The organism is Microcoleus sp. S28C3, from assembly GCF_036700785.1.
Lineage (GTDB): Bacteria > Cyanobacteriota > Cyanobacteriia > Cyanobacteriales > Microcoleaceae > Microcoleus > Microcoleus asticus.
On sequence record NZ_JAUBPO010000051.1, the window covers coordinates 1 to 55,810 of the forward strand.

Here is a 55,810-nt window from a genome sequence, read left to right on the forward strand (position 1 = left end):
AATTAATAATTAAATGGAGTCGCAAAATCAAAAATAAGGGTAATGCTTGTATCACAGTTTAAATGTGCAACAGCTTAGTATAGCTAACCACAATACGGTTCGGCAAACAGCCAGAGCAATGAAACCCTTTATTTCGCCGGAGTTACTGGCTTTGAGTCGCCCAACTTTTGCTGCAAAAACTCCCGCGCCACTTGTCGTGATTCCTGCTGTTCCCCGTCAACTTGATAGTTTAGTTTCCGCATATCTTCCTCGGAGATTTTGCCGCCCAATTCTGCGAGAACTTGACGCAATTCTGGGTATTTTTCCAAAATTTGCGATCGCACAACCGGAACTGCTTCGTAGGGCGGGAAATATTTCTTGTCATCTTTGAGAACTACTAAACCTAAACTTTGAATCAAACCGTCCGTCGTATTACCAGCAATCACATCTACTTCTTTTCGTTGCAGCGCTTGATAAAGCAATCCTAACAGCAATTCCTTCGGTTGTTCTCGAAATTTAATCCCGTAAGTTTTAGCCAATCCGGGCAATCCATCTTCTCTCTCGTTAAATTCTGGCCCGAAACCAGCCCGGAGGTTAGGTGAAGCTTTCCCAAGTTGCGAGAGAGTTTGTAAATTGAGTTTTTTGGCATCGTCTCTCCGCAAAATTATCGCAAAACTGTTATTAAATCCCAGCGGTTCCGTCCATTCTGCTTTAAACTGTTTGGGATATTCTTGTTTGAGGTAATCGAGGACTTTTTTGGGGTCAGAAATCGGTTTTTGTTTCAGTATGTTGGCGTAAGCAGTACCCGTGTATTCGACGTACAAGTCGATTTTACCTGCGGTTAGGGATTGATGGCAAAGCGAACCTCCGAGATTCTGTTCTTGTTTTACTTTGATATCTGTTTTAGCTTCGATGTGCTGTGCTAAAATTTCTGCGAGAATGGCTTGTTCGGTAAAGTCTTTCGAGCAGATGACAACTTGCTTTTGGGGCTTAGAGGTACATCCTGCTACTGCAAACAAACAAAGCAGCCAGCAGGAATAGAAAAAAAAATCGTTCTTAGATATTTTCATCAGCCAACTCCGTTGTCAGTTCCACAATTATTAGCTTCTAATTTATAGCATTTATCAATGATTTGTAAAGGTAAGAAGCCGGACTTCTTCAAGAAGTCGCGGCTCTAACACCGATCGCACTTTACCCAAGTTCCGTTTTCCTGTTGTAACATTTATTGATAGACATGGAGGACTAAATATGGTAATCAGAGTCAGCGATATTATCCAGCAGCAGCGGCAATTTTTTGCAACTGGGAAAACTAAGGATGTGGATTTTCGGATCGAACAACTCAAGAATCTCAAAAGTGCGATCGCTTCCAATCAATCACGAATTGTGGATGCTGTCAAGGCTGATTTGAACAGGCCGGAGTACGAGGCTTACTTTGAAATTGCTACGATCGCAGAAGTTAATTATGCCATCAAAAACGTTAAATCCTGGGCCAAGCCGAAAAAAGTGCCTACTTCGATCGACCAATTCCCCGCATCGGCCCGCATTTACCCAGAACCTTTGGGCGTTGTTTTAATCATCGGGCCTTGGAATTACCCATTTCAGCTAATGATATCACCCTTGGTCGGGGCGATCGCCGCCGGCAACTGCGCCATCCTCAAACCTTCAGAAATCGCCTCGCACACGTCGGCAGTTGTCGCCGACATGATTACCAAAACCTTCGATCCCGCCTACGTAGCCGCCGTCGAAGGAGGAGTCGAAATCAGCCAACAATTATTAGCCGAAAAATTCGACCACATCTTCTTTACAGGCGGCACAAAAATCGGTAGAATAGTGATGGAAGCCGCCGCCAAACACCTGACACCTGTGACATTAGAATTGGGCGGCAAAACTCCTTGCATTGTAGACTCAGATATTCAAGTTGAATACACTGCTAAACGCATTGCGTGGGGCAAATTCATCAATGCCGGTCAAACTTGTATCGCCCCAGATTACCTGTTAGTTGATAAAAAAGTTAAACCCGATTTGATGCAGGCAATTAAAACAGCAATTCACGGATTTTACGGCGACGATCCGCAGAAAAGTCCCGACTATTCCCGAATTATCAATCAGCATCATTTAGGACGTTTGGCAGAGTTTATCAAAGACGGAGAAGTTGTCGTCGGCGGTCAAACAAACCCCGAAGATAAATATATTGCACCGACGGTTCTGGACAAGGTTTCCTGGGATGCGCCTGTGATGAAGGATGAGATTTTCGGGCCGATTTTGCCAGTTTTGGAGTATGATGATTTCGGGGAGGCGATCGCCCAAATCAACGCCCGTCCCAAACCCCTAGCTTTGTATTTGTTCTCGAAGGATAAAGAGAAACAAGAGCGAGTTTTGCGGGAAACTTCTTCGGGGGGAGTTTGTCTCAACGACACGGTTATGCAAATCGGAGTAACAAGTTTACCTTTTGGCGGAGTTGGCGACAGCGGCATCGGCACCTATCACGGCAAAGCAAGTTTTGACACTTTTTCGCATCAAAAAAGCGTGCTGCAAAAGTCATTTTTACTTGACTTAAAATGGCGGTACGCTCCCTATCTAGGTAAGTTGGATTTGATTAAGAAAGTTATCGGTTGATATTGCCTAAGCACCAGCTTCCCCCTCACCCCCGAGGGCTGTTTCATTCTCCCGAAGTCCGGCAGGGGTTTCAACCCCTGCCGGACTCAATGTTTGACGTGTTTGTTGTTAGCAAAGATCGCCTCATTCAATCCGATGTCCCTGTTCTAATCGGTGCTGTGCCATTCTCGATCGATTCTCTCCAAATCCTTGGCGGCTCCCAATTGTTGAAAAATTTGATGTGCTGTATCGTAATGTTGTTGAGCAACTTCTGTGTTGCCGCGCTTTCGCTCAAGGCGTGCTAAATCGTAGTTAACTGCGGCAATATACCAAGTCATCCCCTGTTTTTGCATTTTTCCTAAAGCTTCTGTTAACAGTTGTTCTGCTGTATCTAGATTGCCTCTACGGAGTTCATTGTCTCCCAGACAGCCGATCGACTTTGCCAGATGGAGATCAGATCCCACCGCAAGACTTACATGACCAGGGTAGAAGGTTAAAACACACTGTTACGACATTACGCAAGCCCGACTGCATCGCCAGACACTTTGTTATTCATGCGTCAGAGGAAATGCTGAGACACTCGATCGGATTGTTGCTACACTACCTCAAGTTCTGGGATTTGCCGATTCCTCAATGATTCATGACATCATTCAGCAACGCCAAATTGGCATTGCTGAAAAGTAATGATTTTCTTACGTAGGAATTTGCTTTTGAAATAGCTAAATCATTACCAAATCAGCAATGCCTTGCATGGAATGATGCCGACTGCGGTTAGGATGCTTTAGCTTGGCGCTGTACTTCGTATAAAGAAAAATGCAACGCCGTTAAAGCTAGCGAAACCCACCCGAAATGTACAGCGTTTCCCCAGTAATCAATCCTGAATCGGAGGATGCGAAGAAAACGACAGCGGGTGCGATGTCCTGCGGCTGTGCGATGCGACCAAGCGGGGTTAGGGCTTCAGTCTGTTTGTGGACTTCGCTCTCAATAATTCCGGCTGTGTGAGTGCCCTCCGTTTCCACCAGGCCAGGATTGACGGCATTGACGCGGATCTGGCGTGAACCTAGCTCTTTGGCGAGGGACTTCGTGATGGCATCGACAGCGGCTTTGGTGGCGTTATAGACGGCGTACTTCGCAGGCGCGAGGGTACTGAAGATCGAACTGACATTAATGATGCTGCCGCCCGCAGATCCAAATTGCTTTACTGCTTGTTGTGAGGTGAGGATTAATCCCAGCACATTGACATTGAACTGGTTGTGGAAGTGTTCTTCGGTGATGTCTTCCAGTAGGGAAACTTCATAAATGCCGGCATTATTGACCAAGATATCTAGCTTGCCGAATGCTTGCTGTGTCTCTGAAAAAAGATGTTCAATCTCTGCCTTTTTAGCAACATTTGCCTGGACTGCGATCGCCTTACCGCCTGCGCTGGTAATTTCATCAACCACGCGATCGGCCCCTTCTTTGCTTGATGAATAGTTAACGACAACTGCTGCACCTTCGGCTGCTAGATGTTTGGCGATCGCGGCACCAATACCTTTAGACGCACCTGTGACGACTGCGATTTTTCCTTCTAGTTTTTTCATGGTTATTAAGTGTTGTGGTTGTTGAGTTTGACCAAGCTAAGTAGTTGGACAGAATTAATTACACAAAATAGAATCTGAAATTCTCTTCCTGTGAGCCTTGCAAAATTATATCCGTGTAAATATTTCTGTCCGGCGTTGCTGAATGATGCCATGAATCATTGAGGAATCGGCAAATCCCAGAACTTGAGGTAGTGTAGCAACAATCCGATCGAGTGTCTCAGCATTTCCTCTGACGCATGAATAACAAAGTGTCTGGCGATGCAGTCGGGCTTGCGTAATGTCGTAACAGTGTGTTTTAACCTTCTACCCTGGTCATGTAAGTCTTGCGGTGGGATCTGATCTCCATCTGGCATAAATCCTGGATAGACTGACGGGCCGTCCGCGACATAAAAATAACAATTCCATGTTGTTATAAGCTCCCACAAGGGGGCAAAGTCTTCGCACGCTCGGTCGCCCAAAACCCACCCTAAGATTCCTGGCTTAAAGTGGTCTACTGCTGTCGGCAACCAGATTTTTTTTTGACCTTACAAAAATTTCTAGTTCATCCAACTCCCCCACTTCTGGAGTGGTCTCTGGGTCTAACGGCGAACGGTAGGCGCTCTCCTACTTGTCTGACAATTAATGACGGTGGTGTGATGGACTCCTGTGACGCGCTCAATACCTCGAAATCCCATGCCGTTGACATATATTTTCTTTCATTGCGCTTTAATTTCATCTGAGTATCCTTTGGAGATTGTGTAAACATCAATAAACTGACGATGACAATCGACACAAATATGATCAGTGCTTCCCTCTCATCTTGCCATTTTTACGGATATGGCTGGAGCCACATTCAGGACATTTCATTAGATTTAACCTCAATTCATATCACTATTATGCAACGCCGCCAAAGATTGCTGGTAGAGTCTCTCTGCTTCATCCCACTTGCCATGACATCGCTCGATATCCCCCAACGGTCCCCAAGAATATGTCATGCCTTCGCGATCGCCCAATTCTGTTTTAATTTCCAAACATTGTCGGTAGAGTTTCTCAGCTTCATCCCATTTGCCACGACGTTCTTCTATATATCCCAACATCCCTAATGAAGTAGCAATACCACTCAGATTATCTTCTTCTTGTGATATTGATAACGCATATTTAAAAAATTTTTCTGCTAAATCCAAATTTCCAAAATTTAGATGAATTGCACCTATAATTTTTCAACAAAAGGAACGCTCGCGCTCGTCAACATGAGGTAATATTTTTTCGTACAACTCTTGGAGTAAAGTCCAATATCCCCATCTTTTGAGATAGTAATTCAAACTATACTTGATTGACAAATATGCTTTCCTGTAATTGCCCAACTGAAACGCAAAATGTTGAGATTCTATAACATCTTGTAAATCTTCTAAAGTTTGAGGATTATTCATAATTTTACCAGTCTGGCTACCCGTGGATAAGTCTTATTCAATTGACAAAAAAGTATCGCTGTAGTAAAATCGCTACTCAAATGCGATTTTGAGTACCTCAAGTGAAAAAAATCTTATCATTTCTGACCGTCCAGCGATCGCCTCTGCCTCCTTTGCTGGTTTCGTTCCATCCAGCTACTTGCTGCGACTAGAAACTTTAAAACTGGGAATGCTTCTGCTAACAAATAGTTCAAATACAAGGATTGCTCATCTTTTGTATGAACGATTTTCATCACAATGTCTACTTAACTCTTAACGGACTGTAGCTCTGTTCTAAGTCATTCAGATTAGAAAATGTTTATAATATCTTTTAGCATCTGAGCGCGAACAAGCCATTTATGGAACCTTTAGCAAAAGAACGCTGTGCCGCCTGCCGCCCAAACTCTCCCCGCGTCACAGCTTACGAAATTGTCCAACTCAAACCTCACATTCCCGACTGGAATTTCATCGAAAAAAATGGCATTCCCCAAATAGAACGCACCTACAAATTCCCGGATTTCAAAAGTGCGATCGCCTTTACAAACAGCGTCGGCGAAGCAGCAGAAATCGAAGGCCATCACCCCGCACTGTTAACCGAGTGGGGAAAAGTTACCGTTACTTGGTGGACTCACGCGATTTCTGGACTGCATCGCAATGATTTTATTATGGCGGCGAAAACCGATGCGATCGCCAATCGATTCCCAACATAAAATCCGACTTATAGCCCGATCGTAGTCTAAGAAAGCACCGCCCTGGGCACTGGGGAATGCGGTTGATTGGCATTATTCAACAACTCCAGATTCAGTCGGTAGCCGACATTCCGTACAGTTTGAATCAGGCTCGGCTGTCGCGGGTCGATTTCGATTTTTTTACGCAGAGAGAGTACGTGAGTGTCGATCGTCCGGGGGTTATCAATAGCATCGGGCCAGGCCCGCCGCAGCAAATCCGAGCGCGACAGCGGCACTCCTCCAGCTTGAGCCAGCACGTACAGCAAGCTAAATTCCTGGGGAGTCAGCTCGATATGTTCCTCGTACAACCTCACTCGGCGCTGCACCAAATCAATTTTCAGCAGCCCGCACTCCAGCGTCGCCGGCGGTATCATCGTGCGGTTGCGGCGCATCAGAGCCTCCACTCTGGCCATAAACTCTTGCATCCCAAAGGGTTTAGTCAGGTAATCGTCTGCCCCCGCCTTCAAACCTTCAACAATATCCGATTCCGAATTCCGCGCCGACAGCATCAAAATCAGCGACTGCTGCTGCTGTTGCAGCCAGCGGCAAAATTCCAAACCGTCCCCATCAGGCAATTGGGCATCCAGAATGACTAGGGTTGGCTGGCGGCTGAAAAATATTTCCCTAGCGTGACTGATATCCGCTGACTGGTGCACCCAGTGACCCACTTGCTGTAGATGCCAGCCCAAGAGCGATCGCAGGTGCGGATTCCCTTCAACAATTGAAATACTTGCAGATTCCACAGAGGCGAGCTTCCCTTATCACTAATGGCTACCAGGTTAACAGAGCTTTTGTCAAGGTTTTGTAACCAGCGCTACTCAAGCATTAGCTCCGTTTAAAGCGGAGAACAAACCGAGGGGATGAATTTAAAAAATTTGGTCAATTTGGGCTCGTCAGTCCGCAGAAAGGTTAAATCATTCTGGCGATGAGCTTACAATGAAAATAAGACAGTGTAAAGCAGATCGATCTTATGCCCCAACCGCCTGCTACAACCGAACCCCCCGGCCCAGCCGCCACCCATAGGAGGTTGACAAATCGCGCAACTGAAACTAAAATTCCTCCAACCGTTCGCTCGGTAGCCGGAAGACTCACCCACTTTGACCGCAAAATTCAGCAACATCCCGACTCAATTAAACGCACGGCGGATTATCTAGGTGCGCGCAAAAAAGTCGAGCCACTGCATTGCAGCGAGTGAAATTTTTTATGGAGGGTAGCCTGTTGAGCAGGGTAAAAACTTTTATTTAGAAATAGCCTCAAGCTGAGCCAATCAGCATCAATCGAGGCCGTTCCTAAATCCCGCCGTCATTATACAAACCACAAAGGATTTCAACCTCACACCATGCTACAAGACACCCAAACAATCAGGCACTACCAAAAACTCACCGACGCCCTCGTCGAAATGTGGAATAGAGGTTATCGCTTTGATGACCTGCGGCTTTACTTAGATGGCTATTTAGCAGCCCTGCGGCATTCCAACGGTCTGGAACCCTATCTGATTCACAGACTAGAGGAAGAAGCAGCGCGTTACATTCACGACCCATCCAATTTTGCAATGCCACAGACACAAACTGAATCAGACTACTATTAATACCAAATTCGGTTTAATAAACCCGCTGATTATTGGGTAATTGGTAATAGCTTTTTTGATACCCACAGCTATTACCAGAATGATTGAAGGGCTCAGAAAATCCAGTTTTGGTATAAAAGTTCAGTCAGGAAGTTGCAAGCTGTAGTTTCAAAATTGATGTTTAGTAGGGCGGGCCGTGTCCGCCCTACTGTTGTTAAAGTTAGAAATTTGGGAAAATTTTGAGTTCCGAACTAAGATTTTTTTCAGTCTTTCACCCCAAAATTAAAACTCAAAACTCAAAACTCACAACTTTCTACTTTCCCTTCCTTGTATTTAAGAAGCCAAAGCGACTTCTACAACTTCTTGCAATTCGCCCTTTTGATACATCTCGATCATAATATCCGAGCCGCCAATAAACTCCCCGTTGATATAGACTTGGGGAATTGTCGGCCATTGGGAATACTCTTTAACGCCTTGACGAATTTCCTGGTCTGCCAAAACATCAACAGTTTCGTAAGGCACTCCCAAAGTATTGAGAATTTGCACCACAGTATTAGAAAAACCGCACTGGGGCATTAACTTATTGCCCTTCATAAACACCATGATTTTGTTTTGCTTAACCAACTCGTCAATTCTTTCATGTGCTGCTGTAGTCATGGTAGCTCCTAATATTGTTTGAAAATTTTTCAACGTTGACTGACGCAGAAACCGGGTTTTTTACGAAAATCTTTCGTTACAGCCATAGATTCCGGTTAAAAAACCCGGTTTCTTTGGTTTTCGTGCGTAAGTGCAGCAGTTGTCTCGCAAGCAACTCTTGACACCAGCACCAACTTGTGATACCCAATTGCTACTCAACAATTAAGCAACTTGACTTTTCGCTTCCCATTCTGCGGGAGTTAAGGTTTCCAAGCCCAAAGCGTGGATGGCTTCACTAGCCATTGCCTGTTTGAGAGCGCCGTAGACGAGTTGGTGCTGCTGTACTCGGCTTTTTCCTTCAAAGGCTGCAGAGACTACTCTCGCCTGATAGTGGTCGCCGCCGCCGGTCAAATCGTCAACTTGTATTTTAGCGTCGGGCAACCCTGCCTTAATCATTTCTGCTACTTGAGACGGTGTAACCATAGGTTTCTCTGATAAACGGCTGTAATTTAGATTTTAGGGGAACTATTTGGTCGATGAGCTCGGTTGACTGCTGGCAGGCCGGGGAAAGGGCGAATCCACAAAACCCAATTCCAGTAACTGCTGGTAAGCTTTCTTGCCCAAGTCGCGAGTTGGCTGCTGCGATCGAATAATCTGAATCAGCAGAGGCACAGCCAGTTCGGGCTTATTTTGCGCCCGGTGTACCAACGCCAGGCGGTAGGTAGCTTCGTCGCGCATTTGGGCTGTTTCTACAGCTTTGGTGCGGTGGCTTTCGGCCAAGCGGATGTCAATTCCGGCAAAACTGCTCCCCAGTTGTTGGTAGAAGTTGGATAGTTGATTGAAAATTTGGCGGGATTCTTGGAGTTTTTGAGTAGCGAGTGCGTAATTCTGATCGGAAATAGCACTGCTGGCTTCTGTCATCAAACGCTGACCTCCCTGGACACTCAGCAGGCTGCTGTCTTGCGTTAGAGGGCGGAGATTGTTGGGGTCTGTGGGGTCGTCGGCGGGTTCGACTTGCGGTTGGTTCTCTGGCGCAGAAGGTTGTTGTGCTTGGACTTGGAGCGGTTGCAACAGGGTAAAAGCTGCGATCGCCCCGATCGTAATCCGGGCAGTGGAGCGAAGCCAGCAAACAGTTCCAGAGTATACCATGAAATTACTTTGCGCCTGTGCGCTTTAAAAAAATATTTAGCTTGAGCCGATCTTACCATTGGCGATCGCAACCGGCTAAGTGTAAACCAAATTTTTTGAAATGTCAAAGGGTTCGATCGATTTTGGATTTTAGATTTTGGATTTTAGATTTTGGATTTTAGATTTTGCATGGAACAAGGAAATCGCGGGGGATGGGACAGATCCCGGCAATCTAGTCCTGGACGCAGAAATCGGTTTTTTTTACCTAAATACTGCCTTTGAGGCATTAAAAATGGTGGAAAACCCGGTTTCTTTGGTTTTGATGGGTAAGTTCCGATCTAATTCAACAATCGAACGAACCATGAATCTCGCCATTGGAAGAACAGCTTACGGTCAACTGCTGGCGAAATCGCTGCCTAAGCCCATCCTGAATCAAGAAAATTATGAGTTCGCCCTCGCAGAAGTCGAATCCCTAATGTCCCAGGAAGAATTAACTCTAGAAGAAGAAACTTTACTGAGTCTCTGGGCGCTGTTAATCGAAGAATACGAAGCCAAATATTACCCATTTCCAGAAGCGAATCCCCAGGATATTCTATTAGATCTCATCGAAGTTCGCGAACTCAAACAAGCCGATTTAGTGGGCGTGATTGGGTCAAAAGGAGTCGTTTCTGAGGTGGTTAATGGCAAACGGGCGATTAGCAAGGCGCAAGCTAAGGCGCTGGGAGAATTTTTCAACGTTAATCCTGGTGTGTTTATTTGAGGGGACTTGCTGAATCATTGTTAATAAGCCTTTTACAGGCGGGCTAGGAGGAACGGCCCACAATAAAATTCAGTTTTTGTGGAACAGGCATCCTGTCTGTCCTTGAGAATATAGTAAGACTGGATTAAAATTAAACAAAAGCATTTCTGATGGTACAACCCAGCAAACCCACCTCCGAGACTCTCCAAAACTATCAAGGAATTGGAGTCCCCGATGAAAGTCTGGCAGTGATTTTGCAGCGCGGCGGCGATGAATTGCTGCTGTCAAAAGCGGACGATCGCTTTACAGTCCGCCCCTCATCAACAGCATCAGCCTCAAACGATTGGGCTGCAACAACTGGGGCAAAACTCAACCGTCGCGTCGGCCAAAGCAATCTCGAAGAATATCTCGTTGCGCCCGATCGCCTAGAAGCAGCAATGCAAGCAGCCCGCGCCAGCGATGCCGTAGCTTTTGCCAGCCACGTCTATTGCCCCGCGAACAATCCGAGTACATTCTTTTATTTAACCGACCAAATTACCATTCAATTTGGCGAACAAGTAGACGAACAATCGCGAAAGGCGATCGCCAATGCAGCAGCTTTAAAAATAGTCCGGCCAGTAGAAGGAATTCCCAACACATTCGTCTGCGAAGTCACCAAACAAGCAACAGAAAACCCGGTCAAAATTGCCAACCGCCTGACAAGATATCCAGAAGTTTTGATCGCCGAACCCAACATTTTAGTAGAGACGCAGCAGCATTACACGCCCCGCGATCCGCTTTATCCCAAACAGTGGTATCTCAATAACAAAGGCGGCAAGGAACTTGTCGGCGGTGCTCAAATTTATGCCGAACCAGCTTGGGACATGACTCGCGGAGTTCGATCGATCGTAATTGCGATCGCCGACGATTCAGTTGACATCACCCACCCAGATTTTCAAGGCCAAGGCAAAATCGTCTCACCCATCGATTTCAAAGACGGCGACACTTCCCCCATGCCAGTCGCAGACTCAGACAACCACGGCACAAGTTGTGCCGGCGTCGCCGTTGCTGAAGAAAACGGCAAAGGGATTGTCGGCGTCGCCCCCGGCTGCGCCCTGATGCCCATCCGTACCACGGGTTTTCTCGATGACGATTCTGTCGAAAAAATGTTTAATTGGGCGATCGAAAAAGGTGCCGCCGTCATTTCTTGCAGTTGGGGGCCTTCAGCAGTTTACTATCCCCTTTCCCTGCGGCAGAGTGCGGTCATCACCAAAGCAGCAACCCAAGGGCGGGGCGGCAGAGGCTGCGTTATTCTGTTCGCTGCGGGCAATGCCAACCGCCCAGTCAACGGTACTGTTAACGAAAAAGGCTGGCCCAACAACGTCCTGGGCGGTCAAACTAGATGGCTGGCAGGATTTGCCGTTCACCCAGACGTAATTGCCGTCAGCGCTTCCACTTCTCTCAACAAAAAAGCAGCTTACAGCAATTGGGGCACCAGCATCTCGGTTTGCGCCCCCAGCAACAACGCGCCGCCGGGAACTTGGTTGCCAGAAACCGGATTTATCGGCACGCCGCCGGAGGTGACGCAGTATTTGCCCGGTTTGGGGGTGTTTACTGCCGATCGAGTCGGTACTCAAGGCTACGATGGGGGGGACTATACTGATACTTTTGGCGGTACTTCCAGCGCCACTCCAGTAGTCGCTGGGGTTGCAGGGTTGATACTTTCGGCTAACCCCCGTTTGACGGCGCGGGAAGTGCGGGGAATTCTCGAACAAACTGCTGAGAAAATTGTCGATCCCGATCCCGATCCCCAGTTGGGCAATCGCATGGGAAATTACGATCCTAACAACGGCCGCAGCGATTGGTTTGGTTACGGGAAAGTGAATGCTTTTAAAGCTGTGCAAGCTGCGGTGAGAAAGGGTGGCGGCAATCCGAATATTGGGGGTGCGGTGTTCAGCGATATTTCTGGACATTGGGCACAGAAGTTTATTGAAGCTTTGGCTGCGGCGAATATAATTAGCGGTTTTCCTGACGGTTCTTTTAGGCCTGATGACAGTTTAAACCGCGCTCAATATGCGGCGCTGTTGGTGAGTGCGTTTAGTCCGATTCCGAGGGTGCCGGCTACAAATTTTATTGATGTTTCTGCTAGTTTTTGGGCGAGAAGTGCGATCGAACGGGCAAATCGGGGGGGGTTTTTGGCGGGGTTTCCGGGGTTGAAGTTCGGCCCGAATCAGAATTTGACTAAGGCTGAGGCGATCGTGTCTTTGGTTAACGGTTTGGAACTGAAGGGCGGCAATCCTGATTCTTTGAAAGTTTACATCGATCGCTCTCAAATTCCTAATTATGCTTTGAGTGCGATCGCCACAGCAACTGCTTTGAAGATTGTGGTTAATTATCCTTCCCGGGATTGGCTTTCGCCGCAGCGGGATATTACCCGCGCTGAGATTTCGGTTTTGATTTACCAGACTTTGGTGGCGATTAATCGGGCAAAGGCGATCGATTCTCCTTACATTGTGTAGCTAAGAACAGTAAAACTGGTTCGATCGTTCGGACTTCAGTCCTCATAAAATCCGAGGACTGAAGCCGCTATAATTCGCGGCGAGTCAAAACACTTTGTGCGTAAGTCCTAACGAAGCGATCGCTTTTTTGATGATAGCTTTACATATCGAGTTACTTTCCCGGAAATCCAGGGTTTCAGACTGCGAATTAAAAACTGTCCGGACTATTGCAATAAGATGAGTTACATCTGCAGAATATGAGCCAAAACTGCGCGTAGTGAATCAGAGAGATTGGGAAAGCCGATTGTCAAGGTGAATGAATTTTTGTAAAGGTTTGGGCAAATCGCGAACATTACTGTGGAACAGACCTATATAATAACCAAATTACCCGTCAAGCCAAGACTTTCGATCGAAATCATTAATTAATAGACTCTTTTCACTCATTTTGAAAATAGGCAAAACTTTTGCGTTCGGATACTCAAGATGCCTCTTTTGACTGAACCTACCTTGTAAAAAGGAAAAACTAAAATGCCAAAAAGATCGTTGGAACTCTTCGGCGATGGTCGCGTATACGAAATCAAAGACGACCTAGCTATTAAAGTCACGGAGACTAATGGGCAAGTAAAAGCATTAATTGATGCTTTAAGCTTCAGTGTGGCTAAAACATATCATATTCATCCTCCAGACGAACAACCTCCTGATGTGGTAGAAGCAAGAGGTTCAAAGCATATCAATCAAGAAGGTTTCAAGCTTCTCACTACCTTTGAAGGATGTGAACTCACTGCTTATGATGATGGCGGTGGAGTTTGGACAATTGGTTACGGACACACGGGCGATGATGTTTATCCAGAACTGACTATTAGCCAAACGCAAGCAGAAGAATTGCTGAGGGAAGATTTAGAAAAGTTTGAATCCTATGTTGAGGATGCCGTTGAAGTTGAGATCGATGACAACCAGTTTTCTGCACTGGTTTGCTTCTGTTTCAACGTGGGCCCAGGAACAGAAGGTTTTGGAGGTTCAACTCTTCTGAAGCTATTGAACAACGGAGATTATCAAGGAGCAGCCAATCAGTTTCCTGTGTGGAATAAAGTCAATGGTGAACCCTGGCCAGGGCTGACACGCAGGCGCTTGGCCGAGGAAGCTCTGTTTTTAGGAATGCCTGAAGTTCGGGTTCTCACACTTACCGAGCCAATAATGCAAGGTGAGGATGTGCGTCAAGTGCAAGAAGCGCTGATCGCGGCAGGAATAAATGTTTCAGCAGATGGCGTTTTTGGTAAAGACACCGATCGTGCTGTGCGACAGTTTCAACAGCAAAAAGGGCTAACGGCGGATGGTGTTGTCGGTGTCCAAACACGCAAAGAATTAGGACTATAAAATCGATTGTGTAACCAATTACACTGACACAATCAAGTAATTTTCACAAGCTCTGTGGAGGTAAGGTGCGGTGTGCATCGCCTACGGATAGAGTTTATGAATCCAGGACTGACCCAATTCAAATTGATTGGATAAAACCATGACTAACTCAAGCGACATTCTATTTAATCAACCTGTAATTATCGAAGCCTGTGAAGAATTTGTCCAACGGGATATGTTGGAAGTTAGAGGCAGTTTCCCGGGATTGCTCCAAGATGCCCCCATGTCTTCGACTGCGGTGGTCAATGGCTTATCCCAACAGTTGATTTATCAACTACAACGGATGATGCCAGATGCCTTTGTCAGTTTTGATGAGCTTAATGTAGACTTGCTGGATGCAGCTTTTCCCTACGTACAAACCCCGGCAAAAGAGGCACTTCAGAGAGCCATTCAAGATCGAGGTCAAACGATGCAGGTGAACTCTGCTTACCGCACGATCGCCCAGCAAATGTTATTGTATAACGATCGCTTCAACAACTCTAATCCTGTAGCGCCACCAGGCACCAGCAATCACCAAACAGGGCTAGCGATCGACATTGAAGATGCCAGAGGCTGGGAATCTTATTTGATGCAATATGGCTGGCAGCCATTACCGGGCGATCCGCCTCACTTCGACTACATAAGCGACGGGACGATCGATCTTCGCAGTAACTCAATACTCGCATTTCAGCAGCTTTGGAATCAGAACAACCCGGATGCAAAGATTAGCGAGGATGGCGGCTTTGGCCCCCAAACCGAGGATGCACTTAATCGATCGCCTGCTCAAGGGTTTGCTAAAGCGCCGTGGGATGACAAGCCCAGAACGTTGCGCTTGGCGATGCCCAGAATGGAAGGCTCAGATGTAATCAAGCTTCAGGAAGGCTTGAAAAAGGCTGGCGTTGTAGTTGGGGTTGATGGTGAATTTGGGCCGGCAACAGATACAGCCGTCAAGGAATTTCAGCAGAAAAAAGGTTTGAAGCCCGACGGAATTGTCGCTCTCAAAACCCGCGAACAAATGGCTTGAGGTGCTAGCGCGATCGAGTTCACCAAACCTGGAACAGAACTTCCACCGAAGGCGGAGGAAGTTCGGTTTATAGCTCAGCTTGTGGGTTGGGGCAGGTTTTGCTTCCAATTGTCACAAATTGCAGTAGCGCTATAATTGGCAATCTTTTTGATAATCAACGTAGCGAGGAGAGTAGCAATAGCAGGAGCAAGTCCCAGTCCAGAGATTAGAACAGGAGTTAACATCCCAGCAGCTTTAGTGTAATTCTGGCCGATCGCTTCATCCAGGATTTTCTGAGTCTGTGGATCGTTTCCGAGGGGTTTGCACATCAGCTCGTAAACTAAGGGGTTTACGCGATCGAACAGGCGCTGGCCAGCTTCTAGGAGCCTGGGATCGATCGATGCTCTAGCGGCAACATTCACATCAATAGAATCCAGGGAAGCTGAGTCTATCCCTCTGGTTCCAAGTCCAGCCACCTCATCCTCTATGGCTTGAGCGCGATCGCCAATTTGTGCTGCTAGCTGATCCTCATCAAGTTCCCACAAACTTTCTACAATAACTTCAATTTCTGCCATGATTACTTGTCTCCCTACTATGGTTAACTAGAATATTGCTGATTATCCTTTACCTGCGAAGCTGATGAGTAAAAACCCGTCAATATAATAGCTTAACGAATGCCTAGCTACACATCGGCAATCTTAACCATTCTTTAAAAAAGTGCGATCGTCCCATCAAACTGCTGCTAAGTATGTAACATTTAAATCGCCAAAAAGTTACTATCGAACCGGAAATAAAGCAAACACAGTTAAACTTGTTGAAGAGCTCAAGCAAATCAATCCCACTGGTTATGATAGCTTCACATTCTGTGACTGTGTAAACTTACTTAACGCACATCAAAGATTTTATTGCCAGCTTGGTATACTAAGACTGAATCGTATAGAAATACAAAGACTTTTATCAGTTTAAGTAAAAGAACTCTCCTTAAGCAAACAGAAGTAAAAGCTCCAGAAAACCCGAGCAATTCCCGAGTTCATGACTAACAATAACTCAGTCAAAACAATTTTAATTTTGGCAGCCAATCCCACCAATACCGTTCCCCTGCGATTGGAGCAAGAAGTACGGGAAATTGAGGAAGGATTGCGGCGGGCAAATAAGCGAGAACAGTATAAATTAGAACAAAAATGGGCCGTGCGTTCCCGTGACTTTTACCGAGCAATTTTAGATTATCAACCCAACATTGTTCACTTTTGCGGACATGGTGCTGGAGCAGATGGAATTGTCCTAGAAGACGATACCGGAAAAATGGCGCTGGTGCAGACAAACGCCCTAGCTAGTATGTTTAAATTGTTTGCCCAGAAAGGTGTAGATTGCGTAATTCTCAATGCTTGTTATTCCGAAGTACAGGCCGAGGCAATTAGCCAATATGTTAATTATGTCATTGGCATGAATCGAGCCGTGGGAGATAAAGCAGCCCTTGCCTTTGCTGTAGGGTTTTATGATGCGATCGCTGCTGGATATACGTTAGAAGAAGCCTACGACTTAGGTTGCTCGCAGATGATGAGCTTCCGAGAGCAGGAAACTCCTGTTTTCAAGAAAAAGAATTTAATTGATTCTCCGAGTGCTCAGGGTGTAGTTGCTGTTGAAGATGTGATTCCGCCCAATCCTTACCAAGGATTATCTGCCTTTGGGGAAGAAGATACCGACTTCTTTTTCGGACAGGAAAATTTTGTCAGTAATTTAGTAGAAGTAACGCACAAACAACCGTTGGTAGCAGTAGTTGGGCCAAGTGGCAGCGGTAAATCTTCTGTGGTGTATGCGGGATTAATTCCCCAATTGCGAAAAGAAGGAAACTGGTTAATTGAATCTTTCCGTCCGGGAAAAGAACCGTTTGTGCAGTTAGCTTTTGCCTTGGTGCGGCAATTAGAACCCGAAGCAGGTGAAACTCAACAACTGCGGGAAACAATGGGGTTAGCCGGTGATTTGCGAAACGGTAGAATCACTTTGCAGCAACTCGTGTGTCGCATTTTAGAGCGCAACCCAGGTAAACGGTTGTTGTTAGTTGCAGACCAATTTGAGGAACTCTACACTTTTTCTCAGCTAAAAAAAGAACAGGAACATTTCGCTGATGGTTTACTAACGGCTATTGCACAAGAAAATATTACATTAGTTTTGGCTTTACGGGCTGACTTTTACGGTTATGCCCTTTCTTATCGTCCGTTGCGGGATGCGTTCCAGGAGTATACACCACAGTTACTCAGTTCTATGAAAGGGGAGGAATTACAGGCAGCAATTGAATTACCTGCCAAAAAGCTGGAAGTAGAATTTGAGGCACAATTAACCCAACGCATTCTTGATGATGTCGAGGAAGAACCGGGAAATTTGCCATTATTAGAATTTGCGGTAACTCGGTTATGGGAAAAGCAAATAAACCGAGAATTAACTCACCAAGCTTATGAAGAAATTGGCGGGGTGAAAAAAGCCATTGCCAATCATGCCGAACAGGTTTATCAAAAACTGAGTGAAACCGAGAAAAAACAGGCACAGCGAATATTTGTGCAATTAGTGCGTCCGGGGGAAGGAACGGAGGATACCAGGCGCGTTGCTAGCCGTGCGGCAGTGGGGGAAGATAACTGGAATTTGGTCAGTTATTTAGCTGGATATCAAGCGCGTTTGGTAGTGACGGGACGGCAAGAACAGGAAGATACCGTAGAATTGGTGCATGAAACCCTAATTCGGCAATGGGGAACTCTCCGCGAGTGGATAAATGCTAACCGTCAGTTTCGGACTTGGCAAGAACGGCTGAAGGTGGCGTTACGCGAGTGGAAAAATGATAACCATGACTCTTGGGCAATGTTGCGCGGTGTGTCGTTGACTGTAGCGGAAGATTGGTTGCGTCAACGTGCCGATGAAATGACGCAGGAGGAGCGAGATTTTATTCAGGTTAGTGTTAAAGAACGGGATAGAGAAAGACAAAAGGATCAACGCAGGCGGCGACTGACAATTATTGGGCTAAGTGGCTTTTCGGCGATCGCGTTGGGTTTAGCAGGACTAGCTGGTGTTGGCTGGTGGCGTGCTGCTATTAATCAGATTTATTCTCTGGCTCAATATTCTGATGGGCTGTTAAATTTCGATGGGTCAAAAGCTCTCAAAACCAGTTTAAAAGCCGTTTTACAAATGCGACGTACACCTTGGGTAGATGCTGATACCCGCACCTATGTAGAGCTGTCATTATTAAATACTGTTGCCAATGTAGCAGCACCAAATACTTTGGGAAGCCATACAGGCAAGGTTAATGCTGTCAGTTTCAGCCCCAATGGCAAGTTGCTAGCTACTGCCAGTGATGACAGGACAGTGAGACTTTGGGATGCCTCCACCGGCAAGCAAATTCAAATCCTCACTGGACATACAGACGTGGTTAATGCGGTCAGTTTCAGCCCCAATAGCAAGCTGCTAGCTACTGCCAGTAATGACAAGACAGTGAAAGTGTGGGATACTTCCACCGGCAAGCAACTTAAAACCCTCAGCAGACATAGAGACTCGGTTTATCTTGTCAGTTTCAGCCCCAATGGCAAGCTGCTGGCTGCTGGCAGTAATGACAACACCGTGAAACTGTGGGATACCTCCACCGGCAAGCAAATTCAAACCATCAGGGCGCATAAAAACGGAGTTAACGATCTCAGTTTCAGCCCCAATAGCAAGTTGCTGGCTACTGCCGGTGGTGACAAAACTGTGAAACTATGGGATACCTTTACTGGCAAGCAAATTAAAACTCTCAGCGGTCATACAGACTGGGTTTGGAAGGTCAGTTTCAGCCCCGATGGCAAGCGCCTGGCTACTGGCAGTGATGACAACACCGTGAAACTGTGGGATACCTCCACCGGCAAGCAAATTCAAACCCTCAGCGGACATACAGGCTCGGTTGGTCTTGTCAGTTTCAGCCCCAATGGCAAGTTGCTGGCTACTGGCAGTAGTGACAAGACAGTGAAATTGTGGGATACCTCCACCGGTAAAGAAATTAAAACTCTCAGCGGTCATACAGACGCGGTTATAGATTTCAGTTTTAGCCCCAATGGCAAGTTGCTAGCCACTGGCAGTAATGAGAAGACAGTGAAACTGTGGGATACCTCTACCGGCAAACAAATTAAAACCCTCAGCGGGCATACAGACTCGGTTAGGGGTGTCAGTTTTAGCCCCGATGGCAAGTTGCTGGCGACTCGCAGCGATGACAACACAGTGAAATTGTGGGATATCACCGGCAAACAAATTAAAACCCTCAGCGGGCATAAAGACAAAGTATGGAATGTCAGTTTTAGTCCCAATAGCAAGTTGCTGGTTACTGGCAGCGATGACAACACCGTGAGACTGTGGGATACCTCCACCAACAAACAAATTAAAACCCTCAGCGGACATACAGGCGAGGTTAATGCTGTCAGTTTCAGCCCCAATGGCAAGCTGCTGGCGACTGCCAGTGATGACAAGACTGTGAAACTTTGGGATGTCTCCACCGGCAAGCAAATTCACACCCTCAGCGGACATACAAGTGTGGTTAATGCTGTCAGTTTTAGTCCCAATGATAAGTTGCTAGTCACTGGCAGTGATGACAAGACAGTGAAACTTTGGGATAGCTCCACTGGCAAACAAATTAAAACTCTCAGCGGACATACAGACTTGTTTAGGGGTGTCAGTTTTAGCCCCGATGGCAAGCTGCTGGCAACTCGCAGTAATGACAAGACAGTGAAACTGTGGGATACCTCCACTGGTAAAGAAACTAAAACCCTCAGCGGCCATACAGACTTGGTTAAGGATGTCAGTTTTAGCCCCGATGGCAAGCTGCTGGCTGCTAACAGTAGTGACAAGACAGTGAAACTGTGGGATACCTCCACCGGCAAAGAAATTAAAACCCTCAGCGGGCATACAAGCTCGCTCTATGCTGTCAGTTTCAGCCCCGATGGCAAGCTGCTGGCTACTAGCAGTTGGGATAAGACAGTGAAACTGTGGGATACCTCCACTGGCAAAGAAATTAAAACCCTCAGCGGTCATACAAACGGAGTTCTGGGTGTCAGTTTCAGCCCTGATGGCAAGCTGCTGGCGACTGGCAGTTTTGACAAGACAGTGAAACTGTGGGATATCTCCACTGGCAAGGAAATTAAAACCCTCAGCGGGCATGGAGGCACGGTTTTGCGGGTCAGTTTCAGCCCTGATGGCAAGCTGCTGGTCACTGGCGGTCTGGACCGTAAAGTGAAACTGTGGCAGTTAGATTTTAATTATTCACTCAAGGAAGGATGCAATTTCACAGACAATTACCTCATACCTAATCCTTATGACGCAGATGCCCTGGAAATCAAACAAGATTTATGCAAAAAGCTTTGACAATTTTAGATTGAAAACTGCATAAAAAACTTCTACTACACTCTCATATAAAAATCAAACCTTTCCCAAACCCCTTACCCACCAACAACCATGACAAACCAAACCCCCAACTTCTACGCCCTCCTCATCGGCATCAATTTCTACTTCCCCCATCGCTTACCAGAAGGTAACTACTACAAAAACTTGCGGGGATGTGTGCGAGATATTAACAACGTCGAAACCTATTTAAAAGACACCTTCAACCTCACACCCGACCAAATTATTAAACTCACTGCGACTGCTTCCGAGAATCCCAACCAACCCCAAGAACCCCCGGAACTCCTACCAACTTATGAAAATATCGTCGCCAAATTCAAAGAACTAACCGCCAAAGCCCAACCTCAAGACCGAGTATATATTCACTACTCCGGTCACGGCGGACGGGCGAAAACAATTTATGAGGATATCAAAGGTTTTGGTACTTTAGATGAAGCCTTAGTTCCCACTGATATCGGTCAACCAAACTCACGCTATTTGCGCGACTTGGAATTTGCCAAACTCCTGGAAGGAATGGTGGAAAAAGAGTTAGTTGTAACGCTGGTACTCGATAGCTGTCATTCCGGTGGCGCAACTAGAGAAATGGAAACAGAGGACTGGAGTGTACGCGGTGGCGGTTTTATTGACACCACTTCCCGACCTACAGATAGTTTAGTTGCACCGCTTCAGGAACTAGCACAAAATTGGCAAGCTTCAACAGAAAATAGTCGCAATATTACCGTCGTCAATGGTTTGTTACCAGAACCGAAAGGTTATACCTTAATAGCAGCTTGCCGAGATAATGAATTGGCTATTGAAAAGATTTTTGAAGGGACGGAACGCAACGGCGCTTTAACTTATTTTTTATTAAAAGCTTTGCGAGAATACCGGGGGACAGAGATTCCTGTTAAAGACTTGTACGATCGCATTTCTAATCTAGTTCACAATGACTTTCCACGACAAACACCGATGTTGATTGGCGAGACAAATCGCACTTTTTTGGGCGGTCAATCTGTCTCCTTCACTCCTGGCGCATCCCTTCTGCGTAGTGTACCTGTTACGCGCACTACCCGCACCGTGCCAGTGATGAAGGTAGATGTTCCTAAAAACCGAGTCCAATTGCAAATGGGTGAAGCTAGCGTCCTTAAAAAAGGGGCAGAATTCGATATTTTTCGATTCGGGACGTGGAATTTTGAGGACAGCGAACAGCGAATTGCTACGATTAAAGTTGTAGAAGTGGGAGCATCGGACTGTTGGGCCGAAGTAACGGGGTTACACAACGAATTTACAACCAGAGAACTCACTCCTAAATTAATAGAAGGAATAATTGAAATAGGTTCACCGGCTGTCTATTTGAGTCCAGGGTTGAAACAAATTCGGAAAGTTCGGGTTATTCTGCCTGACCCGTTACCGCAAATTTCTGGTGTAAATGTGGAAATGCTCCCAGATATCCTCAAAGCAAAAAAAGAGCAAGTTGAAGGTCATCGCTGGATAGAATTCTGTTCGGAAGCAGAGAAAGATGAGAAGGTGGATTATTTTGTTTCCCTGAATTCAAAAGGGGAATATTGGATTTTGGATGCGAATAAAGAACCTATCAAAAATCTTCTGTTTCCGATCAAAGTCGATGAACCTGAAGCTACCAAAAAGCTAATCGATCGCTTAATCCACGTTGCCAGATATGAGACTATTTTGGCTCTGGATAATGAGGATGCTTTTGCTTCGTTAAATGGCAAACTTAAGGTGGAATTGATTAAATCAGTAAAACGCGAACAGGTAGTTTTGAATGCTGATGGTAATGTTCCTGTATTGGAAGTAGGCGAACGGGTGGTCTTGCGAATTCACAATGAATCCAATCGCACTTTAAATATTTCTGCGTTGATACTTCAGGCGGATTTGAGTATTGTCAAATCCTATCCTAAAGGTGCGCCTTATGAAGTTGTAGATCGTGGACAATCCAGAGAAACTCGCTTAGACATGGTATTACCAGAAAATTATCAGGAAGGGGTAGATGTCATTAAAGTATTTGCGACTGTGGATGCAACAAATTTTGAGTTATTAGAGTTGCCACCCTTAGACCAACCTCGTCCAGGAATTGGTGATAAAAATCCTACTACCGCGTTGGGAGAATTATTGTCAGCAGTGGTGGATGAAGATAACCCGCAGCGCAATATTAGGGTGGTGACTGATGCGAGTGAGGAATGGACGACGGAAAAGGTGGAAGTGGTGGTGAAAAAAATGTAGTGCGCGCATTTTGCTGGCTGTTTTTGCCTAGTCCTTTTTGATTGACTTTTGGTTGAGGTAATCAGAACACATCTGTTTATCCTCTGCTGTCACTTTCGGGTTGTTTTTGAGATAATCACTTATTGACTCGCAGCCTAATGCCATCAGTTTATCGAAATCCCAAGACCTTGAAGTCCACAGTTTGATGGTGTTGTCATAGCTACCAGAAGCCAAAGTTTTGCCATCTGGACTAAAGGCTACGCTATAGACCCAATTGCGATGCCCGATGAGCATGGCGATCGCTTTTCGGGTTTGTACGTCCCACAGTTTGATGGTACCGTCAGCGCTAGCAGAAGCCAAAGTCTTGCCATCTGGACTAAAGGCGACGCTATAAACCCAATCGCTATGCCCGGTGAGGGTAGCGATGAGTTTTTGGGTTTGCGGGTTCCACAGTTTGATGGTACCGTCATCGCTAGCAGAAGCCAAAATCTTGCCATCTGGACTAAAGGCGACGCTATTGACCTCTTTGCGATGCCCGGTGAGGGTAGCGATCGCTTTTTGGGTTTGCAGGTTCCACAGTTGGATGGTGTTGTCAGCGCTAGCAGAAGCCAAACTCTTGCCATCTGGACTAAAGGCGACGCTATAAACCCCATCGCGATGCCCGGTGAGGGTAGCGATCGCTTTTTGGGTTTGCAGGTTCCACACTTTGATGGTGTTGTCACGGCTAGCAGAAGCCAAAGTCTTGCCATCGGGACTAAAGGCGACGCTAATGACCCAATTGCTATGCCCGGTGAGGGTAGCGATTGCTTTTTGGGTTTGTACGTCCCACAGTTTGATGGTACCGTCAGCGCTAGCAGAAGCCAAAGTTTTGCCATCTGGACTAAAGGCGACGCTATAAACCCCATCGCGATGCCCGGTGAGGGTAGCGCTCAGTTTTTGGGTTTGCAGGTTCCACAGTTGGATGGTTTTGTCATTGCTAGCAGAAGCCAAAGTCTTGCCATCTGGACTAAAGGCGACGCTATTGACCTCTTTGCTATGCCCGGTGAGGGTGGATCTGGTTTGCAGGTTCCACACTTTGATGGTGTTGTCATAGCTAGCAGAAGCCAAACTCTTGCCATCGGGACTAAAGGCGACGCTTCTGACCCAATTGCTATGCCCGGTGAGGGTAGCGATTGCTTTTTGGGTTTGCAGGTTCCACAGTTGGATGGTTTTGTCGGCGCTAGCAGAAGCCAAAGTCTTGCCATCGGGACTAAAGGCGACGCTACTGACCCCATTGCTATGCCCGGTGAGGGTAGCGCTCACTTTTTGGGTTTGCAGGTTCCACAGTTTGATCGTCTTGTCATCGCTAGCAGAAGCCAAAGTCTTGCCATCGGGACTAAAGGCGACGCTACTGACCCAATTGCTATGCCCGGTGAGGGTAGCGATGAGTTTTTGGGTTTGCACGTCCCACAGTTTGATCGTCTTGTCACCGCTAGCAGAAGCCAAAGTCTTGCCATCGGGACTAAAGGCGACGCTTCTGACCCAATTGCGATGCTCAATGAGGGTAGCGCTCAGTTTTTGGGTTTGCAGGTTCCACACTTTGATGGTGTTGTCACGGCTAGCAGAAGCCAAAGTCTTGCCATCGGGACTAAAGGCGACGCTACTGACCGATTCGCTATGCCCGGTGAGGGTAGCGATTGCTTTTTGGGTTTGCAGGTTCCACACTTTGATGGTTTTGTCACGGCTAGCAGAAGCCAAAGTTTTGCCATCGGGACTAAAGGCGACGCTACTGACCGATTCGCTATGGCCGGTGAGGGTAGCGCTCACTTTTTGGGTTTGCAGGTTCCACACTTTGATGGTTTTGTCGGCGCTAGCAGAAGCCAAAGTCTTGCCATCGGGACTAAAGGCGACGCTACTGACCGAACTGCTATGCCCTTCGAAACTATTGCGCTCTTTTACTTCGGAAACTGCTTGTTGCAGCGCACCCATCACTTGTCCTTTGATGTCTTTTGTCGTGTTGGCTGAAGCATCTAGTTTTTTTAATGTTGTTCCGGCTTTCAATGCTTCCAGCAGTGCTTGAAATGTCTGTCCAGAAATAAATGATTGATTGGAAAAAGCACTTTCCTGGATGGTATTTGATAAATTATTAGCTTGAGTGACTTGCTTCCAGGCAAAAATAGTTGCCCCAGTTGAAATTAAGATAGCCGCCACAGCAAAAACAGAGGTTCCAATTGTAATCCATCGTGCCTTTTGCTGTGCCTTGGTTAGTGTCTGAAGCGCTTCAGTCAAAATTTGATTAACTTGTCTCTGAGCTTCTAACTCTCGTTCAAATTCCCGCTCCCGCTGTTGTAATTCCCGACTGGTATTTAAAAACTGATAATCTAAATGGCTCAAACTTTTCCCGGCTGCCCAAGTTTGAGCCTCTTGCAATGCCTGCCCCCGCAATAAACGCGATTTATCCTGGCAATCGGACTCTATCCAAGCGTTAAAATTTTCGCTGTAGGGACGGAGATTAGCTAATTGTTTTTCTATCCAATCAGCATTAAAAACACATTTATAAATTTGGTTATAGACTTTAAGTTTACCAGATTGCTTAACTACCAAACCTGTTAAACGGAGTTCCATTTGTTCGGCACTATCATCAGCCGCAATCTCATTCTCTTGCAAAATTTGCTGATATAGTCCCAGCAACCGACTGGCACGCTGTTCGCTGTGTAAGATGCGATCTCGAATCGTCTTCAAATGCTCTGGTTCATCCTGCTCTTCCCAATTTTGAATCACCTTCTCTCGTACTATATTCGCTACCCAATTGGCATAAGTTTCAATAGGATCTGTATTTAGTAGATTAACTAGAAGTAATTTACAAACTTTCTGCGTTAAAAATGGTTGTCCACCTGTCCAATATAATATGGCTGCTAGCAACGCCTGAGCATTTTCTGCTTGAGTTTCTAACCCAACTGCCAAAGGTTGTGCTTCTGATAATTGAAAACCCATTAACTCAATAGCCCGCCCGATATTAAAGGGAGTGCGAAGGTAATTACTAATTAAATCGGAAGGTGTTGATACTCCAATAAAAGCAAAAGTTAGGCGGTTATATTCTGGTTTGTCTGCACGCTGGTTAAAACAATCGCGAATAAGTGCAAAAAAGTCATCTATATCAAATACTAAAGCCAATACGCTATCAATTTCATCAACAAAAATCACGATATTTTTATCAATAAATTTCAGTAATATCTCTCTAATAAAAGTGCTGAAACGTTGGACAGGGGACAGCAATTCGTTACTTATCCACCATTCGTAAGAATCAAAACGAGCGTACAATTCAAAACTATTTACCAGGGAGTCAATAATTCCAAAATACCACTCTTGAGGAGTAATATCTGACGTGCCAATTGACGTGATATCAACAGCAGCACAGGCAAATCCTTCTTGCTGCAATCTCGCCATTGTCTGCACTCGCAAGCTAGATTTCCCCATCTGTCGCGAGTTGAGGACGTAACAAAACTCTCCCGCCTTTAATCCTTCATAAAAATCTCGGTCAGCTTGTCTCCTAACATAAGTAGGCGCATCAATCGGTAAGCTACCGCCAACTTGATATTCGTAATTTAGATCGGGTTTGTCATTCATTAACGAACTCCCAAAAATTAAATTATTTAAAAAAGTACGTTGTTGCGCTTTAGCGCCAGATTTAGCGCTAAAGCGCAACAACGTACAAATTCAACAACGTACAAATTAATGAACACCCAAGCGGTTTTTAAAATATAGGCGGCAGAGATTGCACAGAGGAATCACATCATTACCTCGCAACTTCACTAAACCCCTACTGCGAAGTTTAAACGCTAGCTCGGCTTCTAATCGTACCGGAACCGAACTAGCAATTACTTGTTTCATTGCTGCTTCCAAATTTGGATCTGCAGTGAGATGAATTAAATGATGACGTAAATGATCGCCGTAAATTCCTTCTTCAGTCGGTGCACTTTGTAAAAATTCCTCTAAGGTTAAACAACCGCGAGCAATTTCATAAAGGGCTTTTCTTAACAGATAAGGATGCCCGTCTACCATTCCAATCAGTTGTTCTATCTGACTGGCAGACCAATTCAGTTGATGTTTTTGTACTAACTCAACAATTTGTTGATGGTTAAATTCTGGTAACTCAATTGATAAACCTACATTAAATGGCGACTGGTTGATGTTGAGGGGAATATAAACTTCTTTGGAATGGGAAATTACTAAACGCAGTTTTTTCCAAGCGGGTTCGTTTTTTGCTTTTTCATGCCACGCCCGCAGTAAACCAAAGAATTCCTGCGCTACTTGGGGATATTGAAAAACTCGATCGACTTCATCCAATCCTAACGTTAATGGTGTAGTAATTGTTGCCAATAGGTAGCGCTGAAAATAGTTGCCGCATTTTTGTTTGCTACCCATCCCTTGTTTCCAATAGTCTGCTACTCGATCTTCTAAATTTAGTTGATTAGTAATATCAACACAAAGCCATTGCAACAACTGATCGAGATTGCTAATAAAATTACCATCTGCTGATTGAAAGTTTAAATAGGCAGTTTGATGTCCCTGTTCTCTTGAATAGTATAAAATGCGCTGTAATAAAGAAGTCTTCCCCATTTTGCGGGGTGATTTCACTCGGATCAAAGCGCCAGGTTTAGCAATAGTTTGGTAGCAGTCTGATTCCAGGGGAGGACGATCGATATATAGGGGTGAATCGAAACTAACAGAACCTTCTGGGTTATCTAAATTGGCGAGAGAAACGGCAGGCGAGACTAGCGCTCGCACATTTGCCACCGCAGAGGACGACTGCTCAAGTATATTGTCAATAGCAGGAGCGATCGCTCGTTCTGCTGTCTCTAAGTCAGCAAAATCTGACTTCTTCTTTAAAACTGGAGTGAGTTCTTCCGGGATACCTGCCATACTGATGCTAACGCAGCCTGACTTATAAGCAAACTCTATAGATTCCCCGGCTGCCAGTGCGTCATAAAATCCTACGGCGAAATTTCTGGCGGCATTATCTCCCACCGCTTGCTTCATACCAATAACATAGGGAATATGACGTGCGATCGCAGCCGCTTGTACGTCCGAATAGCAGGCGTTGAGTACCACGCATTCTACCCGATCCATAAACAGCTCGAACAAACTTGCTAAAGCTTTTGCATTTACCAGTTTAATCTTTCCTGTCTCATCCTCTAGAGCTAAACCCTCCTCTCCCACACCATGACCGGAAAAATGGACAATCTCTGGTTTATAATAAAGTACAGCTCGCTGCATATCTCGTGGCGTTACCGCCCACTGTTGCTCAAGTTGAAATTTTTCACGCTTTTTAGAGCGTTGCAACCCATCGGCAATTTCCTTAACCTCTTCATCTAAACGCAAAACCTTAGAGTTCTTAGGGTTCGCTGCTAAAAACAAGATCGTTTTTTTCTTTCTTGGGGAACTACTCATAAATGGGATTTTGACTATAGGTGATGTACTATTACTCCCTTTCAGTGCCAAGAATATCTAATGAAGAGGAAAAGGCTTTGCTGCTGGCTTTTATAGATATTGGCTCGCGATCGCCCATACAAGATATTATTGTTTTTTCATGCCGATCTACTTACTAGATTAAGTTTACCAGCTCTACGGGAATATACTGTATCATGTCACGTAAATTAACCACAATTATTGTAGCGGCGGGTTCACGCGCGATCGGCAATATCAGCCATAACTCCCGTAAACCCGATTCTAGTGGGAACTTTTATCCTCGAAAATCTCCCAAAGCCTTCAATGCAAACTGTGGCAAAGCCAACATTCTGCGCCACCGCCAAGGTTCTTGATAAAGCCGGTACAGCCATTCTAAATGATTGTCGCAAAACCAAGCCGGCGCGCGCGTTTTTGTTCCCGCCCAAATATCGAAACTGCCGCCTACTCCCACCCAAATCGAATCAGGACAAAGGTGTCGGTGTTCGGCAATCCAAAATTCTTGGCGCGGCACTCCCAAGCCTACAAAAATCAGTTTGGGTTGCATTTTTTTGAGGCTTTCACGGAAGTCTTTTTCTTCATCTGCGGAAAGATAACCGTGTTGAGAAGAAATTGACAATCCGTTAACTTTTTGCTGCCAAGTTTCTGCCGCCGCAGCCGCCACTCCGGGGGAACCTCCAAAGAAAAAGAGTGGTTCTGAATCAGGCAATTTTCCGGCTTCTTGCAGCAGCGATTCTGCTAATTCAATCCCCGGATAGCGCTGCGCCGGTTTGCCGCGCATCCGCAAGTACAGCACCACTCCCGAACCGTCGGGAATCACCAGTTCCGCTTTGCGGATTACATCTGCTAAAGCCTGATTTTGCTCGGCTTGCATCGCCATTTCAGCATTCAGCGTCACGACGTGACTTCCCAACCCTTGATGCAGGCGCTGCATCAGCCAACCTGCATAATCATCTAATATGTGGACTGGTAGTCCCAGCACTGAAAATTGCGGCTGCGATCGATCCATATTTTTTTCTTTGAGATTCCTACACACCTAGTTATTTAAATTAGCTTAGATTGGCGATCGATGCTAGACTACTTTTGGACGCAAAAAACCCGGTTTGTGCCACAAAGATTCTGTTAAGTCATCATTCCGTGGCCCAGAAACCGGGTTTTTTGTACGCGGCGCGCAAGTCCATTAGAGTTAGGCTGCCAAGTGCGATCGAGAATTAGTGTTCAATTTTTTTGACAGAGCCGTCAGCGTACCATTCCATCGGTACTAGCTCAATTTTACCATTAATTTTCACTGTAGAGTAGACAATTTTTACGAAAGGAACGGTATTGTTATTGTTGTTGCGGCTAGACATGGCAATCACCTTTTTGTGTTTGCAAAACTTGAGAAATAATCTGAACTCTGATATATTTAAAAGTCTATTCACCGCAATTCGGCTCGCATCAGGAAAAACAAGGAAAACGAAATGGCGATCGCAACAACTCAGCGGCAAACCAGGTTAGATTATTACTACCAGCAAATCAAAACCGTCATTCTCAAGCGTCAGAACCCAATTACGGGTTTGCTGCCGGCGAGTACCGCCGTTAACGCCCACGGCGACTACACCGATGCTTGGGTGCGCGACAACGTGTACAGCATTCTTGCAGTTTGGGGTTTGGGTTTAGCTTACCGCAAAATTGATGACGATCGCGGCAGAACATTTGAACTAGAACACGGCACAGTCAAACTGATGCGCGGCTTGCTGTTTGCGATGATGCAGCAATCGAGCAAAGTAGAAGATTTTAAAAATACTCAATCGCCGCTAGATGCCCTGCACGCTAAATATAATACTCAAACTGGAAGTATTGTTGTTGGTGATGACAAGTGGGGACATTTACAGTTAGACGCTACATCTATATTCTTATTAATTCTTGCTCAAATGACGGCTTCCGGGCTGCACGTAATTTTTACAATTGATGAAGTCAATTTCGTGCAAAATTTAGTTTACTACATCGGTAGAGCCTACCGCACGCCGGATTACGGAATTTGGGAAAGAGGCCATAAAATCAATCGCGGCAATGCAGAATTGAACGCCAGTTCAGTTGGCATGGCGAAAGCAGCGCTGGAAGCAATAAATGGGTTGGATTTGTTTGGAATTAAAGGTTCTCAAGCATCGGTAATTCACGTTTTGCCAGACGAAATTGCCAGGAGTCGCATAACTTTGGAATCGCTTTTGCCTCGCGAATCTAGTTCAAAAGAAGTAGACGCCGCTTTATTGAGCGTGATTAGTTTTCCGGCTTTTGCTGTGGAAGACCGAGAATTAATAGAACGGACTCGAAATAAGATTATTGACAAATTGCAAGGAAAATACGGCTGCAAGCGGTTTCTGCGGGACGGACACCAAACAGTGTTGGAAGATGCCGATCGCCTGCACTACGAACCCACAGAATTAAGGCAGTTCGATCACATTGAATGCGAGTGGCCGCTATTTTTCACTTATTTATTTTTGGACGGCATATTTCAGGGAAATCAAGCCCAAGTGCAGGAGTACCAGCAGCGTTTGGAATCTCTAGCAGTCGATCGCTCTGGTTTGCCACTGCTACCAGAATTGTACTACGTCCCCGCCGAAAATATAGAAGCAGAAAAGTTAAATCCCAGCAGCCAGCAGCGCTTGCCCAATGAAAATATTCCCCTAGTTTGGGCGCAAAGTTTGTATTTTTTAGGTCAATTGCTAAATGAAGGATTAATCGCAGTTGGCGATATCGACCCCCTGGGAAGGCATCTGTCAGTGGGGCAAAACAGAGAACCTTTAGTGCAAATTGCACTGTTAGCTGAAGACGAAGATTTGCAAGCAGAATTAGCCGCTAACGGCATTGCCGCGCAAACCCCAAAACAGGTAGAACCAATTCAAGTCCGCCAGACTAAAGAATTATCAGCTATTTACACGCAAATTGGACGCAACGACCCATTAGGTTTAACCGGGCGCCCCGTGCGCCGTCTGCGGAGTTTAACAACTTCTCGGGTGTTTAAAATTCGCGAAGAGGCGATCGTATTTCTCCCCTCATTTTTGGACAGACAAGAATTTTACCTAACTCTAGACTACCATTTCCTAGTATCTAAAATCAAAAGCGAAATAGCTCACATTCACCGCCACTGGTATCAGTTGGGACGCCCCACGGTAACGCTGATGCTGACTCACACGATGCTGGAAACCGGTCGGGAAGCGTTGTTAGAATTAATGAAGGAATTCCGGGATGGACACTGTAACAACACGCCAGTTAAACTCGGAAATCTTAAGCAGTTAATGCTGACTGCTGGCACCGAAAGAATTGATTTCATGCACGATTTTGAATTTACCGAATCTCCGGTGACAGGTGCAGTAGAAACGCGCAGCTATCTAACTTACAATCCTGAAAAAACTTGGCCTTTGGGTCACACGCAAGAATTTAAATTAGAGTGCGAAACTAATACTCACTTCTTGCTAACTAGCCTGCGCGATTCAGAAAATTTGTACGAACAAATTGAGTTGCTGCACACCTTAGTTCGCCTCAAAGGATTAAATTTTGATACAGGATTTGGAGGTTCGGAAGAAACAGTACAAGTTGTGGATTTACTTAACGAAGTTTATACAAAAGCTGGAGAAAGTTCGCAATCGAAAATCCAATGGGCCGTCATCCGCCATGCCGCAGGTTTGCTGGACAAGGTTGATATCAGCTTGTCCGATGCGGTGACAGACATTTTGGTGCGGCAAAAACAGATTGCTGTGGGGAAAGCCTACAGCGAAGATTCGATAATTTCGCGGCCGGGTTCTTATATGGAAGTAATGGAAAAAATTCGTGGATTCTGCGGAGAAGACATTCGCGATCGAGTTCTCACCCAAGAAATTCTAATTTACCTCAGCGTCTTAATTAAAGCAGAACCGCACTTATTTAAAGGTCTGCTGACACTGAGAGTTAGCTACTTTATTCTGCTGTTAACAAGCGAATTAGCCCGCGAATTAGGAGTGACCCAGAATGAAGCTTACGAACATTTAATGCAGCTAAGCCCTTTTGAAATCAAAAATCGCCTGCGCCAAGTGTTGACAGAATACGAGGAAATGAATCAAATCCTCAAACAGCAAGAATCTCTGCGTGTCAAACAACCGGAAAAAGATATTGAATGGGTAGTAGCGCCAGTTTCCGAAGAACCGCAAATGCCTGCGGGAGGATGGCGGCGGAAGCGGCAAATGGAAGGTGCAGTCAATCGCGTACCGAAAGATTTTTATCCGAGTGTTTGGGGACTGCTGCGGCACTGCAAAGGCTTGATTATTGGCGACAAGTTAGAGCGCAAAAATCGCTTGGACAGCGACATTATTTTATCGGAAATGACGCCGGGAGAAAAGAATTTTGCGCTACAAATCGAGCATTTGCTGAATAAAATTGGGGCGCCAGAATACCGACAAGTCAATATTGAGGCGCTGATGGAGTTGGCGGCAATTGGCCAGCGCAATCCAGAATTGCAAGTAGAAGAATACATCGTTTTAGATGTATTAGTCGGTCACGCGGTGCGGCTGAATTGGCTGGGTAAACACTTGGAAAGAGCAGATAAATACGACGAAGATAAAGCGACGGCTTGGCAAGCTTTTTACAATACTTCCCCTTACGTTTGTGCGAGTCATGTACTCGATGCTTTCCGATTCTTAACCCATTTTGGATAGATTGAATGCGACTGGTTAGTAAAAGTCTTGATTAACTTGTTTGTAATAAGGACTTCAGTCCTTTATTTGCCAACTCATCACTAAGGACTAAAATCCTTACTACAAACCTATTCCACTTTTCCAACAAGTCGAGTCAATTCAATATAGAAAAAATTATGATGAAGGTTGCTACAATAGCATATAACAACGTTGCGATTCAGTTGTCGGTCGAAGAAGTAGAATTTTTCCTGAAACTTGTTCAGGAAGTGCAACAGGTAATACCAAATAGTTTTACAACAAGAGTGGCTGTATCTCCCAGACAAGCTAGAGGTTTTTTTGAATCTATTCTTCAAGAGATTAAACAGTCTGGTGAAAGCTTGATGACTATTAGCTTTTCGTTTCAGGAAATATTTCTATTACAGCATTTACTTAATGAAGCTTGTCATGGGATAGTCATCAATGATTTTCAAATAAAATTAGGAAAGTCTCAAGAAGAAACAAAAGAACTTTTACATTGCGTGTGTAAGGTGACAAAAGAGATGGAAGGTCTTAAGGAAGCCAGAAGAGCTTCATATATGCCCTCTCCTTCAAATCTACCGAAACTAAAGGAGGCGAAGAAATGTTGCCTTGAGGCTGACGGATACCTGATTACTTTTTATATAAGAAAACTTATGTCTTCTAAAAATGTTGTTAATCTATTTATCGTCTTAAACATTGGCACCACTGAGCTTGTTGCATTTTCCATTAGTTCTGTACCCAAACCAATTGAGGTTGAAGATTTATGCGCTCTTATCAAAACCTGTGAACAATACATTGAGCTTTCTGACCAAGAGTTGGCAGCTTTAGAAAGCCCTTTTCAAATTTTTAATAGTAGCATTTTTCAATTGCATACTTTAGAAACAGATATTACCTCAGACAATGAAAAGTATGCTATTGTGAATTTTATGCTACCTTTAGCTCATTCTAGACATAGCATTGTGAAGCCTTTTATAGGTGTTAAAGGAGCCGTTACTTTCAGAAATATTTGTAGTTTTACCTCATCACTGCGAAAGATATTAACTGAGTAATGCTCAAAAATCCAAGAGTGATATCCCTATTTTGAGTGACAGATTTGTAGTAGCGTTTGGGCGCTACTACAAGCCCCATACTACAAAACTCCTTTAGAACTCGGAATTCGACTGGCGCGCCGCGGATCGATTTCTACCGCCATCCGCAGAGCTCGCGCAAATGCCTTAAACGCTGCTTCCACAATGTGATGAGAATTTCCCCCCTGCAACTGTCGAATGTGCAGTGTCATCTGAGTGTGGTTCACCACCGCTGAAAAAAACTCTCTCACTAATTCGGTATCGTAAGTGCCGATCCGCTGATTGGGAATTTCCAAGCTGTAACTTAAGTGAGGCCGTCCCGAAAAATCTAGCACTACCTCAATTAAAGCTTCATCGAGAGGGGCGATGAAATGTCCGAAGCGAGAAATGCCCGATCGATCCCCGACAGCTTTTGCTAGCGCTTGGCCTAAGGTAATTCCCACATCTTCGTTCGTGTGGTGGTCGTCAATCTCCAAATCCCCGATCGCCTGCACGTCCAAATCGATCAATCCGTGAGAAGCAATCTGGTGCAACATATGGTCTAAAAACGGAATCCCCGTAGAGGCCTTGCAAGTTCCCACACCGTCGAGATTGAGGCTGGCCGTGACATCCGTTTCCAGTGTCGTGCGTTTCACTAAGGCGGCCCTACCTGGTTGAACTGAAGTTGCAGGAGGCACAGAAGGGCGATCGATTATCTCCATAATTCGCAATTGGTCATTCATTAGTTATTGATAATTAGTAATTGAAGATTAGAGCTTGATCGGCGCTGATTCTCAAGTGTTTAGTTAAGAGAATTATGCAAAACTCAAAACTATCGAAAGGGGCGGTTGTTGAATAAAACTTACTTGTTAAAGTAAAAGTTTATTGTCTAAACCCGCCCCTACATAACTCAAAACTCTCGACTACCGTTACATTCCCATGATTTCGTAACCGGCATCAACATACAAAACTTGACCCGTAATCCCGCTAGCGAGATTGCTGCACAGAAAAGCCGCAGCATTTCCCACTTCCTGCTGAGTCACCGTCCGCCGCAGCGGCGCCACTTCCTCAACGTGGTGGATCATGTCCAGAATACCCCCAACTGCTGAGGAAGCAAGAGTCCGAATTGGGCCTGAAGAAATCGCATTTACCCGAATATTTAACGGGCCCAGTTCAGCAGCTAGATAGCGAACATTCATTTCCAAAGCCGCCTTAGCAATTCCCATCACATTATAATTAGGAACTACCCGGACGCCGCCCAAATAAGTCAGCGTCACAATACTGCCGCCCTCGGCCATCAGGGGTTTAGCAGCAGCACAAAGCCGCACCAGCGAGTAAGCGCTAATATCTAAAGCATTGGAGAAACCTTGGCGCGAGGTGTTGGTGAAATCTCCCGAAAGTTCGTCCTTTCCGGCAAAAGCCAGACAGTGGATCAGGATATCTAACTTGCCCCACTTGTCGGCGATGGTTTGAAAAGTGGACTCAATTTCGCTCTCGTCTTGGACATTGCAGGGCACATACAGACTGGGATTGAGCGGTTCCACCAGTTCAGCGACTTTGCGCTCGTGCTTGCCTTTCTCGTCCTTCAAAAAAGTTATGCCGAGATTGGCCCCAGCTTTGTGGAGCTGCTGAGCGATGCCCCAGGCGATCGAGCGATTGTTGGCAATGCCCGTAACAAGAGCATTTTTTCCGGTCAAATCTATCATCTGTATTTCTTCTAGAAGCAACTTGCACCGTTCTCATTGGCTCTATGCGACAACCCCGCCAGTTTAGACACAACTGATTCAGATTTAACTGATTCAGACACAATTGAGGCACAAGTGAGACACAATTGAGACACAATTGATATTAATTTTGCTGTGGAGCTACATGGAGGCGGAATTGAAAAAGTTAAGAGAAGGGCTAGATTTAATCATACAGCGTGTGTTTACCTTAACATTAGATGGAAGTAACAGAATCCCTATATATTGGAGGTTGGGAAGTATATTTACTCAATAAGCTTAATCGGCAAGTTATAAAGTATTGATTAGTACAAAGGATCTAGTCGTGACGCATGATAGACCGCTAGCAGCCGTGTTCCGCCAAATCAGCGGCGGGGCGTTTCCACCCATTGTGGAAACCTTTGAACGGGGCAAGACAATTTTTTTCCCTGGAGACCCGGCTGAGCGCGTCTACGTTCTCATTAGAGGTGCTGTGAAGCTCTCCAGGGTTTACGAAGCAGGGGAAGAAATTACAGTCGCCCTCCTGCGCGAAAATAGCGTATTTGGCGTGCTGTCTCTGATTACGGGACACCGATCGGACAGGTTTTACCACGCGGTAGCCTTTACGCCGGTGGAATTGATCTCGCTGCCGATCGAACAAGTCGAGAAAGCACTCAAGGAAGACCCGGAACTGTCGATGGTGATGCTGCGGGGACTGTCGTCTCGGATTTTGCAAACCGAGATGATGATCGAAACGCTGGCCCACCGAGATATGGGTTCGAGACTCGTCAGCTTTTTGCTGATTCTGTGCCGGGACTTTGGCGTACCCGGTACAGAGGGGATTACGATTGATTTGAAGCTGTCCCACCAGGCCATCGCCGAAGCGATCGGCTCGACACGGGTAACGGTGACTCGTTTGCTGGGGGATCTCAGGCAAGAAACAATGATCTCGATCCACAAGAAAAAGATCACAGTCCACAACCCGGTGGCCTTAAGCCAGCAATTCACTTGATGCCGAGAAAGTATCGGATTTTGGATTTTGGATTTTAGATTCAATCCAAAATCCAAAATCCAAAATCTAAAATCGGAATGACTGCTGGATACATCCTGGTATTTGTAATTTTAGTGTTGGGGGGTGTGATCGCCACTGTCAGCGATCGCCTTGGGACGAAAGTCGGCAAGGCAAGGTTGAGCTTGTTCAAACTTCGCCCCCGCGATACTGCTGTTGTTGTGACAGTAATGGCCGGCAGCATCCTGTCGGCACTGACTCTGGGCATTTTGTTTGCTACTAGCAAACCGCTGCGAACAGGAGTTTTTAGAATAGACGAGATTCAAAAAAGGCTCAACAACGCCCGCAAAGAACTCAACCAAACCACTCAAGAAAAAAATCGAGTTGAAACTGAATTAACTCAAGCCAGAGCCGCTCAAGCGCAAGCTAGAGCCAATTTAGAGCAAATTAATCAATCCCTCCAAGCTGCTAATGCCGAGCAAGCTCGGACGCAAACAAAATTAAACTCGCTGCGGGCCCAGCTTAACAGCGTGCAAGCAGCCAAGTCTAACACTGAACAGCAGTTAAGTCAGGTAGAAGCGGCTAAATCCCAGACAGAAGAACAGCTCAGCAGTGTGGAAGCAGCTAAATCCCGCACCGAAGAACAATTGAAACTGGTTGAAACGGCCCGATCGACTACAAAAGCTCAGCTCGATCGCACTGAGAACCAATTGAAAACTGTTTCTGCTCAAAAAACGACTTTAGGCTCGGAAATCGCCCAACTGCAAGAGGAGCGCCAACAGTTAATCGAGCAGCGAGAGCAGGTAAAAGCTCAAATTGCCCAGCGAGACGCAGAAATTGCCAAGCGAGAGCGAGAAATTGCCCAGCGAGACGCAGAAATTGTCGATCGCAACGAACTAATTGCCCAGCGAGACAAGGAAATTGCCCAGCGGGTGCAAAATCTGGCCGAGCGCGATCGAATAATTGTCGAGCGCGACAAAGTAATTGCCGAGAGGGAAGCACTCTTAGAAACCTTGGCACAGCAACAAGCTCAACTCGAACAGCAACAAACTTTATTGCAGCAGCAAGTGCAAGTTTTGGAACGGGACTTTCAGGCAATCCGCGAGGGTACAGTTGCCATCAGGCGCGGTCAAATTTTAGCTGCTGGCGTCGTTCGCATTATCGAACCCGGTATGGCAAGTGGCGCGATCGATCGACTTTTGCGAGAAGCAAATAAAACCACCGTCGGACTCATGCAGCCGGAAAATAGGAAGGTTAGAGACCAGGTTATTCAAATTACTAAAGCAGAAATCGATCAACTAATTAGTCAGATTAAAGACGGGCAAGACTACGTGGTGCGGATTGTCGCCGGCGCTAATTACCTGCGGCAAGAAAAGGTAATTAAGGTATTTGCAGAAGCAGAAATCAATCGAGTTGTGTTCCGGGCTGGAGATGTGATTGCAGGGGTTGCTGTCGATCCGGTGACTTTGACCGACGAACAGGTGCGGCAGCAGTTGCTGCAATTGATAGAAGCTTGTCAATTTCGCGCTCGCCTGATCGGCGTTGTCGGCGGTAGAGTCCAAGTGGCCGACAATCGGGTTGAAACTTTAGCTAATTTTATCGAGCGATTGCAGCAGTACGAGAAACCGGTGGATGTTCAGGCGATCGCCGCAGATGTCACTTACATTGCCGGCCCGCTTAAAATAGATTTAGTTGCTCGTGAAAACGGAGCCGTTGTTTTCCGCACCGGACAACAGAATCAAGGCCAAGGAGACTTGAAAATTAAAAAATAAATTTGGTAACTGGTAAGTGGTAACTAATAATTGGTAACTGATACCAATTCTGAAAATTAGTGAAACAGATAGATTGTATGCGAGCATCTGTAGGGACACGGCATTGCCGTGTCCGGCGCGGGGAGTAGGACACGGCAATATAGATTGTATGCGAGCATCTGTAGGGACAGGGCAATGCCGTGTCCGGCGCAGGGAGTAGGACACGGCATTGCCGTGTCCCTACGGTTCCCTTTGACTTTTAATAATTGGTATAAGATTGAGGATTGCAGCAATATTTTTTTTAATTGATATGACTATGATTTTAGGTTTCGATCCAGGTAAAGACAAGTGCGGTATCGCCGTCATGAATACAGATAACAATGTTTCCTACCATGAAGTTGTACCCTCCGAGAGTGCAATTTCGACTATTCAATCTCTGTGCGAACAGTTTTCAATTGAGTTGTTGGTGCTCGGAGATCAAACGACTTCTAAAAGTTGGAAACAAAAATTGACGCAGAGTTTGTCGCCTGCGCTCAAAATTGTTCGGGTGGACGAGAGGTACAGCAGTTTGGAAGCCAAGGAACGCTACTGGCAAATGTACCCTCCGACGGGACTCGACCGCTTGATTCCGAAGGGAATGCGGACGCCGCCGAGACCGGTGGACGATATTGTGGCGATCGTCCTGATTGAGAGGTATTTGAATAAAAGTTAGTCAATTTTATAACCGTTACCACTGATTCTCTTTGATTATTAAGGAATCAATATATTTTTGCTGGTATTGAATTTTTCACTAAAATAAAATACACCCTAAATTTAGAGGCTCGATCGTTGAATCACAATTAGTCCTACTTGATAACACCTTCGGTCAAAATTACCTTACCATTCTGGCGGACTTGCAGCCGTTGGGGGTTAATCGAATAGATAATATTGCCGTTAGTCGCTTCATAAGTTCCGTCGTCACCTGTAGTTACTTGCATGACATTGATTTGGCTGCCATTTATTTTGCTGAAGCCTCGGTAAAAAATATCGCCTTCCTGGGTTTTGCAAATGTATATAGAAAAGTTGGGCGTTGCGAAAGATTGCACCATTTCGTCCCTCGGACATCCCTCAACTTGAGCAATTTGCAGCGGTCGATCGTTGCCCAAAGTCTTCGGTGCGATCGCCAGAACCTTCCCAATCGGTTCATTTAGTGCAGTTGCTTGTGCTGAAGCGGTCAAAAAGCCGTGAAGCGAAGCTATCCCGAAGGGAATCGCACTAATGCCAGCCATAACTAGAACTACTCCTTTAATGCCCTTAAATCTATCTTTATCAAACATCTTGTCACTCCTGGTTTTAACTATATAATTACATCTTAAGCGATCTTTCTGGATATTAATAATATTTAATATCAGAAGTGAAAGATGCAGGAACACGGTACACCGTCGGTTTAAGTAAGGTGCGAACTGTGCACCTTACACCAGTGAAAATACACAAGTATGTCAATGCGATCGAAGAAAAGCAATCTCTTGCATTGAGGAGATTTTTAAGATTTTATGACTTGTTCGCGCCGATCTGAGAAACCGGGTTTCTTCATATATTTCTCGTTACTAAACCTTTGATTTTCCTAGAAACCCGGTTTCTCGCCTCCCCTGCGATCGCGAACTGACCGAAAGCATCTAGGATACAAGCCCCCGGATTCATCCGTCCAGAAATAAAAAACCTGTATCCGATAAAGGAGCCCCCGAATTGATCCGTGGGGTCAATGCTTCAATTCTAAAATCTAAAATCTAAAATCTAAAATCTAAAATCTAAAATCGATTGACTCAGTTACACGGTAATGTTGATTTGCGCTTAGCTATTTAGTGAATAAAAAAAAGGGAAACAGAAGATACATTTTTTCTCCATTTCCCATTTTTAAAATAACCGTCGTCCTGACTGCGAACTTGGTAATTAATTAACTGCTGCCAACTGTTTATCTTTGATTTCCACAGGCGCGGTTAATGCCTCTTCCAAATCCGCACAGCCGAGTTTTTCCTCCAAAATAGCCATCACTTCGCGGCCGAAATTATTGGAATTGCGCTGCCAAGCTTCTAAACAAATTTGCCCGAAAAACGAACCCAAAGGCTCGGGATTCCACAGCAACTTGCGCGCTGTCCAAGGCATCAAACTCATGGGATCGTACCCCGGTTGCAGAATATCCTTTTTAAAGGCGTATTCTTCCAAAATTGTGTGCGGCTGCAAGCCGATAAAGAAAATAGCTGGTTCTACTTTATCTGCTCCAAAAATTCGCTCTAATTCTCGGTGATAAGCAATAGTTTGCCGGATGGTTTCAAAGGTTTCATCAATGACGTTAAATGAGTAATTCACGGAAACCACATCGTTGTAACCGGCTGCTTTTAAATCGCGACAATTTTCCAAAACTACTCGCAAGTTGTAGCCCATCCGCATTTTGCGAACCAGTTCCTGGGAACCGCTGGTGATGCCGATTTCAAAGTAATTCATCCCCGTTTTTACCATCAAATCGCACAACTCTGGTGTGAGATTATCCGCACGGATGTAAGCAGCCCAGTGTATGTCAGTCATGCCGGCGGCGATGATTTTTTGCAATAATTCAACTGCATCATTGATGAATTTGCGTGCAGGGATAAATTGAGCGTCGGTAAACCAGAAATTGCGGATACCTCGATCGTACAATTGCCGAATCTCCGCCACCACCTCATCCGCCGGATTGATCCGCACTTGTTTTCCTTCAATCACCGTATAAATGCAGTAACAGCAATTGTGAGGACAGCCGCGCTTGGTTTGGACTCCCACGTAGAAGTCCATATCTTGTAGATAATAAGAAAATTCCGGCCAAATCGTTTCGATGTAGTTGTAATCGCAGGCAGTTTTCTCAATGTTGGCTGGCTTTTCGTGAATTAGCTTCGCGCGCGGCACGGTTTCTCCCACCACATAACACCTTTCCTCGGCCAAATCTTCGCCCTTAATCAACTTCTCCAGCAAAGCTTCGCCTTCCCCCACCGAAACCACTGTTCCCGCCGGCAAACTGCGCCCCAACTGCTCGTAAAACACGCTCACAGCACCGCCACCGACCACTGCACGAGCTTCCGGGCGGTATTTCCGGGCCCGCTTCAATCCCCGCTTAACCAGTCCCAAATTGCGCCAGAGTTCGGTATAGTAAGACACGGCCAAACGCAGTCCTCCGAGTGCTCCCCTGAACTTGATCAGCAGATTTTGGGCGTAGTAAAACTCGAAGGCATTTTGCAGCGGATTGCCGCCCCTGCCGCCCACGGGCGCGTAAATTTGAATGTCCCGCCAAGAGAAAACTAGCAGCGTCGGCTTAAACTCGTCTATGCTGGCATCCAAAGCTTTAGCGAAATCAAGGGGGGGCACCGCACCTAAATCGAAAATGCGCTGTTCGACATCGGGAAACAGCTTGTGTACGTGATCCGAAAGATACACAACTCCGATCGGGAAAATCGGATTGCAAGGGAGGCGAACGTACAGGACTCGGTTTTCTCGGTTTTCCATGATTGCCATATCCTAAAGTGGAACTTTTTCAGCTATGTTAATATTCTTTTAATATAACTTTACAATATGTCTAATTTTCGCAATTTGATATTAAATATTCTTAAATTTTTCTATTCGGCTCAAGGCCCAGCGTGTTGGTGTAGATCGGCGACAGCAGCAAAAAAAAGCTAATTTTTAAGCAAATACAGCGTATATTGACGGAATATCCAACCTGGGGGTCAAAAAAACAATATTTATACCAGTAAATTATAAATTAAAGTTCGATATGTCTCTAATGTGTTAGGGAGTTGGTAGTCGGCTTTACAGTTGGCTGGGATCGCCTAGTGTTAGCCTGAGAAGATAACTAAAACTTTTAGGCAAGGCTCCCTCAGCAGTTATGGCTCAAATTCTTGACCCCCTACCCTCAGACACCGACAGCAAGATTCTGTGCTGCTACGTCAACGCCACCAGTCAGATTCAGATTGCTCGCATCGCCAACATTCCTAACTGGTACTTTGAACGAGTGGTGTTTCCCGGACAGCGCTTAGTGTTTGAAGCGATGCCAGCGGCAGCATTGGAAATTCACACCGGGATGATGGCAAGTGCAATTTTGTCGGATAAAATTCCTTGCGATCGCTTGCAGATTAACGAAGGCCCCTATTCAAAGGTTAATCCTAGCAGATCCCCAGAGGCAGTTCAGGGCGATCGAACAGCAATCGCCGGCCGCCCCAAATCCCGAGAAATCTCAGAACCTTTGACTGTACCGGCGCTAACCGCCGTCGATTAATCGGAGTTGTGAGTTTTGAGTTATAAATTGTCAGTGAATTGATAACTCCGCGCTCAAAATTCCAACTTCAGCAAAGCGGTAAAAACTCAACAGTTAAGAATCAAAGTTTCTGAAATGAATTTTAGATCGAAACTCGCGACTGCAAATATTATCCGGTTTTTCGTATTTCCCTGAGTTTTGTTGGCGGGTCCGACAACTGTGTAAAAATATCATTAAACAGCTTGTCGAATTTCAGCCATGTCAGCACAACCGATCGCCTCTTCCCCATCTTCTGCCCCAGTATTTGAGCCGGCGATATTCCGGCTTTCTCCCCTGATTAGAATCACGCTGTTGAGCTTGTACACGGCCCTGACAATTCCATTGCCGTTTTTGTCGGAAGTAACGAAAGCACCCGTTCCGCCGGCCGCACTCTGGGCGGCAATTGTTGTCGGCGCTGTGGGCCTGTACGGCGCGCTCAGTGAAAGGGTAATTGTCAGCCAAGAAGGGATTGAAGTCACATATCCCAAGTGGTTTCCGCGTTTTTTTCGCAAGGGTTGGTCGCTACCTTGGACTGAGGTAAAAGCTCTCAAACCTCGATCGACCGGTCAAGGAGGTTTAGTTTACTATTTTTTGAGTCATTCGGGTGAAGGTTATTTATTGCCAATGCGAGTGGCTGGGTTTGGTAAATTAGTCGGTTTGGTGGAAGCAAAAACAGGTATTGATACTAGAGATGTCCGCCCTTTGTCTCAGCCTTGGATGTATCTTATTTTACTTTTATTTACGCTGCTGCTGCTGTTGGTAGATGCGTGGACTATTGTTACGGCGATCGGGCTTAAAGGCAATCTGTAATATTATCTCCGGTATAATAACCGTTATAAAGTTGGTAGTGAGGACTTCAGTCCTCATAAAACTTGCTCGGACTGAAGTCCTAACTAAGCTGTACTGCATTTAGTTTTTACCTTTGGGGCGGGCTAGAAAGCCACCCCAAAAGAGCTCCCATAGAAATACAGCATATTCCATGTAGATGTAGATCGCGAGAAACCGGGTTTATGGAACAGAATCAGTAAGGATGCGAGAACTGTAAAGAAACCCCGTGAGAGCGCGGTGTACTTCATAAAGCTGGAATACGCTGTAAAATACCTCTTATTGACTGTTATTAGAAATCAAAGACAGTTTTTCTGATTTTATAAGATCGATTTCTATTGTTTTTGATTCAGCCTCGACTTATTTTTACGTTGCGTCCAAGACTAAAAAGCTAGTTGCGTGTCCGAACTCAAAAATTATTTTTTGTTTGTGGTGAACATTATTGTTGAATTTTGTTTCTAGCGAACTTTTTGGGAAACAATTTGGCTAATCTTATTAAGTTTTTATAAAAAAACTTACCACTAAAAGTAATTGGGATATGATAAACATCATTAATTTTTGGGAAATTCGACTTTCCTAAAACAACATTTCCAGCCAAAACTAATTTTTTATTAGAATTAGTTTTGGTTCACCATGAATCTTCTACATTAAATTCAAGATGTGATTTGAATGTAAATAGTTATTAACGCATTTGATCTCATTGTTGAATAGATAGACTAAAAGCTGACAAATTTAGCGTGAATATCTAGCAATTCCCAGCAAGTATAAGCGTTAAAGTTTAGCTATGAATTCCTCTTAAAGATTTTTAGTGAGAACATAGAGAATGAGTACCAAAAAGTCATTGTTTATACCTCGGCGTCAAGTAATTCGTGGGATTTTATCTACTACAGCGTTTGCAGTCACATCGCGCCTTTGGACTGGATGTAGTCCTGCTAAAGAGGTTCAAGCAAACTCGGCTGGCAAAGATAAGCCAATTGTGATGGGATTTATTTATGTTGGTCCCAAAGATGACTACGGCTACAATCAAGCCCAAGCAGAAGGGAACGCTGGGGTTTCAAAATTAGCCTGGGTAAAAACCGTAGAGGAAGCAAATGTTCCTGAAACTACATCGGTACAAGAAACCATGAGGAACATGATTGAACAGGATGGGGCAACGGTTCTGTTCCCTACGTCCTTCGGGTACTTTGACCCGCATATTCTGAAACTGGCAAAGGATTACCCGGAGGTACAATTCTTCCACTGCGGTGGACTTTATCAGGAAGGTAAGCATCCAAATAACGTTGGCAGCTATTTTGGCTACATTGATGAGGGTGAGTACGTAGCAGGAATTGTTGCCGCCCACGTCTCTAAAACTGGAAAATTAGGATTTATTGCTGCTAAACCCATACCGCAAGTATTACGCAATATCAATAGCTTTACCTTAGGAGCACGCAGTATTAAGCCAGAAGTTACAACTCAGGTGATTTTTACAGGAGATTGGTCTTTGCCTGTTAAAGAAGCTGATGCTGCTAATAGTATGGCTGACCAGGGTGTTGATGTAATTACCTGTCACGTAGATAGCCCCAAAGTAGTGATGGAAACGGCTGAGAAACGAGGCATTTTCTGTACTGGCTACCATGCGAGTCAAGCCCAACTTGCGCCCAAAGGATATTTAACAGGTGCCGAGTGGGACTGGACGAATGTCTATTCTAAGTATGCTGAAATGCTTCAAGCTGGCAAGACGCTAATGAACGGAGGCATTCCCCATTTAGTACGCGGTGGTTTGAAGGATGGTTTTTTGAAGCTGTCGCCCTACGGTAGCACTGTAACGGCGGAAGCGAAAAAGGATGCTGATGCTGCTAAGAGTAAGTTTCTTGATGGCAGCATGGTCATTTATAAGGGGGAAATAAAAGATAATACCGGGAAAGTTGTGATTGCTGAAGGTAAGGATTACAAGCAGCAAGACGCAGAACTAGAAAAGATGAATTGGCTGGCATCAGGCGTCATCGGCAAAGTTACGAGTTAATTAGCTGATGTGCATTCAAAATTGTATAGCGGACGACTTAAACGCTGATTAGCTTAGTAGGGGCGAGCAGGTTTGCCCCTACATACCCCTCCTTTCGCTAAGAAAGTATTTCACGCCTGTCGGCAACTGCTATACAAGCAAGTTTTTAATTCAACACTCATCATTTTCTTAGTAATTCATCTTTTATTCTGATGATGATTAACCGTCAAAACTGGCGTACAACTTTGGAAGCGGTTTGTATCCCGATCGCCGCCATCCTCTTCTCATTGGTATTGTTTGGAATTTTTTGTGCTGCGGCTGGATCTAATCCCTTTGCTGTCTATGCCTCAATCTACAAAGCAGCGTTTGGCAGTTGGCATTCATTCCAAAACACCCTGATCAGGGCTGCACCGTTGATGTTGAGTTCCCTGTGTACGGCTTTGCCTGCCCGTTTGGGGCTGGTGATTATCGGCAACGAAGGCGCTTTAGTAGTTGGGGGTCTGGGGGCTGTAGCCGCTGGACTGGCTTTATCTTCTGCACCGCCGACGTTAGTCCAAATTGCAATGGCGCTGGCAGGAATTGTCTGTGGAGGTCTGTGGATTGGTGCAGTGGGAGCTTTGCGCTATTACCGGGCAGTGAATGAGACAATTAGCAGCTTGTTGTTGAACTATATTGCGATCGCCCTGCTGAATCATTTAGTCGGCGGCGTGATGCGCGACCCCAGCAGTGTCAATAAAATTTCTAGCTACCCAATTCCTGATGTGAGTATGTTAGGGAGTATTCCAGGAACCCGCGTTCACTACGGTCTAATTTATGGGTTAGTTGCTTGTGCGATCGCCTACTTCCTGATCCAGCGCACTACCTTTGGCTTTGCAGCTAGAACAGCAGGAGGTAACATCCGCGCTGCTCGAATTGCCGGACTTCCTGTCGGCAAGTTGACAATGGCAATCTGTTTCTTAGCTGGCTCTTGTGCAGGTTTGGCAGGCATGGTGGAAGTCGCAGCCGTGCACGGTCGAGCTAACGAATCACTTAATGCTAACTATGGCTACAGCGGTATCTTAGTCGCATTCATTGCTCGACACAACCCTCTTGCTGCGACTATTGTGGCAATTCTGCTTGGCGGCATTCTTGCTAGTGGCGGCATCTTGCAACGGGCACATGGACTGCCAGATGCAACGGTTTTAGTGTTCCAAGGGTTGGTCTTTTTGGTAGTTCTGTTTAGCGAATCGCTCTACGGACGTTTGCCATTTTTCAAAGAACGGTCAACCGATAGCCCTCAGCAGCCACCTTCTAGCGAGCAGCCATCAGTAGCCGCTGTCTGAGCAATACGTTAAGCCAAAATCTCAAATCGGAGGAATCCACAATGGCAGCAGAAGTATTAGGTTGGTGGGGAGTACCTTTGGGTATCTTAGCAGGAACTTTGCGGGGTAGCGCTCCGTTTCTGTTCGTCAGTTTGGGCGAATGCCTAACTGAAAAAAGCGGCAAGATTAATTTGGGGTTAGAGGGGACACTGTTAACGGGTGCGATGAGTGCCTATGCTATTTCTTATCTGACTGGCTCTCCTTGGTTAGGTGTTTTAGCTGCTGGTCTAGCTGGCATGGTACTAGGTTTTATCCACGCTTGGCTGTGCATACAACCAAAAGTAAATGACATTGCCGTAGGCATCGCAATGATTATTTTTGGTAGCGGCATTGCGTTCTTTTTTGGCAAACCTTTTATTCAACCAAGTGCCCCCCAATTGCCGAGTTTCCCTCTGGGTGCTTGGAGTCATCTACCTCCGGTGCAATCAGCGCTACAAATTTGTCCCCTATTTTTGTTAGGTGTAGCGATCGCCCCTTTAATGCAGTGGTTCTTTAAATCAACTCGCTGGGGGTTATTTATTCGTGCAGTTGGGGATAGTCCCGATGCTGCCAAAGCAATGGGAATCTCGATTAATAAAGTTCGTATGCTCTGCATTATCGCGGGCAGTTTTTTAGCTGGAATTGGTGGTGCTTATTTATCCCTTTACTATCCCGGTAGTTGGACAGAACGCATCTCTAGCGGTCAAGGACTCATGGCAGTAGCGCTGGTAATTTTCGCCCGTTGGAATCCAGTTCAGTGCTTATACGCCTCGTTGCTATTTGGGGGAGCGCAGGCGATCGGCCCCGCTTTGCAATCAGTAGGGGTGGATTCCTATTACTACTTATTCAATGCTTCGCCCTATATCCTGACGCTGGCGATCATGATTATTACTTGTTCGCCGAAACGAACTTTGACAGGCGCGCCTGGATCTTTAGGAACTAACACGTAAAACAGGAATTTATCGCAAGGAAGATAAACATGGGACGTTTTGTAGAAGCTGAACCATATCCTTATCCTTACAATGGCGATTTGCGCCCAGAAAATACGGTGCTGCTGATAATTGATATGCAAATTGATTTCTGCGGCATTGGTGGATATGTTGATAAGATGGGCTACGACTTGTCACTGACTCGCGCTCCTATTGAACCAATCAAGCAAGTCTTAGAAGTTGCACGGGCGAAGCACTTCCATATTATGCACACCCGCGAAGGACACCGCCCCGACTTAGCAGATTTACCAGAAAACAAGCAGTGGCGATCGCGCCAAATTAACGCCGGGATTGGCGACCCCGGCCCCTGCGGCAGAATTCTAGTTCGAGGTGAAGCAGGGTGGGAAATCATTCCAGAGCTCGCGCCTTTGCCTGGAGAAGCGGTGATTGACAAGCCGGGAAAAGGCTCATTCTATGCCACGGATTTAGATCTGCTACTGAAACGCAAAGGCATTCAAAATATTGTCTTGGCTGGCATTACAACCGATGTCTGCGTGCATACCACAATGCGAGATGCAAACGATCGCGGTTATGAATGTTTGCTCTTATCTGACTGTACAGGCGCAACAGATTATGGCAACCATCTGGCGGCGCTCAAGATGATCCAGATGCAGGGAGGAGTGTTTGGAGCCGTCGCTGATTCAGAAGCATTTATTAAAGCTTTAACTGTTGAAGTGTGAGGCAACAATAAAGTAAATAGTTCCCGCATTGAAAGGAACTCCGTAATCTAATTAAAGAACAAAATCTCATAAATAGCCGATCAACTGAAAACTTTACAAGAGATAAAAACATGACAGAAGTGAAAGACTCTCTAGCCAAAAACTCAGCACTCAATACTCAAAATTATCTAGACACTCAAAACTCAAACTTCACAACTCAAAACTTTCTGCAACCACCAGAACTAGAGGTGGTTAACATGACTAAGCGGTTTAGCACGATGACTGCACTTGATAACTTCTCGATGACGCTAAAACCAGGGACATTTCATGCTTTGCTGGGCGAGAACGGAGCAGGCAAAAGTACCCTTGTTAAATGTGTCATGGGTTTCTATACTCCTACTTCAGGCAAAGTCTTGATTGATGGGCAGGAAACTGCGATCGCAAGTCCTCGCGATGCTCATAAGTACGGCATTGGCATGGTTTACCAGCACTTCACCTCTGTGCCTGCGATGACTGTAGCCGAAAATCTGGTTTTGTCCCGCTTTGATAGCCCCAATTTGATTAACTGGAAAGCCGAGTACGAGCGGTTAAAGGCTTTTATGAAAACTGCTCCTTTTCGAGTTCCTCTAGATACCCCAATCTTTCAATTAGCTGCCGGGGAGAAACAAAAGCTAGAAATTCTTAAACAGATATATCTTCAGAGTCGGATCTTGATTCTGGACGAACCTACTTCGGTGCTTACTCCGCAGGAAGCCGATGAGGTTTTAGGTTTACTGCGCGCAGAAGTTACTGCCGGAAGATTAAGCGTGTTAATTATCAGTCACAAATTCCGGGAAGTGATGGCGTTTTGCGATAGCATCACGGTGCTGCGTAAAGGGAAGTTTGCAGGTCAGGGTTTGGTAAAGGATCTGACTGTCTCGGATATGTCTGAAATGATGATGGGTGAAAGGCGCGAGCCAAAACAAGTTGAAAAGACAGCCCCCCCAACGACTATTCCTGTCCTTGAAGTTAAAGACCTTCATGCCAATAAAGACAACGGTCTGGAGGTATTGACAGGAGTAAACCTCACAGTTCACAGTGGCGAAATTGTTGGGATTGCAGGTATCTCTGGCAACGGTCAGCGGGAACTGGTGGAGGTCTTGGCAGGTCAGCGTTCTGCTACAGGTGGAGATGTGCTGGTCAATGGTGAAGTTTATACAGCAACACGAGCCGAGATGTTTAAACATCAGGTCTTCGCACTACCAGAAGAACCCCTTCATAATGCTTGTGTGCCACACATGAGTGTGGCAGAAAATTTAGCCCTGCGGACGTTTGACCGCCCTCCTCAAGCTAAAGCAAGTATCTTACTCATCCTGAAAGAAATTAGGCAGGCGGCTAAGAGCTTAATTAATACTTTCAAAATTAAAACGCCTTCGCCAGATACCCCTGTAGGCAATCTGTCGGGGGGAAATGTACAGCGCACAGTGCTAGCGCGAGAACTCTCCGCCGAACATATTAAGTTACTAATTGCCGCGAATCCTTGCTTTGGTCTTGATTTTGCTGCTGTGGAGTACATTCACGGTCAGATTATTGAGGCTCGCAACCGAGGAGTAGCTGTGTTGCTGGTGAGCGAAGATTTAGATGAACTGCTGAAATTGTCCGATCGGGTTTTGGTAATCAGTGGCGGGAATTTTACTTATGAAAGTGCGATCGCAGATGCAGATTTTGTTCAGATAGGTAAGAGTATGGCAGGACACTAATCAATTTTGGATTTTGGATTAATTGACGAAGAGGACGCGGCGATGCTCCATAGTTTCTTGCCATTCTCCGCGTCCTTCTGTCTCCGTGTATATTTCATTCGAGCCATACCTATGACTGAACTACTCAACCAAGCTTTGATCCTTAAGGATCTACCTAATATCGCGACGTGGCAGAATAACTTGCCTTGGCAACCATTTCGTGATGGGGTTGAAATCTACCGACTTTATGGTGACAACGAAAGTGGATCGGCTGCTGCTCTACTGCGGTACGAGCCGGGAGCAAGTGTCCCAAGGCATACGCATACTGGTTTTGAACATATTTATGTACTAACTGGATCGCAAACTGACCAGAATGGCGAACACCAAGCCGGAACCTTTGTCATTAACCCCCCTAACAGTAACCACAGTGTTGTCAGCCAAGCTGGCTGCATAGTCCTAGTAATTTGGGAAAAACCTATATCGCTATGGTCTTAATATCTGCCCAACCTTATGATTATGAACTGCCAGTCTCTGGCGGTGTGGCTTTGGTTATCATCGATATGCAGCGAGATTTTTTGGAGCTTGGGGGATTTGGTGAAGCTTTAGGCAATGATGTCAGCCAACTACAGGCAATCGTGCCAACGGTAAAGCAGTTGTTAGAGGCATTTCGCGATCGCCATCTCCCTATTGTTCACACTATTGAAGGCCATCAACCTGACCTTTCTGATTGTCCTCTATCTAAGCAAAAGCGGGGTCAAAGTCAACTTAAAATTGGCGATCGAGGTCCAATGGGACGAATTTTAATTTTGGGTGAACCTGGCAATTCAATTATCTCTGAATTGACACCTATGCCTGATGAAATAGTAATTAATAAACCAGGCAAGGGCGCTTTTTATCACACTAATTTGGAATTAATACTTCGTGAAAAAGCGATTACTCACCTAATTTTTACTGGAGTCACAACTGAGGTTTGCGTTCAAACAACTATGCGCGAGGCTAACGATCGGGGGTTTGAATGTTTACTCGTTGAGGATGCTACAGCCAGCTACTTTCCACAGTTTAAACAGAGTGCGATCGATATGATTCGCGCCCAAGGCGGTATTATTGGTTGGACTGCGAAGGCTGAAGCAGTAATACAAGCTTTGGTGGAAAAATCGCTGGCGGGGTGACAACCCCTCCAGGGCGGCTTGTCACCCCTCCAGATGTGGAACATCTGATCGAACACGCGCAAAAAAGAAAAACCCGGTTTCTTTAAGAAGTCGGGTTTTTACGTATTCTATTGTTTATTTAAACTACTTAACTTCAGCCGATCGCCGAGTGCTAGGCGATTCGTAGCAAATTCCAGAACCTGTATCTGAGACAAAATGACAATCCCAGTAAGAGCGAATAAAGCTCTTCCAAATTGGATCGGTTGACTTGCGATAATAATCGCCCAACACTGGCTTGATGGCTTCCGTTGCTTCCTTCAAGTGATAGTGCGGCATGGTCGAGAAAATGTGGTGGGCTACGTGAGTCCCGATGTCGTGATGGATGGAATTGATGATTCCGTAGTCGCGATCGATCGTAGACAATGCACCTTTCAAGAAAGACCAATCTTTACCGCGATACCAAGGAATATCGGCTTCTGTGTGGTGCAGGAATGTTACCAAATCCAGCCACATCACGAACACTACATAGGGAACCAAGTAGAACTTGAGTAAAAACAGCCAACCAAACTGATAGGTTAGCGCGCCTAAAAAGCCTACCATCAGTACCAAGGATGCGGAACTCGTCAACACATCCCATTTTTCGGAGGGACGGAAAAGCGGGCTACCGGGCATGAAGTGAGAACCTGCGCGATCGCCCGATCCGCGAAACAGATAAATTGGGTAGGCAAATAACATCAAATAGAAGCGTCCCAGCTTTTCGTACCAGCGCATTTGTTCGTAATGGCTCTCCGACACGGGATACCAGCTTTCATCGTTATCTAAGCTGCCTGTATTTGCGTGGTGGGTTCTGTGACTGATCCGCCAACCGTGGAAGGGCACGAGAATTGGAGCGTGGGAGAGGTGTCCGATCAGGTTGTTGAGCCATTTGCTCTTAGAAAATGAACCGTGTCCGCAGTCGTGGCCCACTACAAACAATGCCCAAAACATGGTTCCCTGCATCAACCAAAAGATTGGGTAAAAGAGCCAGGAATCGACGGTGTAGGCGATCGCATACAAACCTGCGATAATTCCAATATCTAAAAAGAAGTAAGCCAGAGATTTCCATGCCGAGGGTTCAAAACAGTGGGCTGGAATGGCTGCCTTGATATCTTGAAGAGTAAAAGGTAACTCTGTTGTACGAGAGGATGAGCCTTGATTGCTCGGGGGATTGAGAACAGTATTTGATTGCACGAAGTTTCCGATTTAAGCTGACTTGAGAAACCGCATTCCGCCTTCTTTGAACAGTCAATCGATTTTAGATTTTAGATTTTAGATTTTAGATTCACTCCACAGATGAATCTGGGGGCTTAAACTAAGATCTAAATTTTTTGGCTCTCCCCGACTCATGTCGGAGGGTTGTATCCCTATGCAGGTGAGGTAACATTCAAACTGCAAGGAGCCATATTTTTACTCTGCAAGGGTTTCTAAAGTTCTTTAGTTCGCATGAATAGCCCGTCCGCGATTCTCAAGCAAGTTGGCTTGCGGAATACTTGTGTGGGAAAAATTAGTGCGATCGACCCTGTTATCTGAAAAAATCTCATGTGCCCGTTGTTGGTGCGAAATGCGATTTCAATCTGAGAGTGGACATCTGGAGGAACTACCTCCAGTCTGCAGGTAGCATACAGCGCTTCGAGCAGAAATTGTGAACGAGAGTGTAGGGAAAGACCCATCGATTTCAGATTGGCGATTTTAGATTGAAGGACAAATCTCAAATCTCAAATCTGCAATCTCCAATCTAAAATCAGAGTGTTGGGTTTCACACAAGTTCTACCCAACCGACTGTTTACTACACTTCACAAATTCTGCAATTATTGCTACAGCTAAGTTAATGTAACATTTCTACACACATTCTGGCAATGACTTACCAGAAAATTTTGAAAATCCATAAATCGCGGAAAGTGACGGGCGATCGCTTTCTCGCTTTTTGATTTTCTAGGTTCCAGCTTTTTCTAATATGAGCTTAGACCGTTTTACCATTTCTGGAACGTCGATCGGATAATCACCAGTGAAACACGCCGAACAAAAACTCATCGGATCTTCGTTAGTCGCCTTCAGCATTCCATCCCAACTCAAGAAAGCCAAAGAATCAACCCCAATTTGGGCGCCGATTTCTGCGACTGACTTAGTAGCAGCAATCAACTGATCTTGATTGTCGGTGTCGATCCCGTAGAAACACGGATGAGTCACCGGCGGCGAGGAAATTCTCATGTGAACTGCGGTCGCGCCAGCATCCCGCAAGGCTTTGACGATTTTGCGGCTGGTAGTGCCGCGCACGATCGAATCGTCGATAATAATTACTCGCTTCCCTTCCAACACATCTTTGAGAGGGTTGAGTTTCATGCGGATTCCTGACTCCCGCATTGTCTGAGTCGGTTGAATAAAAGTGCGCCCGACGTAGCGGTTTTTAATCAATCCTTCGGCGTAAGGAATGCCGGAAGCTTGAGAAAAGCCGATCGCCGCCGGAATTCCAGAATCGGGAACGCCGATAACTATATCAGCCTCAGCCGGAGATTCTGCGGCCAACAAACGCCCGATCCGCAGCCGGTAGCTGTATAAACTTTCACCTTCCATCTGGCTGTCGGGTCGAGCAAAATAGATCATTTCAAAGATACAAAGTTTGCGCTTCTGCTGCTGGCTCCAGTGGAAGGAAGCCATACCTTCTTCTGTAATCCAAACTAATTCTCCCGGTTCTACGTCCCGCAAAAATTCAGCACCGATAATATCCAAGCCGCAAGTTTCCGATGCTAAAACGTACCGTACCGGAGTTGTGGGGAGGATGCCAATTACCAGCGGGCGGACGCCGTGGGGGTCGCGGACTCCCATCACGCCTTTGGGGGTGGCGATCGTCAAACTAAAGGCTCCTTGGCACATACCAAAGGCACTGATCGCTGCTTCCAGCCAGTCTTTGCCCTTGTCTACCTCGGAACCGATCGCCACTGCGATCGCCTCTGAATCCGTCGTGCTGACAAACTCGCACTTCCGAGACAGCAATTCTTCCCGCAATTGTTTTGTATTGACAAGATTCCCGTTATGTGCCAATGCCAGACTTCCCAAACGAGTTTCGACAACCACAGGCTGAGCGTTGACCACGCGGGACGAACCGGTAGTAGAGTAGCGAGTGTGGCCTACGGCTAAGTTACCGGGCAAGTGACCTAAACTCGATTCGTTGAAGACTTGGGAAACCAGTCCCATATCTTTGTGCAGGTAGACTTTTTCACCGTCAAAGGTGGCAATCCCTGCGGATTCCTGACCCCGGTGCTGCAACGCATACAAACCGAAGTACGTCAACTTGGCTACATCTTCACCCGGTGCGTAGATACCAAAAACGCCGCAAGCTTCCTCTGGCTTGTCGGGTTTACTAGAATGCTCGTCAGCCGCGAAGGAATGGTTGGGAATCATAGATGGGTGGGTTCCTAATGGGGAAGGTGGGTTAGGGGGACAGTTTCAGCGGGAAATCTTGTTTGCGAAAGCGTCGCATAACTTAACATTCCCTTAATCTTGCCACGGATCTGTCATTATTTCCAACTCGTGTAGCATTTCAGACAGAAGCGATGCGGCGTTTAATGGCATTGTAGTATCGATCGCCACCAAATCCTATATTAACCTTGATTAACGGCGGGCGAGGGATTTGTCGAGGGATTCGGCCAGGGATCAGGCAATTTTCAAACGAAGTCCCTCTCTAAGAGACTCAAGAGATAGGCGATCGTGCAATGGCAAATAAATTAGAAAATTGCTTCACGGGCTTTTTGAAATATTAGAATTTAAGGGCGATCAATCTTGACTTTTTCAAGAGATTGACATACTATATCATTATGGGAATCTGTGCGACCATATAAACTCATTTTGGGCGCAGCAAGTTATGGCAATAGCACGGAGCAGATAAGTTTTTCAGTTTAATTTATAGGGTGCGTCGCTGCGAGATTCTCGATCGAACTTGCAGATTGTTTCGGGCGACGCACCTTACTAATTTGTGGTGCGTCGCTGTGAAATTGTCGATCGAACTTGCAGATTGTTTCGGGCGACGCACCTTACAGCTTCAACCCGTGCATCATCCGGTTTTCGTTTTTGTAGACGCGGTTTCCACCGCCGATTCCAATTCTTGAAAAATTTTGTAACTACCGCAAACTACTTCGATACAAATATCCCCTTCCAGTCGAAAGTAGAAAAGGGACGAAGAACCTGTCTCAACCAAACCTGCTTGATTTTGAAAAGGATAGGACAAATTAGATAAGATTTGACTCTTATCTTCTGTCAATTGTCTTAATTAGACCTCTTGCGAAAGTGCGATCGTTCTAGGTAAAATAAAAGAAAAAATGAGCTTAATAATATGAATTACGAAC

Annotated in this window: 46 protein-coding genes and 2 pseudogenes; 26 read left to right on the plus strand and 22 right to left on the minus strand. The window is 45.7% G+C overall.

The window, feature by feature from the left end:
* Positions 1-128 precede the first annotated feature (128 nt).
* On the minus strand, positions 129-1,049 hold the full coding sequence (locus QUA13_RS16400) for a glycine betaine ABC transporter substrate-binding protein (RefSeq protein WP_333200113.1): 921 nt from the start codon (positions 1,047-1,049) through the stop codon (positions 129-131).
* Between the two features lie 178 nt (positions 1,050-1,227).
* Here QUA13_RS16400 and QUA13_RS16405 point away from each other — a divergent pair, with 178 nt between their 5' ends.
* Positions 1,228-2,595, plus strand: a complete 1,368-nt coding sequence (locus QUA13_RS16405; protein WP_333200114.1) for an aldehyde dehydrogenase — start codon at positions 1,228-1,230, stop codon at positions 2,593-2,595.
* A gap of 146 nt (positions 2,596-2,741) precedes the next feature.
* Here QUA13_RS16405 and QUA13_RS32790 read toward each other — a convergent pair whose 3' ends face one another.
* Positions 2,742-2,912, minus strand: coding sequence for a hypothetical protein (locus QUA13_RS32790; protein WP_445242720.1), 171 nt, complete (start codon positions 2,910-2,912; stop codon positions 2,742-2,744).
* Between the two features lie 101 nt (positions 2,913-3,013).
* On the opposite strand from QUA13_RS32790, the pseudogene QUA13_RS16410 reads away from it, so the two are divergent.
* Positions 3,014-3,211 (plus strand): annotated as a pseudogene (locus QUA13_RS16410) (IS1 family transposase); the annotation flags it as partial.
* A 193-nt stretch (positions 3,212-3,404) separates the two neighbouring features.
* On the opposite strand, the gene QUA13_RS16415 reads toward QUA13_RS16410, so the two are convergent.
* The 5 genes and pseudogenes from QUA13_RS16415 to QUA13_RS16435 form a co-directional block, all read right to left on the minus strand.
* Positions 3,405-4,154 carry a glucose 1-dehydrogenase gene (locus QUA13_RS16415; protein WP_333200116.1) on the minus strand — a complete coding sequence of 250 codons (750 nt, stop codon included), beginning with the start codon at positions 4,152-4,154 and terminating at the stop codon, positions 3,405-3,407.
* A gap of 155 nt (positions 4,155-4,309) precedes the next feature.
* Positions 4,310-5,000: pseudogene (locus QUA13_RS16420) on the minus strand (IS1 family transposase).
* A gap of 11 nt (positions 5,001-5,011) precedes the next feature.
* Complete coding sequence (locus tag QUA13_RS16425; protein ID WP_333200178.1) at positions 5,012-5,350, minus strand: tetratricopeptide repeat protein; 339 nt, start codon at positions 5,348-5,350, stop codon at positions 5,012-5,014.
* Positions 5,351-5,353: 3 nt separating this feature from the next.
* Positions 5,354-5,563, minus strand: coding sequence for a hypothetical protein (locus QUA13_RS16430; RefSeq protein WP_333200118.1), 210 nt, complete (start codon positions 5,561-5,563; stop codon positions 5,354-5,356).
* A gap of 116 nt (positions 5,564-5,679) precedes the next feature.
* Positions 5,680-5,835: a hypothetical protein gene (locus QUA13_RS16435; protein WP_333200120.1), complete on the minus strand. Its 156-nt coding sequence runs from the start codon at positions 5,833-5,835 to the stop codon at positions 5,680-5,682.
* A gap of 105 nt (positions 5,836-5,940) precedes the next feature.
* On the opposite strand from QUA13_RS16435, the gene QUA13_RS16440 reads away from it, so the two are divergent.
* Positions 5,941-6,291: a 4a-hydroxytetrahydrobiopterin dehydratase gene (locus QUA13_RS16440; protein ID WP_333200122.1), complete on the plus strand. Its 351-nt coding sequence runs from the start codon at positions 5,941-5,943 to the stop codon at positions 6,289-6,291.
* A 26-nt stretch (positions 6,292-6,317) separates the two neighbouring features.
* Here QUA13_RS16440 and QUA13_RS16445 read toward each other — a convergent pair whose 3' ends face one another.
* Complete coding sequence (locus QUA13_RS16445; RefSeq protein WP_333200124.1) at positions 6,318-7,052, minus strand: response regulator transcription factor; 735 nt, start codon at positions 7,050-7,052, stop codon at positions 6,318-6,320.
* A 227-nt stretch (positions 7,053-7,279) separates the two neighbouring features.
* Between QUA13_RS16445 and QUA13_RS16450 the strand changes: the two genes are divergently transcribed.
* Both QUA13_RS16450 and QUA13_RS16455 read left to right on the plus strand, forming a co-directional pair.
* Positions 7,280-7,504, plus strand: coding sequence for a hypothetical protein (locus tag QUA13_RS16450; protein ID WP_333193178.1), 225 nt, complete (start codon positions 7,280-7,282; stop codon positions 7,502-7,504).
* A 144-nt stretch (positions 7,505-7,648) separates the two neighbouring features.
* Positions 7,649-7,897: a DUF6761 family protein gene (locus QUA13_RS16455; RefSeq protein ID WP_172192600.1), complete on the plus strand. Its 249-nt coding sequence runs from the start codon at positions 7,649-7,651 to the stop codon at positions 7,895-7,897.
* A 312-nt stretch (positions 7,898-8,209) separates the two neighbouring features.
* Here QUA13_RS16455 and grxD read toward each other — a convergent pair whose 3' ends face one another.
* From grxD to QUA13_RS16470, 3 genes are all read right to left on the minus strand, one after another.
* On the minus strand, positions 8,210-8,533 hold the full coding sequence (gene grxD, locus QUA13_RS16460) for a Grx4 family monothiol glutaredoxin (protein WP_172192602.1): 324 nt from the start codon (positions 8,531-8,533) through the stop codon (positions 8,210-8,212).
* A 201-nt stretch (positions 8,534-8,734) separates the two neighbouring features.
* Positions 8,735-8,995: a BolA family protein gene (locus tag QUA13_RS16465; RefSeq protein ID WP_172192604.1), complete on the minus strand. Its 261-nt coding sequence runs from the start codon at positions 8,993-8,995 to the stop codon at positions 8,735-8,737.
* Between the two features lie 42 nt (positions 8,996-9,037).
* Positions 9,038-9,661 (minus strand): hypothetical protein, encoded by a 624-nt coding sequence (locus tag QUA13_RS16470; protein WP_172192606.1) that lies wholly within the window; start codon positions 9,659-9,661, stop codon positions 9,038-9,040.
* Between the two features lie 340 nt (positions 9,662-10,001).
* On the opposite strand from QUA13_RS16470, the gene QUA13_RS16475 reads away from it, so the two are divergent.
* The 4 genes from QUA13_RS16475 to QUA13_RS16490 all read left to right on the plus strand — a co-directional run bounded on the left by QUA13_RS16475 (position 10,002) and on the right by QUA13_RS16490 (position 15,272).
* Positions 10,002-10,400 (plus strand): transcriptional regulator, encoded by a 399-nt coding sequence (locus QUA13_RS16475; protein ID WP_333200126.1) that lies wholly within the window; start codon positions 10,002-10,004, stop codon positions 10,398-10,400.
* Between the two features lie 149 nt (positions 10,401-10,549).
* Positions 10,550-12,877, plus strand: a complete 2,328-nt coding sequence (locus QUA13_RS16480; protein ID WP_333200128.1) for a S8 family serine peptidase — start codon at positions 10,550-10,552, stop codon at positions 12,875-12,877.
* 507 nt (positions 12,878-13,384) lie between these two features.
* Positions 13,385-14,230 (plus strand): glycoside hydrolase family protein, encoded by an 846-nt coding sequence (locus tag QUA13_RS16485; RefSeq protein ID WP_333200130.1) that lies wholly within the window; start codon positions 13,385-13,387, stop codon positions 14,228-14,230.
* Positions 14,231-14,369: 139 nt separating this feature from the next.
* Complete coding sequence (locus tag QUA13_RS16490) at positions 14,370-15,272, plus strand: peptidoglycan-binding protein (protein ID WP_333200132.1); 903 nt, start codon at positions 14,370-14,372, stop codon at positions 15,270-15,272.
* A gap of 74 nt (positions 15,273-15,346) precedes the next feature.
* On the opposite strand, the gene QUA13_RS16495 is transcribed toward QUA13_RS16490, so the two are convergent.
* A complete protein-coding gene (locus QUA13_RS16495) occupies positions 15,347-15,826 on the minus strand; it encodes a hypothetical protein (RefSeq protein WP_333200134.1) in 480 nt (159 codons plus the stop codon).
* A 457-nt stretch (positions 15,827-16,283) separates the two neighbouring features.
* Here QUA13_RS16495 and QUA13_RS16500 point away from each other — a divergent pair, with 457 nt between their 5' ends.
* Together QUA13_RS16500 and QUA13_RS16505 are read left to right on the plus strand one after the other, a co-directional pair.
* On the plus strand, positions 16,284-20,621 hold the full coding sequence (locus QUA13_RS16500; RefSeq protein WP_333200136.1) for an nSTAND1 domain-containing NTPase: 4,338 nt from the start codon (positions 16,284-16,286) through the stop codon (positions 20,619-20,621).
* 90 nt (positions 20,622-20,711) lie between these two features.
* Positions 20,712-22,877 (plus strand): caspase family protein, encoded by a 2,166-nt coding sequence (locus tag QUA13_RS16505; RefSeq protein WP_333200137.1) that lies wholly within the window; start codon positions 20,712-20,714, stop codon positions 22,875-22,877.
* 27 nt (positions 22,878-22,904) lie between these two features.
* On the opposite strand, the gene QUA13_RS16510 is transcribed toward QUA13_RS16505, so the two are convergent.
* From QUA13_RS16510 to QUA13_RS16525, 4 genes are all read right to left on the minus strand, one after another.
* Positions 22,905-26,462 (minus strand): WD40 domain-containing protein, encoded by a 3,558-nt coding sequence (locus QUA13_RS16510; RefSeq protein ID WP_333200138.1) that lies wholly within the window; start codon positions 26,460-26,462, stop codon positions 22,905-22,907.
* Positions 26,463-26,567: 105 nt separating this feature from the next.
* Positions 26,568-28,286 carry an AAA-like domain-containing protein gene (locus tag QUA13_RS16515; RefSeq protein WP_333200139.1) on the minus strand — a complete coding sequence of 573 codons (1,719 nt, stop codon included), beginning with the start codon at positions 28,284-28,286 and terminating at the stop codon, positions 26,568-26,570.
* A 292-nt stretch (positions 28,287-28,578) separates the two neighbouring features.
* On the minus strand, positions 28,579-29,310 hold the full coding sequence (locus QUA13_RS16520; protein ID WP_333200141.1) for a WecB/TagA/CpsF family glycosyltransferase: 732 nt from the start codon (positions 29,308-29,310) through the stop codon (positions 28,579-28,581).
* A 202-nt stretch (positions 29,311-29,512) separates the two neighbouring features.
* On the minus strand, positions 29,513-29,650 hold the full coding sequence (locus QUA13_RS16525) for a hypothetical protein (RefSeq protein WP_333190668.1): 138 nt from the start codon (positions 29,648-29,650) through the stop codon (positions 29,513-29,515).
* Between the two features lie 111 nt (positions 29,651-29,761).
* Between QUA13_RS16525 and QUA13_RS16530 the strand changes: the two genes are divergently transcribed.
* Together QUA13_RS16530 and QUA13_RS16535 are read left to right on the plus strand one after the other, a co-directional pair.
* The gene (locus QUA13_RS16530; protein WP_333200143.1) at positions 29,762-32,971 is read left to right on the plus strand and encodes a glycoside hydrolase family 15 protein; all 3,210 of its coding nucleotides are present in this window, start codon (positions 29,762-29,764) and stop codon (positions 32,969-32,971) included.
* Positions 32,972-33,126: 155 nt separating this feature from the next.
* Positions 33,127-34,017 (plus strand): hypothetical protein, encoded by an 891-nt coding sequence (locus tag QUA13_RS16535; RefSeq protein ID WP_333200145.1) that lies wholly within the window; start codon positions 33,127-33,129, stop codon positions 34,015-34,017.
* Positions 34,018-34,097: 80 nt separating this feature from the next.
* On the opposite strand, the gene hisB is transcribed toward QUA13_RS16535, so the two are convergent.
* Together hisB and fabI are read right to left on the minus strand one after the other, a co-directional pair.
* The gene (hisB, locus tag QUA13_RS16540) at positions 34,098-34,736 is read right to left on the minus strand and encodes an imidazoleglycerol-phosphate dehydratase HisB (RefSeq protein WP_333200180.1); all 639 of its coding nucleotides are present in this window, start codon (positions 34,734-34,736) and stop codon (positions 34,098-34,100) included.
* A 207-nt stretch (positions 34,737-34,943) separates the two neighbouring features.
* The gene (fabI, locus tag QUA13_RS16545) at positions 34,944-35,720 is read right to left on the minus strand and encodes an enoyl-ACP reductase FabI (protein WP_333200147.1); all 777 of its coding nucleotides are present in this window, start codon (positions 35,718-35,720) and stop codon (positions 34,944-34,946) included.
* Between the two features lie 340 nt (positions 35,721-36,060).
* Between fabI and ntcA the strand changes: the two genes are divergently transcribed.
* The 3 genes from ntcA to QUA13_RS16560 all read left to right on the plus strand — a co-directional run bounded on the left by ntcA (position 36,061) and on the right by QUA13_RS16560 (position 39,186).
* Entirely contained in the window at positions 36,061-36,726 is a 666-nt protein-coding gene (gene ntcA / locus QUA13_RS16550) for a global nitrogen regulator NtcA (RefSeq protein ID WP_006634020.1), read from the plus strand.
* A gap of 77 nt (positions 36,727-36,803) precedes the next feature.
* A complete protein-coding gene (locus QUA13_RS16555; RefSeq protein ID WP_333200149.1) occupies positions 36,804-38,495 on the plus strand; it encodes a DUF3084 domain-containing protein in 1,692 nt (563 codons plus the stop codon).
* A gap of 295 nt (positions 38,496-38,790) precedes the next feature.
* Complete coding sequence (locus QUA13_RS16560; protein WP_333200182.1) at positions 38,791-39,186, plus strand: pre-16S rRNA-processing nuclease YqgF; 396 nt, start codon at positions 38,791-38,793, stop codon at positions 39,184-39,186.
* A 133-nt stretch (positions 39,187-39,319) separates the two neighbouring features.
* On the opposite strand, the gene QUA13_RS16565 is transcribed toward QUA13_RS16560, so the two are convergent.
* Positions 39,320-39,790, minus strand: coding sequence for a hypothetical protein (locus QUA13_RS16565; RefSeq protein WP_333200150.1), 471 nt, complete (start codon positions 39,788-39,790; stop codon positions 39,320-39,322).
* Between the two features lie 613 nt (positions 39,791-40,403).
* Positions 40,404-41,984: a photosystem II high light acclimation radical SAM protein gene (locus tag QUA13_RS16570; RefSeq protein ID WP_333200152.1), complete on the minus strand. Its 1,581-nt coding sequence runs from the start codon at positions 41,982-41,984 to the stop codon at positions 40,404-40,406.
* Positions 41,985-42,360: 376 nt separating this feature from the next.
* Here QUA13_RS16570 and QUA13_RS16575 point away from each other — a divergent pair, with 376 nt between their 5' ends.
* The 9 genes from QUA13_RS16575 (at position 42,361) to QUA13_RS16615 (ending at position 51,452) form a co-directional block, all read left to right on the plus strand.
* Positions 42,361-42,750, plus strand: coding sequence for a DUF1830 domain-containing protein (locus tag QUA13_RS16575; protein ID WP_333200155.1), 390 nt, complete (start codon positions 42,361-42,363; stop codon positions 42,748-42,750).
* Between the two features lie 237 nt (positions 42,751-42,987).
* Complete coding sequence (locus tag QUA13_RS16580) at positions 42,988-43,578, plus strand: hypothetical protein (protein ID WP_333200157.1); 591 nt, start codon at positions 42,988-42,990, stop codon at positions 43,576-43,578.
* An 838-nt stretch (positions 43,579-44,416) separates the two neighbouring features.
* The gene (locus QUA13_RS16585) at positions 44,417-45,598 is read left to right on the plus strand and encodes a BMP family ABC transporter substrate-binding protein (protein ID WP_333200159.1); all 1,182 of its coding nucleotides are present in this window, start codon (positions 44,417-44,419) and stop codon (positions 45,596-45,598) included.
* A 191-nt stretch (positions 45,599-45,789) separates the two neighbouring features.
* Positions 45,790-46,899 (plus strand): ABC transporter permease, encoded by a 1,110-nt coding sequence (locus tag QUA13_RS16590; protein WP_333200161.1) that lies wholly within the window; start codon positions 45,790-45,792, stop codon positions 46,897-46,899.
* A gap of 41 nt (positions 46,900-46,940) precedes the next feature.
* Positions 46,941-47,867 carry an ABC transporter permease gene (locus QUA13_RS16595; RefSeq protein WP_333200163.1) on the plus strand — a complete coding sequence of 309 codons (927 nt, stop codon included), beginning with the start codon at positions 46,941-46,943 and terminating at the stop codon, positions 47,865-47,867.
* A gap of 29 nt (positions 47,868-47,896) precedes the next feature.
* Positions 47,897-48,586: a biuret amidohydrolase gene (gene biuH / locus QUA13_RS16600; protein WP_333200165.1), complete on the plus strand. Its 690-nt coding sequence runs from the start codon at positions 47,897-47,899 to the stop codon at positions 48,584-48,586.
* A 110-nt stretch (positions 48,587-48,696) separates the two neighbouring features.
* Entirely contained in the window at positions 48,697-50,304 is a 1,608-nt protein-coding gene (locus QUA13_RS16605; protein ID WP_333200167.1) for an ABC transporter ATP-binding protein, read from the plus strand.
* Between the two features lie 111 nt (positions 50,305-50,415).
* A complete protein-coding gene (locus QUA13_RS16610) occupies positions 50,416-50,778 on the plus strand; it encodes a cupin domain-containing protein (protein ID WP_172185699.1) in 363 nt (120 codons plus the stop codon).
* A complete protein-coding gene (locus QUA13_RS16615; protein ID WP_333200170.1) occupies positions 50,769-51,452 on the plus strand; it encodes a cysteine hydrolase in 684 nt (227 codons plus the stop codon). Before QUA13_RS16610 ends, QUA13_RS16615 begins: the two co-directional genes overlap by 10 nt.
* Positions 51,453-51,575: 123 nt before the next feature.
* Here the strand turns inward: QUA13_RS16615 and QUA13_RS16620 are convergent, their stop codons facing one another.
* Both QUA13_RS16620 and purF read right to left on the minus strand, forming a co-directional pair.
* Positions 51,576-52,661 carry a DUF3474 domain-containing protein gene (locus QUA13_RS16620; protein WP_333200172.1) on the minus strand — a complete coding sequence of 362 codons (1,086 nt, stop codon included), beginning with the start codon at positions 52,659-52,661 and terminating at the stop codon, positions 51,576-51,578.
* Between the two features lie 741 nt (positions 52,662-53,402).
* The gene (gene purF / locus QUA13_RS16625; RefSeq protein WP_333200174.1) at positions 53,403-54,869 is read right to left on the minus strand and encodes an amidophosphoribosyltransferase; all 1,467 of its coding nucleotides are present in this window, start codon (positions 54,867-54,869) and stop codon (positions 53,403-53,405) included.
* A 506-nt stretch (positions 54,870-55,375) separates the two neighbouring features.
* On the opposite strand from purF, the gene QUA13_RS16630 reads away from it, so the two are divergent.
* Positions 55,376-55,573: a hypothetical protein gene (locus tag QUA13_RS16630; RefSeq protein WP_333200176.1), complete on the plus strand. Its 198-nt coding sequence runs from the start codon at positions 55,376-55,378 to the stop codon at positions 55,571-55,573.
* Positions 55,574-55,810: the final 237 nt, after the last annotated feature.

What these genes read in the sequence shown, in the direction of transcription:
- QUA13_RS16500 (WP_333200136.1), top strand. Translation starts at nt 16,284, where the DNA reads ATGACTAACAATAACTCAGTCAAAACAATTTTAATTTTGGCAGCCAAT.
- QUA13_RS16555 (WP_333200149.1), top strand. Translation starts at nt 36,804, where the DNA reads ATGACTGCTGGATACATCCTGGTATTTGTAATTTTAGTGTTGGGGGGT.
- QUA13_RS16535 (WP_333200145.1), top strand. Translation starts at nt 33,127, where the DNA reads ATGATGAAGGTTGCTACAATAGCATATAACAACGTTGCGATTCAGTTG.
- purF (WP_333200174.1), bottom strand. Translation starts at nt 54,869, where the DNA reads ATGATTCCCAACCATTCCTTCGCGGCTGACGAGCATTCTAGTAAACCC.
- QUA13_RS16575 (WP_333200155.1), top strand. Translation starts at nt 42,361, where the DNA reads ATGGCTCAAATTCTTGACCCCCTACCCTCAGACACCGACAGCAAGATT.
- biuH (WP_333200165.1), top strand. Translation starts at nt 47,897, where the DNA reads ATGGGACGTTTTGTAGAAGCTGAACCATATCCTTATCCTTACAATGGC.
- hisB (WP_333200180.1), bottom strand. Translation starts at nt 34,736, where the DNA reads ATGGAGATAATCGATCGCCCTTCTGTGCCTCCTGCAACTTCAGTTCAA.
- QUA13_RS16470 (WP_172192606.1), bottom strand. Translation starts at nt 9,661, where the DNA reads ATGGTATACTCTGGAACTGTTTGCTGGCTTCGCTCCACTGCCCGGATT.
- QUA13_RS16515 (WP_333200139.1), bottom strand. Translation starts at nt 28,286, where the DNA reads ATGAGTAGTTCCCCAAGAAAGAAAAAAACGATCTTGTTTTTAGCAGCG.
- QUA13_RS16610 (WP_172185699.1), top strand. Translation starts at nt 50,416, where the DNA reads ATGACTGAACTACTCAACCAAGCTTTGATCCTTAAGGATCTACCTAAT.
- QUA13_RS16475 (WP_333200126.1), top strand. Translation starts at nt 10,002, where the DNA reads ATGAATCTCGCCATTGGAAGAACAGCTTACGGTCAACTGCTGGCGAAA.
- QUA13_RS16405 (WP_333200114.1), top strand. Translation starts at nt 1,228, where the DNA reads ATGGTAATCAGAGTCAGCGATATTATCCAGCAGCAGCGGCAATTTTTT.
- QUA13_RS16565 (WP_333200150.1), bottom strand. Translation starts at nt 39,790, where the DNA reads ATGTTTGATAAAGATAGATTTAAGGGCATTAAAGGAGTAGTTCTAGTT.
- QUA13_RS16485 (WP_333200130.1), top strand. Translation starts at nt 13,385, where the DNA reads ATGCCAAAAAGATCGTTGGAACTCTTCGGCGATGGTCGCGTATACGAA.
- QUA13_RS16455 (WP_172192600.1), top strand. Translation starts at nt 7,649, where the DNA reads ATGCTACAAGACACCCAAACAATCAGGCACTACCAAAAACTCACCGAC.
- QUA13_RS16530 (WP_333200143.1), top strand. Translation starts at nt 29,762, where the DNA reads ATGGCGATCGCAACAACTCAGCGGCAAACCAGGTTAGATTATTACTAC.
- QUA13_RS16400 (WP_333200113.1), bottom strand. Translation starts at nt 1,049, where the DNA reads ATGAAAATATCTAAGAACGATTTTTTTTTCTATTCCTGCTGGCTGCTT.
- QUA13_RS16440 (WP_333200122.1), top strand. Translation starts at nt 5,941, where the DNA reads ATGGAACCTTTAGCAAAAGAACGCTGTGCCGCCTGCCGCCCAAACTCT.
- QUA13_RS16415 (WP_333200116.1), bottom strand. Translation starts at nt 4,154, where the DNA reads ATGAAAAAACTAGAAGGAAAAATCGCAGTCGTCACAGGTGCGTCTAAA.
- QUA13_RS16525 (WP_333190668.1), bottom strand. Translation starts at nt 29,650, where the DNA reads ATGTCTAGCCGCAACAACAATAACAATACCGTTCCTTTCGTAAAAATT.
- QUA13_RS16605 (WP_333200167.1), top strand. Translation starts at nt 48,697, where the DNA reads ATGACAGAAGTGAAAGACTCTCTAGCCAAAAACTCAGCACTCAATACT.
- fabI (WP_333200147.1), bottom strand. Translation starts at nt 35,720, where the DNA reads ATGATAGATTTGACCGGAAAAAATGCTCTTGTTACGGGCATTGCCAAC.
- QUA13_RS16450 (WP_333193178.1), top strand. Translation starts at nt 7,280, where the DNA reads ATGCCCCAACCGCCTGCTACAACCGAACCCCCCGGCCCAGCCGCCACC.
- QUA13_RS16615 (WP_333200170.1), top strand. Translation starts at nt 50,769, where the DNA reads ATGGTCTTAATATCTGCCCAACCTTATGATTATGAACTGCCAGTCTCT.
- QUA13_RS16520 (WP_333200141.1), bottom strand. Translation starts at nt 29,310, where the DNA reads ATGGATCGATCGCAGCCGCAATTTTCAGTGCTGGGACTACCAGTCCAC.
- QUA13_RS16490 (WP_333200132.1), top strand. Translation starts at nt 14,370, where the DNA reads ATGACTAACTCAAGCGACATTCTATTTAATCAACCTGTAATTATCGAA.
- QUA13_RS16505 (WP_333200137.1), top strand. Translation starts at nt 20,712, where the DNA reads ATGACAAACCAAACCCCCAACTTCTACGCCCTCCTCATCGGCATCAAT.
- QUA13_RS32790 (WP_445242720.1), bottom strand. Translation starts at nt 2,912, where the DNA reads ATGACTTGGTATATTGCCGCAGTTAACTACGATTTAGCACGCCTTGAG.
- QUA13_RS16480 (WP_333200128.1), top strand. Translation starts at nt 10,550, where the DNA reads ATGGTACAACCCAGCAAACCCACCTCCGAGACTCTCCAAAACTATCAA.
- QUA13_RS16430 (WP_333200118.1), bottom strand. Translation starts at nt 5,563, where the DNA reads ATGAATAATCCTCAAACTTTAGAAGATTTACAAGATGTTATAGAATCT.
- QUA13_RS16495 (WP_333200134.1), bottom strand. Translation starts at nt 15,826, where the DNA reads ATGGCAGAAATTGAAGTTATTGTAGAAAGTTTGTGGGAACTTGATGAG.
- QUA13_RS16590 (WP_333200161.1), top strand. Translation starts at nt 45,790, where the DNA reads ATGATGATTAACCGTCAAAACTGGCGTACAACTTTGGAAGCGGTTTGT.
- QUA13_RS16570 (WP_333200152.1), bottom strand. Translation starts at nt 41,984, where the DNA reads ATGGAAAACCGAGAAAACCGAGTCCTGTACGTTCGCCTCCCTTGCAAT.
- QUA13_RS16510 (WP_333200138.1), bottom strand. Translation starts at nt 26,462, where the DNA reads ATGAATGACAAACCCGATCTAAATTACGAATATCAAGTTGGCGGTAGC.
- QUA13_RS16435 (WP_333200120.1), bottom strand. Translation starts at nt 5,835, where the DNA reads ATGAAAATCGTTCATACAAAAGATGAGCAATCCTTGTATTTGAACTAT.
- QUA13_RS16560 (WP_333200182.1), top strand. Translation starts at nt 38,791, where the DNA reads ATGATTTTAGGTTTCGATCCAGGTAAAGACAAGTGCGGTATCGCCGTC.
- QUA13_RS16585 (WP_333200159.1), top strand. Translation starts at nt 44,417, where the DNA reads ATGAGTACCAAAAAGTCATTGTTTATACCTCGGCGTCAAGTAATTCGT.
- QUA13_RS16595 (WP_333200163.1), top strand. Translation starts at nt 46,941, where the DNA reads ATGGCAGCAGAAGTATTAGGTTGGTGGGGAGTACCTTTGGGTATCTTA.
- grxD (WP_172192602.1), bottom strand. Translation starts at nt 8,533, where the DNA reads ATGACTACAGCAGCACATGAAAGAATTGACGAGTTGGTTAAGCAAAAC.
- QUA13_RS16580 (WP_333200157.1), top strand. Translation starts at nt 42,988, where the DNA reads ATGTCAGCACAACCGATCGCCTCTTCCCCATCTTCTGCCCCAGTATTT.
- QUA13_RS16465 (WP_172192604.1), bottom strand. Translation starts at nt 8,995, where the DNA reads ATGGTTACACCGTCTCAAGTAGCAGAAATGATTAAGGCAGGGTTGCCC.